This is a genomic window from Segetibacter aerophilus (assembly GCF_007991655.1).
In the GTDB taxonomy this organism is placed as follows: Bacteria; Bacteroidota; Bacteroidia; order Chitinophagales; family Chitinophagaceae; genus Segetibacter; species Segetibacter aerophilus.
The window spans coordinates 1-57,671 of record NZ_BJYT01000022.1 but is presented as its reverse complement, the minus strand read 5'-3'; the positions used below and the strand labels follow the sequence as shown (position 1 = coordinate 57,671).

The following is a 57,671-nucleotide window of genomic DNA, read 5'->3' as shown; positions in this document are numbered from 1 at the left end:
TCGACGCAAAGACTGGATCATCGATATGGAAAGAGACAATGCGCTGCTACGCGCAACTGAAGAATTAACCAGCGAAGAAAATAAATAAGTCCCTGATATCGTCTCGGTAAAAAGGCAAATGCTACTATAGACCTTTTTTAGATCCTTTTTGTATTTCGCCAGAAAGTGCTAACACGTTTCCTAACTCTTTTGCAGTTCTTGTAAGATTTTGGGCGGTAGTTGCCAAAGCAGTTTCTAACTCAGCGGGTTCATTCCCAATTGGTATTAAGACATCAAAGTACTTCTGCAGTTTATCATTTCCTTCCAACGGCACTTTGCCCGCAATTCCTATAACAGCCAATCCTTTCTGCTTAGCTTGATATGCGACACCAAAAGGTCCTTTACCTTGAAGGGTTTGTTCATCAATACTTCCTTCGCCGGTAATTACCAGGTCCGCTTTCTCCAACGCTTTATTAAAGTTAGTGAGCTGTAAAAAATGCTCTATTCCATTCACCAGCTGAGCATCCAAAAAAGCATATAAACCCGCAGCTGCGCCGCCGGCTGTACCGCCAGATCTTATTGCTGACATATCCTTTCCCGTTTGTCGTAAAGTGACTTCTGCGAATTTTGCCAATGCAGCATCTAGTTTTTTTACGTCATCAAGCAATGCACCTTTTTGCGGACCAAAAACAGCTGCTGATCCTTCATCGCCCAACAATACATTGTCAACATCGCACAGCACGATCACTTCAGTTTCCTTAATTCTTTCATCCAACCCCCTAATATCAACAGAAGCAAGTTCAACAAGACCTGACGGCAACCGACCGAGGTCGTTGCCATTTGCATCAAGGAAACGAACGCCTAACGCTTTCAACATTCCACAAGCGCCATCTACTGTTGCAGAGCCGCCCATGCCTATAATAATTTTCCTGGCCCCTTTGTCAAGGGCAATTTTAATTTGTTCACCAGTTCCGAAAGATGTTGCGCGTAACGGATCACGTTCTTCAGCTTTCAGCAACCTGATACCTGATGCGTTCGCCATCTCAATTATGGCAGTTTTTCCTTCGTCTATCAGACCAAAAGACGAAACGATCTTTCTTCCTAATGGATCGTGGACCTCTCCAGAAACCAACTTCCCTTTGCACTTTTTAATAATTAATTCGCCCGTTCCATCTCCGCCATCAGCGACAGGAAAACATTCACATGAACATGCAAGATTGCTTTGCAATAGCCCATTCTTAATAGCATCAGCAGCCTCTTCAGCGCTAAGACTATGTTTAAAAGCATTGGGAGAAATGAGAATATGCATGTGGAAATTATAGGAGTTCGACTAAAGCCTCCCTAAAAGTTTCATTCTTTTTAGGAAAGAATCGCTTGAGCGGCAAAATTATTTCTCATCAATTATTGACGACATTAACCGGCTTTCCATTTAAAAATGCAGCTAGGTTATCTACGGTGATCTTCATCAGCCTTGCCCGCGCCTCTTTCGTTGCCCATGATATGTGCGGGGTAATGATGCAGTTCTTTGCAGTAAAAAGTGGGTTGTCTTTAGCAGGTGGTTCAACAGAAAGTACATCAATACCTGCTCCTGCAATCACATCGTTATTTAAGGCATCTGCAAGATCTTCATCTATTACTATAGGTCCTCTTGACGTGTTCAGCAGAAATGCTGAGGGTTTCATTGTCTGCAAGCTTTTACTGTTTATGAGCCCTTTTGTTTCAGGGAACAAAGGACAATGAATACTCACTACATCAGACTGCGCCAACAATTGAGGAATCTCTGCCCACCTGAAATTATTTCGGTGAGTCTGCCCTGTCCAATGCCGGCTGTTTCCAATAATGTTCATTCCAAAGGCTGTAGCCACATCACCCACCTTTTGACCAATCCTTCCAAAACCAATAATGCCCATCGTCTTTCCTTCCAATTCAATCAACGGATAATCCCAAAAGCAGAAATCAGCAGAGCGTGACCATTTGCCATCCCTGACTGCCTCACTATGCTGCTGCACATGAAGGCATAGTTCTAACAAAAGTGAAAATGTCATTTGAACAACCGACGCGGTTCCATATCCCGGCACATTTGCCACAACAATATCTTTGGCTTTTGCCGCATCAGTATTTACAATGTTATACCCCGTTGCAAGTACCCCGATAAATTTGAGGTTAGGAAGATTATTGATCGATTCTTCATTCACGGGAGTCTTGTTTGTAAATACTATTTCAGCGCCGGCTGCATGTTCCACTACTTTGTCTGCAGGAGTTCTGTCGTAAACAGTAAGGTCTCCTAACTGTTTCAATTCATCCCAACTGAGGTCTCCCGGATTGAGGGTGTATCCATCAAGGATTACAATCTTCATTTGTCGCGTTTGATTAAGTATTGTTTTTATAAGGAAGGCTGGTTAATCTATTTTGCCAAACCTGCTTTGATCGTTTTAGCATGTGTTATTTTTTTTCTTGTCATCATGATGATAACAACTGCAAATGCAATAATAACCGCTGCCAGCATAAAAAGGTAAGTGTAACCTTTTGCAAAGTCAGGCGTAACCGTTGCGGCATTGGCAGCAAGTAAATGATATTTCGGAATCAACCATTGAAAAACATAAGCCTGTGCAAGCACAATGAAACAGATAAACAGCAACATAATAAAACTGTGTTTTACTGTAAACCTGAAGAGCTCTGACTCCTTTCCCACAAGGTTTCCCGCGGCTGCTGCCACCGCTATAGACTGCGGCGAAATCATTTTGCCTACTACTCCGCCTGATACATTTGCCGCCACAGTAACCACGGGATCAACTCCAATGGAAGTTGCCGTGGCTGCCTGAAGCTTTCCAAACAACGCATTGGCCGAGGTGTCGCTACCGGTAATAAATACTCCAAGCCAACCTAACACCGGCGCAAAGAACGGAAATAGGAAACCTGTTCTCGCAAGTCCCTCAGCCATTGTAATGGTAATACCCGAGTCGTTTACAATGTAAGCAAACGCAAGAACGGAGGCAATCGTGATGATGGGGTATTGCAGTTGTTTGAGTGTTTTTAGAAGGATTTTCCCCGCCTCACTAAATCGTAAACCTACCAACGGAACAGAAATAAGGGCAGAAAGTAAAATAGCAGTTCCGGCAGCAGATAAGTAATTGAACTTATAAATGTGCGGCAACAACTTGCCGTTTCGGTCGCTGATCATATTATGCAATCCCGGAAATTCAAATTGAAATTGTCCGATAGCATTAAAAACTTCTTTGACTGGCTGCAATCCCCACGCTATAATAATGATTGTGAGCAATATGAATGGAGACCATGCCTTTGCGATTTGACCATTAGTGTAACTGACATCCAAATGTATTGTTGGAGCCGGTTCGTTTGGAAAGCGCCAGGTAGATGCAGGCTTCCAAAATTTTAAGAAGATGATCAAGGCTACAATTGAACCGATGCCCGCAATAACATCCGGTAAAGCAGGTCCTAAAAAATTTGAAGAGAACCATTGAATAATGGCAAAGGAAATTCCGGAAATCAAAATTGCCGGCAACACCTCGACTGTTTTTTTATATCCGGACATTAGCATTACCAGGTAAAAAGGAAGCAAGACTGAGAGTATTGGTAGCGTTCGCCCCACCATTTGCGAAATGGCCATCTCGGGGATAGAAGTAACCTGCGAAGCAACAGTAATGGGAATACCAATGGCACCAAAGGCGACAGGGGCTGTGTTGGCAATCAAACAAATTCCAGCAGCATACAAGGGATTAAAACCCAAGCCAACCAACATGGCTGCAGTGATAGCGACAGGCGCACCAAACCCTGCGGTACCTTCTAAAAATGACCCAAACGAAAAAGCGATCAATAATGCTTGCAACCTCCGGTCTGAAGTGATCGATGCCATAAAATGTTTTATCACCTCGAATTGCCCGCTCTCAATAGTGATATTAAACAGGAAAACCGCAGTGATCACGATCCAACAAATAGGAAACAGTCCGTATAAAGCGCCATTAGCAGTAGACAGCAGCGCTAACTGCGCCGGCATTTTATAAACAACAATAGCAATTATGATGGCGATAGCGATGGCAAATAAACTGGCTTTATAACCCTTCATCTTTTTAATAATAAGTGCCCAGAAAATAAAAAGAATAGGTAGCACGGCTACAAGCGCAGACAAAGCGATATTATCGAAAGGATCAATAACTTGTTTCCATGGCATATGTAGTCCTCCGTTAGTTTAGGGTAACCCGCGATAATGTTTTGTAATACAAGCAAAGTATTTCGTAGCATCATCGTTGCGTCGCAATCAGTTCATCTGCAAATCAATGTGCAGCTTTGGCTTTTTTCCAAAGCCATTTATAAAAATCAACAAGTCGTTTGCTAGAAATCATTTTCCTGTTTTCTTAATTCTTGTTCTAAATCATTCAAACCATTAAGAAGGCTCAATGCTTTTTTACAGACAACCCGAAAACTTATGCTGTATGAGATTTCTTCTTTAGACGAATCTCTCTTCAAATTGTGTAAAGTAAGAAGTGGCATCAGCTCCGCGGCAATTTTATTGGATGTTTCCGAAGCAGATATATTTGAGTTCCATAAAATAATCCATTCCGTACTTTGAACCTTCACGGCCAATTCCTGACTGTTTTACTCCGCCAAATGGCGCAGCGGCATTTGAAATCAAACCTTCGTTAATACCAACCATTCCACACTCGAGCGCTTCTGCCACACGCCAGCAACGGCTTACATCCTTCGTATAAAAATAAGCGGCAAGACCATACTCTGTGTCGTTTGCCATCTTAATAACTTCTTCTTCCGAGCTAAATTTAAACACCGGTGCAACCGGCCCAAAGACTTCCTCCTGTGCGATAATCATATCAGCAGTCGCATTAGCCAAAACAGTCGGTTGATAATAAAGGCCACCCATTTCTTTGCCTCCTCCCCTTACTGCCGCCCCTTTGGCAACGGCATCTTCCACATACTGCTTTACTTTATTTAACCCTTTTTCGCTGATTAACGGACCAACCTGCACGCCGGGATCCAAACCGTTTCCAATCTTTAATGCCGCAACCGCAGCCGTCAGCTTTGAAACAAATTCTTCATAAATTTTATCCTGCGCAAAAAAGCGGTTTACGCAGACACACGTTTGTCCGCTGTTGCGAAACTTTGAAGCAATAGCTCCTTTTACGGCCGCATCTATGTCTGCATCGTCAAAAACAATGAAGGGTGCATTGCCTCCCAATTCAAGAGACATTTTTTTTAAAGTAGACGAGCATTGGCTCATTAAGATCTTACCTACCTGCGTAGATCCAGTGAATGATAGCTTGCGCACCTTCCGGTTTTCACACAGTTCTTTACCAACTTCACTGCTTTCTGTTGTGGCGATAGTATTATATACTCCTCGCGGGAACCCTGCTCTTTCTGCCAGCTCAGCGAGGGCTAATGCGGTTAGTGGTGTTTCTGATGGCGGTTTCACTACCACCGGGCTACCAGCGGCCAGAGCCGGTGCAACCTTCCTTGTAATCATAGCCAGGGGAAAGTTCCAGGGAGTTAGTGCTGCCACAACCCCTATGGATTGTTTGATAACAACAATTCTTTTATCATTTGTCGGCGCGGGAATAACGTCTCCATAAGTTCGTTTGGCTTCTTCAGCAAACCATTCAATAAACGATGCACCATACTCTACTTCGCCGATACTCTCCTTCAAGACTTTTCCGGATTCGATAGTCATTAGGTTAGCTAGCTCATCCTTATTTTCCAATATCAGCGTGTACCATTTTCTCAATAAAACAGACCTATCCTTTGCGGAAAGTTCGCGGTAGGGCTGCCATGCATCATGAGCTGCATCGATAGCTGCCCGCACATCTTCACGGTTCATATCGGGTACGCTTGCAATTAATTCTCCCGTTGCCGGATTATTTACATTAAATGTTTTGCCGCTGCCTGCAGTTACCCACCGACCATCTACGTATGCTTCCGTTTTAAGGAGATTATCGTTCTGCACTTTGCTCTTTTTATAAAATACTTCAATAAACAACTAAAGTAAGGACTACCCTTACTAGCGATTTGTCTTTCGACCTATTCCAAATTGGTCACCTGCCCGAACTGCTTTGTTTCCTGAAAATTGAATCTCGACCATCTTCTCACTTTGAATACTATTGTAGTTCTGGTCTTCTAATGTAGCAACGATCTTGCGTGTCTTGACATCAATTACATCTCCGGTTGAGGGGTAAGCGTATTTGCCATCAAGGCTAAAGGTGATCCAGCCCGGCATGTCGCGAACTTGTATAGTGGTAACCTGCCGTGGCGGCATAACGGTATTATCAAAAACATGAACGCGGTTGTTGGCTCCATCACATAACCATAACTCCTTTTCATCGGGTGTAAGACCAATGCCATGGGCGGGACAACTATGACGCTTTACCTCTCCCATGTTAAAGCCTTCTACTACCACCCTATGTAATTTTTTGCCGGTATTTAAGTCCCCTACTTCGAAACCAAGCAAACCATTTACGTTTACGTATACGAGGCTTTCGGCTGCATTTATTGTAAAAGGACGAATATCAGCAGCAAACGGCCCAACTTGCTTGTCGACAGTATGAGTTTTGGTATTGGCAACATTCATATAGGTCGACTTCAAGCCACCTAGATAAACATGATTACCGGAAGGACCATAGATCGTATTATGAGCACCTGAATTCGTAACTATTTTCTTGATGATGTTTCCTGTTTTTGCATCTACCACATTCCAAAACTCTTTCTCTAATGATGGCAGATAAATTACTTTTCCATCAGGAGACATTGACAGGCGATCAGCCCCGCCTTCATAAGGCTTTTCCCAAACCAATTTTTCTGTGGTAATGTCAATGCATTGCATTGCTTCAAGCGTGGTGATATAAATGCAGTTGGTTGCCAGGCTAACAGCCATCCCCTTTACATTCGAAGGCTTTCCATCTTTGCCTAATCCTGCCGTTGGGATAAATTTGACGAACCGATGATTGTTGTCCATGTCAAACACCTGGATACCGTGACCACCATAACCGAGGTAATTTCGAATGCCGGGAGTAGCTACGTATAAATATCGCTTTACCGCAGCAGGTTTTTCTTTGCCCCCTGTAATAGGACCAGCACTAGCGATGGATGAAATAAATGTAGTTGAAATGAATGCTGACAGCATCAAAACAAAGGGCCATTTGGCAATCGTAGATTTCATGCTTTTGGTAAAATGGTTTAAAAAATTCTCTTCCGGCGTTTAGTGTTATTGAAAGTCAAATCATCGTTAGCATCAAATAGTAAGGTATGTATTTTTAGATTGAACCAAACGTGTTTTCAAATAATTATTGGATGCTACCAAGCGGTGTAATAAAGGAGAGCTTTCGATCAATTTGGTTAAGTTTTTAAAAAACACGAAACGAAAAAAGCGGCCATAAGCCGCTTTAAATATAACTAAGATTGTTGCACAGAATTATATAACGACGAGCTCGAAAAACTCTTCAGGGATAAGATATTTCTGAGCCAGCTCCTGGATTTCTTCTGCTGTAATTGCCTTAATTGTGTTAATTGAATCGTAGAAGTAAGACTCTTCTAAACCATTCAGCACATAATTTTTCCAACGGTTAATAATTTGGAAAGGGCCATCAAGGTCACCAAGAATACTTCCGATCATGTAGTTTCTTACCAGTAACAATTCCTCTTCATCCACCGGTTCATCCCGCAGCAGTTGCATCTCTTTATAGACCTCGTTTATAGTTGCTTCGCATACATCACGACCTGCTTCGGTACTAACCATCCATGCACTGTCGGCCACATGGTTTTGAAAGTAGCTATGGATGCCATATGTATAACCCTTGTCTTCACGAATGTTACTCATCAATCTTGATCCGAAGAAACCTCCAAAGAGATTGTTCAACACCTGCGCTTTCATAAAATCAGGATGACGACGATTAGGAAAAGGGCGGGCAATGCGGATGGCGCCTTGCACTCCGTTCTCATCGTTTGTGATCCGGTGCTTTTTTTGGCCTACAGGACGAACTGTAAAAGACTTTTCAGGAAGAGATTTTTTATTTAAGGGTAAATGACCAAAAGCCTGGTTGAGTTGCTGAAAAATGTCAGTGGGCAGGTTGCCTGCAACGAAAATGAGACACTTCCCATTTACGTAATAGTCGTTATAAAACTTTACTATCTGTTCGCGTGTAAGCGCATTAAAATCAGGGATGGAAGTATATCGACCATAAGGATGATCGAAGCCGAACAAATATTCATCAATGAAGCGATTGGCTACGAAGTCGCATTTTTGCAAACTCACCTTAAGCCTCTGAATTTGGTTCTGCTTATAAATTACCAGTTCTTCTTCGGGAAAGATTGAGTCTGTGATTAGTTCTTCTACAACGGGCAAAACCTGCTTCAAATGTTTGTTAAGGCAATGAAGGGTAATGTTGGCTGTTTCGTTGTAACAATTGCGATTTAAGTAAGCGCCATAATATTCAAAATGATCGTTGATCTCAAAAGCAGTCCTTTTCGACGTTCCGTTTTTCAGGAGGAAGTTAGTAGTGCCTGCAACAATGTTTTGATCTTCGTACCAATTACCTGCATAAAAAACAAGTTCAATCATTGTAACATCCTGCGCACCCGCATTGATGCTGTAAACAGGTATTCCATTATCCAGTGTAAATTTTTCGCTTTGCTTAAGCTGAAGATTGAATTCGACAGCATCTTTTATTTCTGGAGCTATTTTTCTATTTAACATGAAAATTTTACTATGAGTTCTTATTATTCGAATAAATTTTTGAAGTGTTCATTGTTGCCAAGCAATCGGGAAGAATGAACACTAATAATGTAAACAATCAGAGTGGACGCGATAAATAATTCTATATTTCTTAAAAAGGATTTAGCTATAATTGAAAGCAGGGTCTGGAACTATTTTTCCTATTTCAGGATGTGTTTCTAATTTTTCGGTTGTTGAAAAAACCTTTTGCACAAATTGGCGCGCATAGAAGCTAGAGTCTAAAGAAATATATTCGGCAATTCTATTGAGGTCAGATAATGCAGTAGACGTCGAAATTATTTCAGTCATTTTGCAAGCTTTTCTTTTGCCTCGTCGGTTGAAAAAACTTTCCCGTCTACTATGTCTTTTTCAGCTTTTTCAATTTTTTCCAGTATAACAATTCGCTCAAGCAGAACATCTATATTATCGAATTCATCCTCAGGCATTGCCTTTATAGATGCAAGTAATTTTTCGTTCTTCAACATAGAAACTCTTTTTTCAAATTTACCGATTAATTCTTACTGAAGTATCGCATGGTATTGCTGTTCGTTTCCTGGAAAATGTCGTTTGCAGCCTGTTTAATGTCTTCGATTGTTATCTCCCTATAACGCTCCAGTTCTGTGTTCATCATATCCGCATCACCGAGTAGTTCGTAAGTGGCAAGGCTGTTTGCACGGTTCATTACCGTCATGTCTTCGAACGCAATCATACTTTCGGTTTTATTCTTCACTTTTTCAAGCTCGCTTTCACCTACCAGGGCGGCTTTTATTTTCTCTACTTCTTCCTGAACGGCTTTCTCCGCCTCTTCCATTTTTACACCTTTTACCAGCTTTCCTTCTATGGTAAGCAAGCCGGTATCTACGCTACCCATATGATGGCAATCTATGTTGCTAAACACCTGCCTTTCTTTTACAAGTGCCTGGTATAATCGTGATGATCCTCCCCCACTTAATATATCACTTAACAAGTCCGCTGAGTAATACCCTTTTTCTAACCTCGATGCCATGTGCCATGTTTTGAAAAAAGCATCTAATGGAACATCGGCTTCGATATCAAGAAAGCGAGCTTCAGATTGTTTAGGTTCTTGTGGTAGGTCGCGCACATATTTCTCTCCCATTGGGATTGGACCAAACCATTTTTCTGACAAGCGTTTTACCTCATCCAATTTCACGTGTCCTGAAACAACAAGTATTGCATTTACAGGCCGGTAGTGTTTGAAAAAAAATTCTTTTACATCACTCAGCTTTGCGTTCTCAATATGACTTAAGTTTTGGCCGATAGTCATCCAGCGATAAGGATGCTTTTTGTAGGAGAGCTCTCTTAATTTATGCCACACATCTCCATACGGTTTGTTGATGTAGTGCTCCTTAAATTCTTCGCAAACCACCTTTCGTTGTACGTCAAGACTTTTTTCGCTAAAGGCCAGGCTTAACATTCTATCACTTTCGAGCCAAAAAGCTGTTTCAAGATTTTCGGCCGGTATTTGTATATAGTAGTTAGTAAGGTCGTTGGTTGTGTAAGCGTTGTTTTCGCCGCCCGCCATTTGCAACGGCTCATCATACTCTTTTATATTGATGCTACCTCCGAACATAAGGTGTTCGAACAAGTGAGCAAAGCCGGTTTTATTTGGGTCTTCATCTCTTGCGCCTACATCGTACATCACATCTACTACTGCCATCGGCGTACTGTGATCTTCATGCACAATTACCCGTAAACCATTGTCTAAAACAAAGCGATCATATTGTATCATACTTCTTATAAAAAGGAGAGCAAAACTATATTATTTAGAATTATTGAGTTCTTAATTTTTAAAGACAGCAGACTAGCCGTTGGTGGAGTGGAAACGGCTTTAGTAAACGATTATCGGCTCTGAGTAACAGATATGATCTAAGGAAGTTGCTTCGATATTTTGCTGTACAAGTGAGTGACACAACAATGTCGCTCACCGAGCTACTGTCGGTTACTACATCCCTTCTAGTCTTAGATAAATTTATTTTACCAGTTCTAATACTATCGCTGTTTTTGCCGGCAATGTTAGTGTTGATACGTTGCTGATTGTTTCACTGGTCATCACGTTACGAGCCCTTGTAAAACCATTCATCCGTTCACTGAAGCGCTTTGTTTCGAGCTTCGTTTCCTTATCATTTGTATTGGTAGCTACCATAATCGTCTTATTATTATCGTACCTGAAGTACACGTAAATGCCTTCGTTCGGCACATATTGCACGAGCTTGCCCGAATGTAAGGCCGGCGTAGTTTTACGATAATTAGTCAGTTTTTTTACATAATCAAAAGCGTCATTTTCTTTCTTGCTCCTACCCTTGCTGGTAAATTTATTATCCCTGTCTCCAGGAAAGCCACCCGGAAAATTTCTCCGTACTTCAGCATCACTTGGGTTTCTTGTATTCTTCATCAGAATTTCAGTTCCATAATACCAGGACGGAATGCCGCGGGTAGTTAGTAGCCAGGTAACACCCATCTTATACCGTTCAAAATCCTCACCGATCATCGATAAGAAACGGTCCATATCATGGTTGTCAAGCGACGTTACCAGTTTCATTGGGTCAGCGTACAGTCCATCCTGCGCAAGGGTTTGGTATAACCTGCTCACGCCTTCATCCCAACCGAACCTCTGCTTAAGCGCATCAACGATCGCATAGTTTAAAGGAAAGTCGAGCGTTCCGGGAAGATTGCTTTTGAACGGAAAGCTTACGTTATTTTTTACAAAATAAGATAGCCCATAAGGGTTAGACGCAACAGTTTCACCAAAGATGTGCATGTTTGGATACTCGGTCAGCAAAGCCTGGTTACAACGATTCATAAAAGCCGGATCGTTGTATTTATAAGTATCAATTCGCCAGGCATCAACAGCAAACATTTCGGTGGACCAGATAGCATGTTGAATTAAATAATTAGCGAGGTAAGGATTTCTAAGATTCAAATCAGGAAGGAACGATGTAAACCATCCATCCACCAGCAGCCGACGATCAGTTTCTGCACCGTGAGGATCAGCTAATGCCTGCTCTTTGTGTGTCGTACCTGTGTACACCGGCCAGTTGTTGAACCAGTCTTTTGTCGGTTGATCTTTATACATCCAATGCTCATCGCTTACGTGGTTATACACTGCATCTTGTACCAGCTTTATACCTTTTTGATGCAAAATCTTTGAAAACTGTAAATAGCCTTCATCTCCGCCAAAGCGGCGATCCACCTTATAATGATCAGTAAAATGGTAACCGTGATAGCCTGCCTGCATTCGATCCGGAGCTTCCTGTTTTAGCTGTTCATCATTTTCAATAACCGGCGTCGGCCAAATGGCCGTTACTCCCAACTCCTGCAAATAATCAAAGTGATCTGTTATGCCTTTAAGATCGCCTCCATGACGCAGAACCGGATTGTTAGCATCAACGGTGGCATCAGCCATGTCACCGAATTTGTCATTAGTGGTATCACCGTTGGCAAAACGGTCGGGCATAACGAGGTAAATAAAGTCGGCAGATGTAACGCCAGTGCCCTTTATAATTTTGTCCCTTTGCTTTAATAGATAAGGCCTCGTAATTGTTTTTGTGCCGGACTTGCCTATGATGTTACATGTACCAGGCTTGGTTGAGGGAGCAATATTTATATCGAGAAACGCATAATTAGGGTTTTTTACTTTGCTTGTTTTTACCAGTTTTATTCCCGGATAGCTAATCGAATAAGAAAGGGTTCCTGCGCCCGGACCGTATACTAATAGCTGGAGGTTTTGGTTTTTCATTCCTACCCACCAATTGGTTGGGTCAATTCTTTTTATGGCAACATTTGGTTGGGCAGAGATATGTGTGCTAATTAAAACACACGCAAAGAGTGCAAACAGATTCCTCATTAATCAGAGATTGAAAAAATTATAAAATAGGCTTCATCAAAAGTAACGGCAATAAATAAAAGTGGCGAATGATTTGCATTGCATCAGATTCCTTGTTCTTAAAGAAAACAACTCATACATACATGCAACACATTGATTGGGCAAAAGTTTTTATGCCGGATACTCCAATACTTGAAATCATTGTCAGGGGCACCGTCACCTACCTCGCGCTTTTTACGCTGTTGAGAATAATATTAAGAAGAGAATCTAGCAATCTTGGAATAACAGATATGCTTGTGATTGTGCTGATAGCGGACGCCTCACAAAATGCAATGGCAGGTGCATATAATTCTATTGCCGACGGAGTTATTTTGGTAGCTGTGATAATAGGATGGAGCTACACGTTGAACTGGCTTAGTTTCAACTGGCCATTTTTTGAACGTCTGCTAAGTCCGCGAAAATTATTGCTGGTTGATAATGGAAAAATGATCAAGCGAAACATGCGAAAAGAGTTAATCACAGACGAAGAGCTAATGACCGAGGTGAGAAAAGCAGGTCTCACAGAACTGCAGCAAATAAAAGTAGCATTCATGGAAAGTGATGGGAGTATTAGCATTGTAAAAAATGAAAAGGAATAGTTGGCAACGGGTAAGAAGAATTTTTGTAATCCGACAATATAATTTCAATTAAACATCTCTTGCGTCGCACTCTTGTACATTCGTTCCTTTTAAGTGCTTTTTTCATATTCCGGCAAATTTCTTATCGCAAGACTTAGCTACAAAAAAGGTTTAAAGCGCCCGTGCTGCTGCAACTTCTTTAAACGAAGTTGACTTTTTTCACCACTCTTGGTAGCGAAAGAAATAATATCTTGCTAGGGAATAAATCAATAAAATTCCTTCTTACTATCAGCAAAATTCGCCGCCCTTTACGGAGCGTAATGATTAGGATCAGGTAACAAACATTTTCAACAAAAAAACAAAAGTGAACCATATGAATAACTTCAATAATGATCGCCGGAGGTTTATAAAAGGGGCAGCGGCTACAGTTGCCTTAACAACTCTAGCCTCCAGCGGAATGGGCTTTATGTTTGCTCCGGACAAAACGTATCGCGTTGCTTTAATCGGAACAGGCTGGTACGGAAAAAGTGATCTTTTTAAATTAATACAGGTAGCGCCGGTTGAGGTAGTCGCACTCTGCGATGTAGATAAGAACCAACTATCTGAAGCCGGTAAAATGGTGAGCCAGCGGCAAAAGTCTGGGAAGACCCCGCAGTTGTACAGTGATTACAGAAAAATGTTGGCAGAAAATCCTTTAGACATAGTGCTCATTGGTACCCCGGATCACTGGCATGCACTAACGGCCATTGAATCAATGAAAGCTGGCGCACATGTGTATGTTCAAAAACCCATAAGCGTAGATGTGATCGAAGGAGAAGCGATGGTAGCAGCTGCACGAAAGTACAACCGCGTGGTTCAGGTAGGCACGCAACGTAGAAGTACCCCTCACCTAATAGATGCAAAGAAAAACATTGTCGACGCCGGACTTTTAGGCAAAGTATCTCACGTAGAAATGTGCTGCTATTACCACATGCGTAATAACGGCAATCCTGCCACCCAACCTGTTCCGGATTTTCTTGATTATGAGATGTACGCCGGACCTGCACCTAAGCTTCCATATGTAGGTTTACCTCATCGTGGTGGTTGGCGTTCGCGCATGGAATATGGAAACGGAATAGTAGGTGACATGTGCATTCACATGTTCGATGCTACAAGATGGATGCTTGGGTTAGGGTGGCCAAAAAAGGTGAGCTCAACCGGTGGGATCTATGTGAACAAAGGAACAAGATCAAATATCTCTGATACTCAGTCAGCCTTATTTGAATACGACGACCTCAACTGTATCTGGCAGCATCGCACCTGGGGAACAGCCTCTGACCCTGACTTCCCATGGTCATTTAAAATTTATGGCGATAAAGGAACGCTGCAGGCAGACGTTTATAAGTACAATTTTATTCCTGACGGAAAGGGCGAGAAGATACATAAGGACGCGGTGTATGAAAAAGAAAAATACCCCGAGGACCTTACAGAGCCTGGAATTGAAATTCATACAGCACCAGCGACCAGGGGTCACATGCTTAACTTTCTCAATGCTATTGAAACTAAAAGCCGGCCGGTAGCGGATATCGAAGAAGGTCATATTTCAACGGCAAGTTGCATATTGGCAAACTTGTCTATGCAAACCGGCAGACCGGCAGTATACGATCCAAAGAAACGTATAGTTGTTGGAGACCCTGAAATGACAGCGCTGTTAAAACGCTCTTACCGCGGCCCATGGCAACATCCTGAACCAAATAAAGTGTAGGCAAGAAAAAAAAAGTAGTTAAGGATAAAATAAAAAACCCTGTTGCTTGCAACAGGGTTTTTTATTTTATCTAAGTGATTATACTTACCAGTTAGGACTTTGTTTCAATGTTGGAGCGTTTGTTATTTCGCTTGTAACTAATGGGAAATAATAGTTTTTAGAGGTGAAAACGCGATCCTCTAATTTGAAACGCTGCATCTTGTATTTTACTCCTTGCACATCAAAGGTTCCTGTTGGGTCTGCAACTGGCCTCATTCCGTGAGCATACCTTTGAACTCTAGGGTAAGGCCATACAGAAGGCGGATTTGGAGATGCTTTGTATGCAGCTTCGCGTGCAAGTTCTTCAGGAGAATCTGGTTCCAAATTCCAACGTGCATAGAAGTACCGCTTGTTCTCATAGAATAACTCCACACGACGCTCTCTCTGAATGTACTTGTGAAGTGCTGCCTGGTCTAATCCCGGAGGAACCGGAGCCATGAATGAACGGGCACGTAGATTATTTAATACAGTATAAGCTTCGGGGCTTCCACCGCTTAATTTGTTCATTGCCTCAGCATATATCAACTGAATTTCTGGTAGACGAATAGCAGGGAAATGCAACTGCCAACCACCACTACGCTTCCAATCTTCATGATAAAACTTACGCAGGTAATATCCTGTTGAGGTAGCATTGCTAGCACCAATTCTGTCGGCGCCGGTTGCAGTGTTTATAATTTTGTTTTGATACGTCGAGCCATGATACATGATATCGGAATAAAAACGCGGGTCACGCTTTTCGTAGGGCAGATTTTCATCAAAACCCTTCGCTTTTGCCTGGGGATCGTAAGTAGCATATCCAAAACCATCGTTTCCGATAAATTCGTATTCGTCAACCTGCTCTTGCAAGGGTTGCAAACGAGAACCGCCTCCGTATGACGGTGGTATATGGTCACCTTGCCAGGCTTCGTTTTTATTGTTAGTAAGAATTAGGATGTATTCATTCTGCAAAGAAGCTCCGTCAATATAGATCTGCTTTATTCTTGCATACACCTTGTTATTACTTTCCGCCTGGAAGTCAGAACCTTTACCTGCGTACAGACTGTAGCGAGGTGCTGCATTATTTTTAAGGTCCATTACAGCTTTAGCAGCATCAGCAGCAAGCTTCCATTTACTTTCGTCGTAAGCACTATATGTTTCTCTACCTGCACGACTATCATTGCCCGGTAATTTTCCACCGTTGTACATTGGGCTGGCATTCATATAAAGAATGATCGCCTTTAATGCCATGGCCGCACCTTTGTCCACTCTTCCGTATTCTATATCAAGGTGACGCGCAGGTAATTCCGCAATTGCAAAGTCAAGATCTGCAAGGATTTTTTTAAGGAAGGTTGGCCACGGCTCGCGAACAAATGCAACATCCCCGGCTAGGTCTGCCACACGATCCATGTACACGATATCACCATACCAACGCGTGGCAAGGAAGTGAAGATATGCGCGTATAAAACGAACTTCTGCAACACGATTCTTCAAATCACCGGGTTGAAGAGGATTGTCTGGTGATTTGTATTTTTCTACACCTGCAATAAATACATTGGCTCTGCGAATGGAAGTATAGAAGTCGTTCCAATACATTCCGTTTGCTTTACTCGGCATTCCGATAGAAGGGCCGAAACTTCCAAAATTAAACTGATCCGGAATGGCCTGTTCTACCTGTGTGCCCTTACACTCGTCAGTGATACCTGATATTGAAAAGTCCTGAAGACCTACAATACCGCGATCACGCTCGCGCATATCTCTATAGAGCCTGTTAGCTGCACCATTTACCTGGTCCCAATTGCTAAAAGCCGCTTGTTCATCAATCTGATTATCGGGCTGCCTGTCTAAGAATTTTGAGCAGGAGTTAAATAATAAAATAGCGCCCGGAAGGATTATTAAAGAAAGATATTTTCTGATTTTCATAATTGTCTAATTAAAATGTTACGTACATACCAAAGTTTATTACTCGCTGTATAGGATACCAGTCGCCGCCTGTGTTAGTCTCAGGGTCAACATCGTACTTCTTTAATTTATCCCATGTTAAAAGGTTCAGGCCTTGCACATAAAAGCGCGTTTTTGAAAATCCTACCTTTTTCAACAAACTGTTTGGAAGGGAATATCCTACTTCGAAACTCTTCAGGCGTATGTAAGAAGCGTCGCCAAGAAATAGTGAACTGTTTGGATTTTTATTATTTACATAAGTGCCGTAGTGCACAGCGGGGTAAGTAGCTGTGGCAGCCGTAGCGGGAGTCCAACGGTCAAGGTGAAAAGGTTTTACCCTTCCGATGATATCCTGGCCATATGTTGGAAAGTCATAAGAAGCTGCATCAATCAACAGAACGCTGGTGTTTGTAGCGCCTTGAAACAGCAAGCTCATGTCGAAACCTTTGTAAGACATACCCATTGGAATACCGAATTGTATTTCTGGATTACGAGGATTTCCCATAGCTATTCTGTCTTCCTGGTCTGTAATCTGGCCATCTCCGTTTTGGTCCTTGTACACAACATCTCCCGGGATTACTTTACCCCATTTTTGATATACCTGTGTATTAAGCTTGTCAGCCTCAGCCTGGTCTCTCACAAAATGGTCGAACTCATAGACAAATTGTTCTCCAATACGTCTACCGGTGCGGTTTGCATAAGAGACAGACTTTCCATCAGGTGCTACACGGTCTACTTCATCAATAAACATAATCTTGTTTCTCGCAAATGAGAGGTTGGGTCTGATGTAATAACCAAAGTTCTTTCCTATTTTATCAGTCCAGCCTACTTCAACCTCAAAGCCTTTATTGTTTACTATTCCAAGATTGAGTTGTGGAGAGCTTTGTCCTACAACAGCAGACAAGTTTCTTGTACCATTGGTTCCAGGTTGTGTGAGGATGTCGTAGCGATGTTCGTAAAAGAAATCTGCAGTGATACTAAACTTGTTTTTTAGTGTTCTTATTTCGAAACCTAGATTAGATTTTCTGGCCTTTTCCCAGGTTAAATTTGGATTGGCAAGATTTCCCTCAAGCACATTTGCGGGAACACCTGAATTCAGATCCATACCAAAATTGTAGGTGTCACCGTTGGTATTGAAAAACTGGAGGTATCCAAACCTGTTTCCAGGCAGTTGATCGCTTCCCACAAGTCCGTAAGAACCTCTTATTTTCAGATAATCGATAAACTTATAATTTTTCATGAAATCCTCGTTGCTTGCAACCCAACCTACTGCTACCGCAGGAAAAAGACCATATCTGCGACCCTTAGCAAAATTTTCAGAACCGTTATAGGCTGCGTTTATTTCAAACAAGTATTTTTCAGCGTAGTTATAAGTTGTTCTAAAAGCCAATCCCTGGCTTGCAAATGGAACATCGTTTTGAAATATCCTCTTTGTTTGCGTACCCAATATCAGTGCAGTCACGTTATGAACTCCGAAAGAGCGAGCATAGTTTAACGAACCTTGAATATTGTTTTTACGCTGAGGTTGAGGAGTACGGGCATCAAAGCCATTATTCATTGTGTTGTTTGCAATGCGACGAGGCGAAGCATAAGCGCCTGTATAGTGTCCTCCATTCATAAACACGTCCACTCCTACTTGGGGGTAGAAAGTAGCGTACCCGCCGTATTCGCGGTAGCCCTCAGATTCATGAGGTATTGTTCTATCCACAGTGTTTCCAGACTGGTTGTCATAAGAAAATTGCAGATCAAAGACAAGACCTTTAGTTATAAAGTCGAGTTTGTGACCCAACGCAAAGCTTCCATCCATAAATGTCTTGTACTCATTAATAAAACCCGAGTACGCGAGTTCGCCTAAGATATTGTATCTATAAAGCTGGGTACCAAAAAGCAGCCCTTCAGGGTGTTTTGCTATGTATGCTTTATTGGCGGCGTTATCGTTGTTCTCGTTGATAACAGGATAAATGGACGGTTGTGTATTGGCGATATTGACGATTCTGGCTGCGGTAGTACCTGGCGCAATTCTATTCTGAATACGACCACCGAGGCTCATCTTAGCATAAAAATTATCAGTGATGTTTATGTCAATATTTGATCTGAAGTTGTACCGCTTAAAAGTAGCATTCGTATTATTGGCGCCATTATCGGTGTGTTGGTAGTTTCCATTCTGGTTCATCAAACCACCCAAAATAAAGTACCTGGCCGTTTTTGTTCCTCCCTGTATGGTTAAACTGTAATCTTGCTGCATACTGGGTTTAAAAGCATAATCGAAAAGATTTGTATTATATCCCAGACCATCAGAGTTATCTCCTTTAGCTATTCTGTAATTTGCAATTTGTGTGGGAGAAAAAAGCGCCGCAGAAGTGGTGGGGTTGTCGTTTAACCTAGCTTCATTATAGAGGGTTGCGTAGTCAGCAGATCCGAGGTATTGCGGAAATCTTACCGGCGAAGAAATACCATTCGCAGCTTTAAAGGTAACATTCGCTTTTTCCATATTTCTACCTCTCCTTGTTGTAACCAATATAACTCCGTTCGCACCTCTAACTCCGTATACAGCAGTCGCAGATGCGTCTTTCAAAATTGATAAAGTTTCAACTTCCTCAGGATTCAAATACTGGAAATCACGCTCTATACCATCAACCATTACAATAGGTCTTTGTGCCGCATTACCAGTGTTGTAAGTAGATGCACCACGAATGAAAATCTCACTTTGGTCTACGCCCGGTTCGCCACCACTAAATTGGTTGGCCATTAAACCCGGCATTCTACCTGCTAATGCATTAGACAAGTTGGTACTAGGGGTTTGCCTGAGCTCTTTTGTAGTAATAGTAGAAATAGCTCCGGTTACTGTCACTTTTTTCTGCGTACCAAAGCCTACAACAACTACGTCGTCTAAGGAAGATACTTCAGCACTCAACGTAACGTCAATTTTAGTTTTTCCCTGTACTGCAACCGTGAGGGTTTTAAAACCCACATAGCTGAACGTTACTTCAGCAGTTTCTGAGACAGAAATAGAGTAATTACCATTATTGTCGGTAGTTACACCACCTCTCTGGCCGGCTATTGACACAGAAACTCCTGCCAGAGGAATACCCTTGTCATCTTTTACATTTCCTTTTACTGGAATTACGGCCAGTGGAGAAGCTTCTGTCACTTTTCCTTTTTCCCTAGCACTAACCTCTGTGCAGGCAACGCTTAAGCACACGGCAGTTAGCGTAAGAAACAGGGGCTTTTTAAATCTTCGCGTTATTCCTGTTCCTAGTGAGACACTTACTTTTCTCATGTTGTGATAGTTGGTTTTAATAAGTCAGTCAATTTTTCTTTTATTTGGAATTTATACGGATAGTGGCATGATTGGTTGATACGTTTGCTCTAGTAGGAAGAGTTTAATTATTCAAAGAATAAAGTGATAATAGGAGAAGGATTGATTTGCGAACTAAGCCAGCACGAAAAACGTTTCGCTTATCCACATAACTTTTCTTAGTACTATCTGAATTACAATTCAGATAGTTTAACTATCATCCTTCGTCTTACTTGGAAATTTTTATTTGAAAGAAGTGGCCACTGCTGACAAATGTGATAAGAAGACTATAAATACTTTTTACAGAGTCTTACATAAAATTATTAGTTGCCTTTTTTTGAAATGCTGCTACAATTTAAAAGAATGATAAAAAGGTATTCTTTTTATAAAAAACTTACAGGGTTAAGCAGCGTGCATCCCAAATCTTGTAAGGCTTGACCACTATTTGTTTAGACACCAATGTTACAGAAAAAAGTTAAAGTAAATCCAAAAAAATTTACTCAAAACTGAAAATTCTATCATTAAACCTTCTAACCTTCAGTGTATTTTTATCGACTAAATTTATAGGAGCGCTTATATTTTTATATGAGTTACTATTATAAGTAATAAAAATCTTCTACATGCTTTCAAGGTTTTTAACCAAAGTTCTTTTTACAGCAATAGCATCTTTGTTCATTTCTTATCTTCTTAAGGGTGTCTATATTGATAGTATTCGAACAGCCCTTATTCTTGCAATTGTCCTGGCGTTGCTTAATAACTTTATAAAACCACTTCTCATCATTTTAACGTTGCCCATAACCCTCGTTACGCTCGGACTGTTCCTGCTTGTCATAAATATTCTCATTATTAAATGGGCCTCAAGCCTGGTAGCAGGTTTTAGGGTAGATGGATGGTGGTCGGCGTTATTGTTTAGTCTGTTACTGTCATTCCTTACCTCAGTAATCGAACGCGTCGTTGGAAATAAAAAATAGTAAACCTGCTTTATGTTATTTGACCGGAAAGATCTCACGAAAGAGCAACTCATTGTTTTCTATAGATCCCTGTTACTTCCAAGACTTATCGAAGAAAAAATGCTGGTTCTACTAAGACAGGGAAAAATAAGTAAGTGGTTTAGTGGCATTGGGCAAGAGGCAATTTCAGTAGGTGCTACGCTGGCTTTACAACAAGACGAATGGATGATGCCTTTGCATAGAAATTTAGGTGTTTTTACTACACGCCAAATGCCGCTTCACAAGCTGTTCATGCAATGGCAGGGTAATAAAGATGGGTATAGCAAGGGTAGAGAAAGAAGCTTTCATTTTGGTTCAAAAGAACATTATATCTGTGGAATGATCTCGCATCTCGGGCCACAGCTTGCAGTTGCTGATGGAGTTGCGTTGGCGTATAAGCTGCGTAAAGAAGATAAAGTTGCAGTCGCTTTTTCGGGAGAAGGTGCAACAAGCGAAGGAGATTTTCACGAGGCTTTAAATGTTGCAGCCGTTTGGGATTTGCCCATCATTTTTATCATTGAGAATAATGGCTATGCTTTAAGTACTCCAACCAATGAACAATACAGATGCGAGAGGTTGGTCGACAAAGCAAAGGGATACGGCATGGAAGGTGTACGCATTGACGGGAATAATATCCTCGAAGTTTATGATACTATTAAAGGTGTGCGGGAGTATTGTATTAGAAATCAAAAGCCTTACTTAATAGAATGCATGACTTTTAGAATGCGAGGTCATGAAGAAGCAAGCGGAACGAAGTATGTACCACAAGCAATGTTTGACGAATGGGAAGCAAAAGACCCTATAAAAAAATTTGAAGAATATTTGTTAGAGCAGGAAGTTATCGACACCCACAAAGCATCACAGATAAAAATTGAGATTAGACAAACGATAGAGGAAGAATTAAAAATTGCTTTCAATGCTCCATCAATTACTGCTGATAAACAGGAAGAGTTGAATGATGTGTATGCACCCATTCTGCGAAAAGATTTTGCCCAGTTGCAACAGGTTGAAATAACAAAGTCTGAAAGAGCCCCTCGTGATCTTCGGCTGGTTGATGCAATTAAAGAAGGACTTCATCAATCGATGCACCAACACCCCAATCTAATCCTGATGGGACAAGACATAGCCGAATATGGAGGAGCTTTTAAAGTAACGGAGGGTTTTGTTGAAGAATTTGGTGAAGAAAGAGTGCGTAATACTCCTTTATGTGAAAGTGCGATTATTGGCGCCGGTTTGGGTTTGAGCCTCGAAGGATTCAAAAGCGTAATTGAGATGCAGTTTGCAGATTTTGTAACTGCAGGATTTAACCAGATAGTAAATAACCTCGCTAAGATTCATTACAGGTGGTCTCAAAATGCAGATGTAGTTATTCGAATGCCTACAGGTGGAGGAGTTGGTGCAGGACCATTTCATAGCCAAAGCAATGAAGCGTGGTTTGTACATACACCCGGGTTGAAGGTTGTTTATCCATCCTCTCCTATTGATGCTAAAGGATTATTGATTGCAGCTATCAATGATCCTAACCCTATTTTGTTTTTTGAGCATAAAGCGCTTTACAGAAAAGTAAGCGGGGATGTGCCTGCTGATTATTACGAGATAGAAATAGGTAAAGCGAACCTGGTTAAAGAAGGAACAGACATCTCAATTATCACGTACGGAATGGGAGTTCATTGGGCACTCAACTTTGCTGCAAGCAACCCAAATATTTCTCTTGACATTCTTGATCTTCGAACTTTACTTCCACTCGATTATGATGCTATAAAATCAACAGTTACAAACACCGGCAAAGTTTTGATCCTACATGAAGACACACTAACAGGTGGAATAGGCGGCGAAATCAGTGCGTGGATAAGTGAACATTTGTTTGAATTATTAGATGCACCAATTATTAGATGTGCTTCTTTAGATACTCCTGTCCCCTTCAATTTGGCACTGGAAAATAATTTTATGGCATTAAGCTCATTAGAAAAATCTATCGAAAAACTTTTAAACTACTGACGTTATAAAAGCACTTTAGCGACCGGAAAGAATACTCTTTTTATCGCTGCAGGTTGCATCCAATTAATTTTTTAAAAAAATTTTTTTGATTCAAAAAATACTTCATCTTTACAACCTCTTAACAAACTAACACTTGTTAGTACGAAACGCAGTACATGGTGAACATAGAGCTGGTCGGCCTTTAACGATTGCTTGCATTTTCTTGATTTCCAGCTCTGTTTTCACCATTTTTTCTTCTTCAATTTAAAGCTTCATAATTTTCCCGCTTTACTAATGCAGTCTTTCTTACTGCTACTTGCAGGTTATTATCTGTTTTCGAAATTTCTATTAAATAATATCAAAACTATAACGTAAACACTTGGGCGCGACACGCAATTAGCCACGTCATCGTAAGCTTTAAACTTTTGTGAAAGGGGCATTTCAGTAGACCGTTTCTTCTTATTTTTCCGTTAGAATATAAAAATTAGCAGTACATCCTAATGAAACGCACCCCCCTAATACTTGTTCTTGCATTAATTTTTTTTAGTAACACTTCATTTTACCGAACCACTTACAGCAAGAGTGCTTTTTACATTGTTATAGATAAAAGCGACTATGAACTGAACGTGTACGATGCAGAAGGTTGGCTCGTTACTTTTCCAATTGTTTTAGGCAATAAAGACCAGGGTGATAAGTTGGTGCAGGGTGACAGGAAGACGCCGGAGGGTTCGTTTACCATTGTTAGTAAACGAGTACATGAAAAATGGTGCAGGTATATGGGGCTCGACTTTCCTACCGCTGCAGACATTGAAAAATTCAATATGCGCAAAAGACAAGGTATTATACCTCGCAATGCAGTACAAGGTGGAGGAATTGGAATCCACGGTACATGGCCACATGAAGATTACGCAATTGATCAATACCAGAATTGGACAGAAGGCTGCATAAGTTTAAAAAATGAACATGTAAAACAACTGTTTGCAATGATACCCGTTGGCACAAGAGTAACTATCAAGAAGTAACGAGCGTATAAACTGCTACCCTTTTCATTTATCCTCAAGAAAAGCTTTTACCGTTTCATTCCACTTACCCGGCTCATTCTTCGCAAGGCTTTGATGGCCACTCTCAGCATATATCGTTAGATGTTTTTTTTGGGACGGAAGGTTGTCAAATATTTCTTTTGTTTCGGTTTCACTTACCCGAAAATCGTTTTGGCCCCACTGAAGTAAAACAGGCACCTTGATACTTTTAGCATATTCGGCAGGCTCATGATTAAATGCCCAAAACCTTTGTTCGACTCCTCCCCAAAAAGTTAGCATTGTAGCAAGAGGCTGAGATGGTAAATGCATTATTCTCAGTCTTCCTTTTACCGCATCGGTTAGAGAAGCAAAGGGCATTTCCAAAATAATTTTTGCGGGCTGAATATCTTTATAGTCGCTCATTGCTTTTGTGATAGTGGCAGCGCCCAAAGAGATACCCCATAAGATGATATTTTTCTCACCTTTCGCCTTAATAAAATCATACACAGCCTTTACATCGTGGCTTTCATCGAAACCAATCGTGCAAATATTTCCTTTGCTGTTGCCATGCGCTCTAAAATCGACAAGGCAAACATTGTAACCGTAGTTATAGAAATTTTCTGCTTCAGTTAAAACACCACCCTTGTTTCCACCATGTCCGTGAAATAAGATAACTGTTCCCTTTGCCGAGTCTTTTGGTACGTACCACCCTTCCAGTATAATACTGTCTGTCGTCTTTATATAGGTTGTTTGATAAGGATGAGTAGGCGTCGCAGCTATCGGAAGTTTAAAATAATCAATACCAAAAAGAATAGCTTTTGTTTTATCCCAACCGTCCATTAACTCAGGTTTCTTTACGGCTGTATGTCCCTTATCATAGAAGTGCGTAAATTTATAAGCATGAAAAGCAGCAACGATGTTAAGCAGTACAAAAATGAAAAGCAGTAGTCGTGCAACCTGCCTCAAAAGCTTTTTCATGTATTTTATTTGGTTAAAGATATTTAAGCGCAACCAACATTATTGCACGTCATTGATGTAGAAGTTTAAGAATGAAACCAAGTTTAGATTTGCATTCATCAAAAAGTTTTCAAAATGAATATAGAAGACATACAATCCATTTGTAAAGAATTACAAGCCGTTACAGAAGATATAAAGTGGGAGCATGATCTTGTATTTTCTATAGGTGGAAAAATGTTTTGTATTGTGGGGCTTGATCAAGCACCTACATCAGCATCCTTTAAAGTAAAAGAAGATGAATTTGAGGAATTGTCAAACCGGGAAGGTTTTAAACCTGCTCCTTATGTAGCTAAGTACAAATGGGTACTAACGGACGATATTAACAGGATGAGTAAGACGGATTGGAAGAGGTACATTGAACAGTCATACAATCTAGTAAAGGACAAGTTGCCAAATAAAACAAAAAAGCAATTGGACGTATAGGTGGAGATAAACGTAATCGAATAGTTACGATACAAAAACTTCTACCTTTGCTCTTCAATTTTACAATACTTCAATTTACACAATATGCCAGGTTTTGAATTTTGGGGAGAGGAAGAAAAAAAAGAAGTCAACGACGTATTAGAGACAGGGATTTTGATGAGATATGGTTTTGATGGACCAAGGAAAGGAGTTTGGAAAGCGAAGGAACTCGAGCAGGAAATTTGTAGAAAGTTTGGGAGCCAATACGCCCAGTTAACAAGCAGCGGAACGGCTGCACTTACAACAGCAATGGCTGCTTTAGGAATTGGCCACGGTGATGAAGTGATAATGCCGACTTTTACTTTTGTTGCAAGCTTCGAGGCAGTATTGAGTGTTGGTGCGATACCTGTGTTAGTGGACGTAGATGATACACTGACACTAAATCCTGAAGCAGTAAAATCAGCTATTACGCCAAAAACAAAGTGCATTATGCCTGTACACATGTGCGGAAGTATGGCGGATTTAGATGCTTTAAAAAACATATGCGAGCAGCATGACCTCGTCTTATTGGAAGATGCTTGTCAAAGTATTGGTGGTAGCTATAAAGGCAAGATGCTTGGTACCATTGGCAATGCGGGAACCTTTAGTTTCGACTTTGTCAAAACAATGACTTGCGGAGAAGGTGGAGTGGTAATGACAAATAGCGAAGACATTTATACAAAATGCGATGGCTATACGGATCATGGTCACGACCACCTTGGAGGTCCTGATCGCGGTGCAGATCTGCATCCTTTTATTGGCTACAACTTTAGAATAAGTGAACTACACGCCGCTGTCGGACTGGCCCAAATAAGAAAGGTTGACCAGTTCCTGGCGATTCAAAAAAAGAACCATACCCAGCTCAAACAAATCCTTTCGCAAGTTCCCGAAGTTTCTTTTCGCTCAGTGCCTGACCCTGCAGGCGACAGTTGTACTTTTTTAAGCTGGTTTCTTGCAACCGAAGAAATTACTGTAGCTTTTGTTGAAGAAATGAAAGCCCAGGGAATCTTAGCAGGCAACTTCTATTGGTATAAAAACAACTGGCATTACATCACAAAATGGGATCACTTAAAAAATGCTGAGTTTTTGAACAGGCAAGCACATGACGTTACCGAGAAGCTAAGATCCTATGCCACCCAGTCTTTTCCTGCAAGCGATGCTATCATGAGCAGATGTATATCAACAGCAATAAGTCTTTTGTGGACGGATGAACAAATAAAAGAAAAAGGAGAAAAAATGGTAGCTGCAATAAGGAAAGCGCTTGCTCACGTTCCTGCAGAAGTTTGAAAAGGAAGCAATTGACTTCTTTTTCTTTATAACTTCATTTTTGTCTTTAAGCTACTTTCGATTTAGGCCTACGCCTGAAATAACCGTTTAAAGTAACATAACCAATCAAGTCATATCCCTTGCTATCTAGGAACTGTAACAACTTATTGGTTTCGTAGTTCTTGATATTAAAATCGTGTATTTCAATTAATATTAGTTCGGGATGATATCTTTCGAAATCGAGAGAAATTAGCACCTCAAAGTCATGTCCTTCTACATCGATCGTTAAGAAGTCTATGTCTTGCGGAATTGAATTTTCATCAAGAATTTGAGTTAAGGTTTTTGTTATAACCTTCCGCGCATTTTTATAACGCCATCTCTCTTTCCATTCTTTCAACAAACGGTTGTCTAAAGTCGATACTTCAGTTTCTTCAAATTCATAAAATGTCATTTCCTTGACTTCATTAGAAACAGCTTCGCAGACCGAAATGTCCTTAGGTCTCAGTGTAAATTTCTTAATCAAATCCGGATTTGCGTCAACATTTATACCTGTCCAACCTCTTTTGTAAAGCTCAAACGTGTTTGAAAAGTTAATGGGGTGGTTGCATCCTATATCAACAAAAAAGCCCTTGCTTTTACGAATGAAAAATTGAATGATAACGTCTTCGCCAAATTGGGAGAAAGACTCTCTAAGGTTTACACCTAGTATTTTACTAACCAATTTATAGATAGCCAACCTCAATGCAAAAAAGAATGGGAATTGGTGAAATAGGATTTTAATTGATTTCAATATTCAAAGTTTTTTGAGGAAAACAATGTAAGTCAATTTCCTGGTTCTTAGAGACGGCGTAACTATCGTGAGAAGAAATACAATCAAAAAGCCTGCTTAGGTCTGTCAGCCTTAGACCCTTTACCTTCCATCCTATCTGTATACTCCAAACTTCCCAACCTAAATCGAACAGGAACTTTGATAGCTTTCTCGAGTTGAATTTCTTTTTTGCAAAAAAAGCCTAATGTGCTGGTATAATAATTTGAAGCCATTAAATTGAAAGGTGCAGAGCGCAGACTGGCAGTATTTGTAGTATCAGTAAGTTTAGTTGAAGCCGATCCCGGAAAGTAATCTGTTCTCCCAAATGGCGCTTTACCAGCCTGCGCAATTTGCAGAACCCTTTGACCGTTTGATGTAAAGCATACAAATAAATTAATAAACAAACAAATAGTGCAACCTCTCATGCTTAATGAATTGGTTGTAAATTTACCCCGAAATGTTGAAAGCGTTTGTTAAGGCAAAAGCACAAGATTTTGGCAAAACTAAAACATCTTATTTGCGACTTTTGCAAATTTTAGATGCACTGGGAAACTTAGAGGAATACAATGTCATTAAGTCAATCATTACAACAAAAGCTTTTACAAAAGTTATCGCCTCAGCAAATTCAGCTAATGAAATTGCTGCAGGTACCTACGGCTAATCTTGAGGAAAGGATAAAGGAAGAACTTGAAGAAAACCCGGCTTTGGAAGTAGGTGAAGATGGCCATGATGACTTTGAAGAAGCAGATGATTTTAAAAGCGACTCCGAAGAAGAGTATGACTCCGAGGGAAGTACGGATGAGTACGACAATATAGACCTGAGTGACTACGTGCACGAAGGCGATGATGAAGTAGGCGATTACAAACTGCGCGATGAGAACTACCCCGAAATGGATGAGGGCAAAGTGATACCCATCAGGGTAGAAACTTCTTTTCATGAAGTGTTGTTAAACCAGCTTGGAATGATGGAGCTGGATGAAAGAACCCAAAAGATTGCAGAGCAGATCGTAGGAAGTATTGATGATGACGGTTATTTAAGAAGGGAAATGTCTTCCATTTCTGACGACCTCGCTTTTCGTCAGAATATTCTTTCGTCTGAAGCTGAGATTGAAGGCCTGATAAAACAAATTCAACAATTTGATCCCCCGGGAATTTGCGCACGGGATTTAAAGGAGTGCCTGATACTTCAACTGAAACGTAAAACCGGCGAGGGAAAAGAAGTTGAATTAGCGATGCAAGTGTTGGAAAAGTACTTTGATGAATTTACAAAAAAACACTACGAAAAGATACAAAGGGGGCTAAGCCTTACCGACCAACAGTTGAAAGATGTCATCAACCAAATTATTAAACTTAATCCTAAACCAGGTGGAAATATCGGCTTTGTAAATAAAGCCGAGAGTTATGTTGTTCCTGACTTTTTTATCTTTAATAATAATGGAATTCTCGAACTGACGCTCAACAGCAAGAACGCACCGGACTTGCGTATTAGCGAGGGTTACCGGGATATGATAAAAGATTATGAGAAAGGCAGTAAAAAAGATAAGAGGCAAAAAGAAGCCGTACTTTTTATAAAGCAGAAGATAGACTCAGCGAAGTGGTTTATCGACATGATCAAGCAACGCCAGCAGACTCTGATAGGCACGATGTCAAGTATCATGAATTACCAGAAGGAATTTTTTCTCACTGGTGATGAAACAACTCTAAAGCCGATGATCCTGAAAGATATAGCTGAGATGACCGGCCTCGACATTAGTACGGTCAGCCGTGTCGCCAATAGCAAATTCGTACAAACCGAGTTCGGGACCTACCGCCTTAAATTTTTCTTTAGTGAGTCTTTAAGCACCGATAGCGGCGAAGAAGTAAGTACGCGTGAAGTGAAAAAGATCTTAAGTAATTTGATAGAGGCAGAAGATAAACGTAAACCACTGAGCGATGAGCAGCTTACGGATATGCTTCAGGAAAAAGGATACAACATTGCCCGGCGTACGGTGGCAAAATATCGTGAACAACTAAACTTGCCGGTTGCCCGGTTGAGGAAGCAGCTGTAAATGCAAGATCTTCAAAGCGCGCCGCCACTTCAACCCACGCAGGTGTACCCGCTCCCACAGCCGAGGGCGCTAAAATTACTTGGCAACTTTTTCTCGTACTTTTTTCACCCGCTGTTTATTTCGGTTTATGTTGCCTGGTATCTCATCTACTTTCACCCATACTCATTTGCCCGCTACGATGACCGTCAAAAGTTACTAACGCTTGCATTTGTATTTTCGATTACCGCCTTCTTTCCGGCGATAACCGTTTTTCTGCTATGGCGGCTCAAGTTTGCGAGTTCAATTTATCTGCGTACGCAGAAAGAACGGATCATCCCGTATGTGGCTTCCATCACTTATTTTTTTTGGGCATATTATGTAAGTAAGAATATGCCAGGCGGTCCATCTGTGATGACTTTTTTCTTTCTTGGAACTTTCCTTGCTGCAAGTGCAGCGTTGATGGCAAACAACTATTTTAAGATTAGCATGCACGCGATAGGGGTTGGTGGCGCGGCAACATTCATGATGCTGCTTGGGGTTGTGTCAGGTGAGCCTATAACTATTCCAATTGCTATTGCTACCATTATCGCAGGCGTTGTTTGTACTTCCCGGCTCATTGTTTCCGATCACCATCCTTACGAAATTTACTGGGGTTTAATTATTGGCGCCTTGTGCCAGTCGGTTGCGTGTTACTTTGTTATGTAGTGTCTCTTTAATCCAGCGACGGAATAACGCCCTGCAGTTGTTGCGACGCTCCGTTCTACTTCATCACACTATGGATCTTTTTCAGCCGTTTATTTATAAACTTCATAAATAGTCGCTAAAGCTCTTCAAGCTAAAATCACCCATTTACACACCTTCGCTGCTATCAATTGCTTAACCTTCACATAGCTCCATTTCTTCTTTAATGTACATTGCAAGAAAATTTTCTATGTCGAATCGTTTCTTGATATCTCTGTTATCTGGGTTCTTCCTATTCATCGTTGCATGCAGTCACCCTCCTTACTATGCCTCTAATAAAAGTTATAAAAAGCAGGCGAAAGAATATGCAAATACAATTAAGGAGCAGCCTTCTGTATTTACCGTTGTCGGTGGCATGTCACCTGCCTGGGTTGGTACCACTAATTTTAATATGCGGAAGCCGAATTATGTAATTATCCATCACACAGCTCAAAATAGTTGCGACCAGACTTACAAAACATTTACCCTGCCACGTACCCAAGTAAGCGCCCATTATGTTATTTGTAAAGATGGATTAGTACAGCACATGTTGAATGATTACCTAAGGGCATGGCATGCAGGAGCAGGAAAGTGGGGTAATCTTACCGATGTTAATTCCGCTTCGATAGGAATAGAAATTGACAATAACGGTTTTGAAACGTTTACTCAACCGCAAGTAAACAGCTTGCTCCAGTTACTAGATACTTTAAAACGAAAATATGCCATACCTGCTGCCAACTTTATTGGGCATGCGGATATTGCCCCTACCCGAAAAGTTGATCCTAATATTTACTTTCCATGGAAAACATTGGCGGAGCACGGTTATGGTTTATGGTATGGTGATACATCCCGGGTAAGTGTACCAACAGACTTCAGTAATACAAATGCCTTACGTATTATCGGGTACGATGTAAAGGACTCTACTGCTGCGATCGCCGCTTTCAAACGACACTTTCTGCAAGACAGCTCAAACATTATCACTGAAGCTGATAGAAAGATCTTGTTGGACCTGATGAATAAAAGCCTGTAAAAGGTTTAAAGTAAGAGTTAAGAACTGAAGTCATTCTTCCCAAATAATACAAACAAAAAAGCCGACAAGTGTAAGTTGTCGGCTTTCGATTTATATATAGAGTACTAAGATTTTCTAAATGTAAGTAGCAGAGTATTGCCTTGTCTTATTTCAAGCATGTTACCGGTCAAACTATAATTGTCAGCTTTTTTTAGTGCAGCTAAAAACGCCGCCTCATCATATTCGTTACAAGCCATTTTAGAAGTAACAATATTTCTACCAAACTGAATGTCCTTGTTGCTAAAATTGAAGCTACCACTCATGCTATTGCAACCAGTAGTGCCTGTGAATACTTGTCTTGCAGCGTTAATTGTAAGAGAAGGCATCCGCTTCCAGTACTGAAAAGGTTGAGCTGTTGTATCGAAGGTGGTTGTAGTCTTGTAATCAAGATTTAAGCGAGCCTTAGCTGTATCGTATAATGCATTTCTCTTGTTATTTCTGGCTCTTACTTTTGACCTTGCTGACGTACCGCTTGTTCCGCTGGCACTGGCCATCGTTGCATCTGTTCCTGAAGCCATTGAAGCCATAGACGAGTCTGTTGTTGCGGCCGCTGCGGCTGCTGACGTATCCTGATACCACGTCGATGTGCTGCTCCAGCTACCGTTAGAAGCAAGCATACCATCTAATCTCCAAGTTCCGTTAAGGCTGGTGTCTTTTGTTGCTCTATAGGCCCAATCGCGATCAGCGGGAGTAAGAGAGGCAGAAGCTTTTGCTGCACTGGTCATTGTATCTCCCCGGCTTACATTCACATTGGAAATTCCAGGTCCAGCCGGTGTAACTGCTTTTCTTGAACTGCTGCAAAAAGCAAAGAATAAGCAAAGTGGTAATACAAATATTGTTTTTTTCATACTTACGGTTTTGTTAGCCCAAAAACCACAACCGTGCCAAAAACAGAGTTAGTAGCAAAAAACAATAAAAAAATTTAAAATGAGGCTGCAAAAAGGCTAAGACAGGTTAGTAGACTAAAAGTTTAAGTCAAAGAAGATGATTTAGCCAAATTGTATTAAGAGTGTTTTTTTGGTGTAAAGTAAAAAAAGAAAACCCGGCCGAAAAACTTCTAAGAGGTTAATAGAAAAAGTGAAAGTTTTTCTTGAATTAGTTAAATCTCCCAAACTCGTAATTGCTTCTGAAGTACCCATTTTATTTTTGCGGGTTAATAAATGCTCGATACCTCTCTTCATATAGCTCTCGTCGGAAATCCTAATAGTGGTAAGTCTTCCTTGTTTAACGGTTTAACGGGCCTAAATCAAAAAGTCGGAAACTTTCCGGGAGTAACAGTAGATAAAAAAACCGGAAAGGCTACGCTTGAACCGGGCGTTACCGCAAACATCATTGATCTTCCTGGTACTTACAGCCTTTATCCCCGTAGGGCTGATGAGTGGGTGTCGTATAAGGTTCTAATGCATGTAGACGAACACGTCAAGCCAGACATGGTCGTACTTGTTGCAGATGCAAGCAATCTAAAACGCAACCTGCTCTTTTGCTCGCAGATGATCGATCTAAAAATTCCTGTAGTAGTTGCTTTGACCATGGTTGATCTCGCTGCTAAGAAGGGTATTAAAATAGATCTTGAAGAGTTAGAAAGAGAATTAGGAGTTCCGGTAGTTTCAATAAATCCAAGGAAGAATAAGGGTTTACCACAATTGAAAAAGATATTGTTGCAGACGGCAAGGCAACAACACAAAGCTTCTTCCCGCGACTTTATTGGTATTAAGAGTTTGGCTGAAAATGCGGTTCATGCTGTTCAGAAAATTTTTCCTGCCTTACCTGATTATGCCGCCGTTCATTACCTTATTAACCACGAAAATTTTCCGCTTACTCAGGAAATACAAGATAAAATAGAGGGGATTGAAGTTGCCAATCATTTCAACCCTACTCGTTTACAGGCGGAAGAAATCATGCAACGATACGGCAGGATTCGCCAGATAATGCAGCAGAGTGTTGTTGAAGACGATCCGCTTGAGCGTAAGTTATTTACCGAAAAGCTCGACAACATTTTATTACACCGAACCTGGGGCTATGTTATTTTAATATCGGTTCTGTTTCTTTTGTTTCAGAGTATTTTCTGGTTGGCAGAATATCCGATGAACGCTATCGAATGGATTTTTGCTTCTGTTAGCGGCTGGTTAAACGGAGCAATTACTTCCGGCTGGTGGAGCGACCTGATTATTAACGGGATCATTGCCGGCCTTAGTGGAATTCTTGTCTTTGTTCCCCAGATAATGATCCTTTTCGGGCTGGTTACGATCCTTGAAGATACCGGTTATATGGCGCGCATTAGTTTCCTCAGCGACAAACTTATGCGCAAAGTGGGCCTCAATGGTAAAAGCGTAATGCCAATGATTAGCGGTTTTGCCTGTGCAGTTCCAGCTATTATGAGCACCCGCAACATCGAAAACAGAAAGGAGAGATTGCTTACTATTCTGGTAACACCGTTAATGAGTTGTAGTGCGAGGCTCCCTGTATACACCATACTTATCAGCCTGGTTATTCCAAATCGGTACTTTCTTGGTTTTCTAAGTTGGCAAGGGTTAGTGATGATGGGGCTTTATTTATTAGGCGTAGTAATGGCGCTCATCGTCAGCTATGTTTTTAAGTGGATTATTAAATTACAGGAAAAGAGTTTCTTCATCTTAGAACTGCCTACATACCATGCTCCGAGATGGAAAAATGTAGGGGTAACCATGATTGAAAAAGCAAGGATTTTCGTTCGCGATGCAGGGAAAGTGATTATGGTTATAAGCCTCCTCTTATGGTTTTTAAGCAGCTATGGTCCTTCGAAGGGGATGAACAACTTGCAGGCAAAGTATGAAAAGCTACAGCAACAGCCCAATGCAGATAAGATTGCTCTCCAAAAAGAATATCGATCTGAAAAACTTCAAAACAGTTATGCAGGTGTGCTTGGTAGAGCTATTGAGCCAGCCATTGCACCACTCGGTTATGACTGGAAAATAGGAATAGCCCTCGTTACTTCTATAGCCGCAAGGGAAGTATTCGTAGGAACTATGGCAACCCTGTATAGTGTCGGCGAAGACAATGAAGATACCTCGCTGAGGCAGAAAATGCATTCAGCTGTCCGTCCAAACGGAACTAAGGTTTATACACTTGCCACAGGTATTAGCCTGATGGTTTTTTATGTTTTGGCAATGCAATGTATGAGCACCCTTGCGGTAGTAAAAAGAGAAACTAAGACCTGGAAATGGCCTATTGTTCAACTGCTTTATATGACCTTCCTTGCGTACGTGGTGGCTTGGGTTGCTTATATAATAGCCAGCTAAAGAGTGAGTTTTGAGATAGGATTGTCCGTCCTTATGGGTCAAGCAATATTAAGGGTCGCACCTCGTGAACCTATGATAGTTCAAATACACTCATCAACTACAATTACACACGGCACTTTTTTTGCGGAGGAGCAAGCACAATGATTTTTATATGAAGAAATTGCTGCTTCTATTGGCTTTTATCCCAACTGTCTTATTTTCTCAATCAAGAAAAGAAAGAAAAGCTTTAGAAGCTCAGCAAAAGTTAGATCAGGTTGTGATCAACAATTTAAAAAGCCATGTTCAAAATTTAACTGGCAGTAAGGCATCAACGAGCTTCGAGGCGAACGCAACAGAATACATCAGCAGTCAATTTAAATCTTTGGGACTCTTACCGAAAGGGACCAACGGTTTTATCCAGTCGTTTAAGATTGACAACGGAAAAATCATTGACCCCTCAACCTACTTGAAAATTAATGATAAGGTACTCGAGCTTAACAAAGACTATTTCCCTCTTTCTTTTTCTGCAGAGAAAAAGGTAAAAGGAACGCCTGCAATGGCGTTAAGGGAAAGAGGTGTGCCATGGTTTGTTGATATTAAAGACCTATTTGAGGATGGTGCAAAATTGCAGGGAAGCAACATGGAGGAAGCAATAAAAAAAGAATTTGTGAGGGCGGCTTCTAAAGGTGCAACGGCCCTGTTTATTTACAACTCAGGTTCAGCGAGTGATAGCATTATTTACAATAGCAAAGACAAGTCGGCGCCCTCACCCATTCCCGTTTTTTATATTACTGCTGAAGGGCATAAAAAGTATTTTAGCGATCATTCGCAGGTATTGGATGTAGATGGAAATGTAGCATTTAAAGAAAGCAATTTTTCCGGAAGCAACCTAGTCGGATACCTTAACAATGGAGCTTCTTCAACAATTGTTTTAGGAGCTCATTATGCTCCTTCTGCAAGGGAAGCAGGTAAAGGTGAAGAAGCGACAAAGCCTAGCACTGCGGGAGCCGATGACAACGCAAGTGGAGTGGCTACGTTGATTGAACTCGCAAGAATGTTATCTGCATCAAAGGCAAAAAACAACAATTATGTATTTGTAGCTTTTGGAGGTGCTGACAGAGGTACAATCGCCAGTAATTATTGGTTGGAGAATGCCGCAATTAGTACTCCTGTTAATTACATGCTTAATCTGGACATGGTTGGAAGCTACAGCGATGGCAAAGCCTTACTTGTTCAAGGTTACAGTACATCGCCTTTATGGAAAGAAGTGTTTGCTTCGCTTCCAAATAAAAAGTTACAGGTAAACATTGACAGTGTAAGTAGCGTGTCAGCGGCTGCCAGTTCCTTTTATAAAAAAGATATTCCTGAATTGTATTTCTCGTCTGCAAATCATCAAAACTACACAACAGCGGTAAACGATGAAAGCAAGATAAATTATAGCGGTACTTTGCAAATCGCCAAGTTCATTACTTCACTGGTGGAAGCAATGGATTCAAGAGGTAAAGTTGGGTTTGCAAAAACCTCTAACCAATCTGCACCAGCTGCAAAGGTTGCAGAACCAACCGCTGTTGCTAAACCTGCCAGCGCTAATGAGAACCAAGGCTCTGCAATTTCACGGTCTACAGTAAGCCTTGGGGTGATAGCTGATAAAACAAACAGTGAAGAGGGTTTAAAAATAAGCGGGGTTACGCCAAAAAAACTGGCGTCAAAGTTAGGATTACAATCGGGGGACGTTCTTACTGACCTTGGCTCCTATAAGATTTCAGACATGAAGACTTACATGCAGGCTTTATCGAATTTCAAGGCAGGGGATAAGACCACTCTTCGCATTAAAAGAGGGAAAGATGATAAAGAATTTGCTGTAGAGTTTTAACTTTACCCCCGAATGAAACTAACTCTCGATAACGACGCCATTACTGACGATTTCTTTTCTGATACACGATTGATCGGTATTGTCGCGCCAATTAAAAACTACCAGTTTTGCTGGCAGTTAAATAACCTCCTTGGATTCAACTTCCGGCTCGATACTGAAATTGATAAGCAGCTACGAAAGAAAAACAGGCAGTATTTCTTTTCGGTCTATCAGCATGAAGAGAATAACTTCTTAAAATATTATCTCTTCCATAATCACTGCGACGGCGAATATCTTTTGCCGGAATTTAAGCACCTCGACTTCTTGTTGCTCATGAAAGGCGATTATGTAGATGACTCCGGATGTAGTCATATCATTACAACTATCAAATCTATTGCTACTGTGCAGATGGTTGCAGAGTTAACAAACGAAAAAATCAAGAACAAAGAGCATCTTGTTTTCTAGTATGGAGTTTTAGCAATATTCTAATACTAATTCATTAGGAACTACTGGGGCAGGGTTGCCAACATAGGATAGTACTCATACTTATTTATCTTACTTGCCGGGTCGTTCTCGATAATACGCTTTACTTCATCTTCGTTATCTGCTGCAACAATTGCCAGGCCGAAAGCGCCATTAGGATCAAGGACGGGTCCAAAAATTAAGATGGATCCTTGGTTCATGTATTCTTTCAAATACTCTGCGTGTTGTTTCATAACACTCAATTCCTCTTCCGTCATTGTTTGCGAAAAATCAGGCCTTGACGGAATAAGCTTCAGAACAAATATTTTTTCATCTTTTAGATTTTGCTTGAATATTAAGGTTGCTTTCTTAACTAAGGTTTTACCTGAGTACTGTCTGTTGCTTGCAAGTCCTTATCCTTATCCTTGTCTTTTTTTCTTAGCTTCTTAAATAGATCAAGTTTAAACTGAACGTTACCATCAGGGCCTGGTCGGCCTCTGACAAAAATACTTGCTCCACCTTTTGAGTCTGCACCTTTATTTTCAGGAGTATAATCTCCATCTCTTTTCTTAAGGTTGCTAAGAGGTATTTGTATTCCAATGTCGGTATTGGTGCCCACTATACTGTAAATACCTTCGACATATAGTGTAAGAACGGTAGATTGTATCTCCATTCTATGAAGGAAAATTTCCTTGTTTTTTATATCGAGCCGATCTTTCAATTCAGCAAAATAAATCTCACTAAAATTTCTCTTTTTAAAGGCGACCTGCTGAATCTTCTCCATTGGAGCATAGTTAAGCAAGGCGCCCTGTTTCAAAGAAAAATCTACATAACCTACAATGTCTTGAGGAGTTCCCTTTAGATCCCGATCGAGGTTCATCGTGACGTCTACTGTTGAAGTAAGTTTTCCGCGAAGATTCTCGTGAGAAATACCATCCTGCCCAAAATCATTGAAAGCATACATCACTTTATTTACATCCACGTTGTGCATATTGACTTTTATACTAGACCCATAAAATCTACTGTTCTTCGCAAGGAGGCTTCCGCTGATAGACATTGACCCACCCGCATGTTGAAGGCTAACGTTATTTAGAATCCAGTTTTCATTAATCAACCCAATCGAAGCCTTCACCTCCGAAGCAGTAAACTTATTAAAGGAGAGTTTATCAGCCTTTATATTCAAACGCAAATTCGCCTGGTCAACTATTTCGTCAACATTTTTTGCAGTGCTTCCAAGTTTTGATTTACCTGCACTTGTTCTAGCAGCAGAGGCCCTTTGCTTGAAAAGAGAAGTCAGGCTATTTAGGTTTAAAGAAGGAGAATAGATATTCCAGTCAAGCAAAATTTTACCTGGGCTTGTATTCATTAGCGCGAGTAAATTTTTTCCACTTCCACTCATCACCAATTTGTTGCCCTGCACATTTCCCTTGAACTCCGTAACATATACATCGGTTTTTTTGAAAATAATATTGCCGCTAACATTAGTCATTGGAAGATTGCGCGGATGATACATAATTACTCCGTCGGAAAATGAAAGCTTGCCCGTTAAAGCTGTGTTTCTATTTGAATTATGAGCTAACGGTCCCGAATAGGTGACATCAAGCAATCCTTTTCCCTCATGTAAATCAAGCGTACGTGATCCAAGCAGGGAGTTGAGCTGGGTCAGGTTGAAGTTAGTTTTGATATCTGCATTGATCATTGGGTATACCAGGTTGTCAATATAGATGTTTTCAGAAGTTACTTTAAGCCCTTCGAAGTCTCCCTTGAAGTTGTGAAATTGCAACCTTGAATTTGGGTCTTTTCTTGGTAAGCCGGCAATTAGTTCATTGGTGAAAGAGCCCTCGAGCGAACAATCTGCAAAGCTCGCAAAAGGCGATTGCACATTGTTATCCTCTAATTTCCATTTGATATTAACCAATGGGTCTCCGCCATTTAACGGACCGCTTATGTCCGCGAAAACTTCGTCCACTGGCTTCTCAATCTTAACAAGCGATAGAGCTGTAGCAATCTTTGGAGTAAGCAGAGCCTTTGCCTCTTCGTAGTTTATATCTTTTGTCGATATTTTTAGTGCGAAGGTAGGAGCCTGGGTAAAACTGAAAGTACCTGATAAAGTGAAAGGATGATTTTTGAAACGTATTTCAATATTCTCAAAATTTAACTGCTTCCTGCTTTTGATGAATGCAACACTGAAATTTCCATCCATCTGCGTTTCATGAACATAGCTGCCGAAGTCGGTATTTAAGGCAAAATTATGAATGAGAATATTGTTGGAAGTCTTCAGAGTTAGAAGCGAATCACTATTATTGATTCTGCATGTCACCTTTTTTACAGCAAAGTCATATAGCTTCTTTTTTCTTTTATCATCTAAAATCAGCCTCACGTTTATAAACTTTACACTTTGTATCTCAGTCTTTGCCGTTGAAGGTTTGTCTACTTTGCCAGTAGCACTTTTAGGGGCTAACAGGTAAGAGTTTGTATAACCGGAGGTATCAGTATAAACATATAAGTTCCCGTTCTCGATCTGGATTGCGTTTAATGGATTATTTCTTTTAATAAGGTTTACGACACCTATGCTTGCATATACTCTTTGAGCTTCGAAGAAGGGATGTTTGTGTTGATTGAAGAGCGTGTCTTTTATAGAAACGTTTTCAAGCTTAATAGAAATTCGAGGAAACTGTGCAAGAAAGCCCAAACTAATGTCACCTATTTGTACTTCACCATTTAGCTTGTCGGCAACCTGTTCTTTTATTTGACTAATAATGTCTTTTTTCTTAGCAACGATATAAACATATGCGACGGTGTAAACCAACACCAGCACTCCAAAAAAAATGGCAAGTCCCTTAAGTGTATATCTTAAAAATTTTTTCAACAGTTAACAGGTAAAATTTTTATGCCATCTGGAATAAAACAATAAAACCCCGTGAAATTTGGGGTTTTATTTTAAAATTTTTTATCAAGAATATAAGGCAGCATATTTCGCCACGTTGGCCAGTCGTGCCTTACGTCGTTACCCCAAACATCCAGGTCACACCAGATCCCTTTACTATATAAAACAGAGGCAAATCTCCGTGAAGCATCAGGCTCTTCATATTCTCCACTGCCGGTGTAAATGTGTATGTGATGGCTTGCTCTTAGCTTATCAAGATAAAAGCTGTCTGATAAGTTTGGTATATAATGAATGGGGCTGTTATAGTATACCTGCTCGTCATAAAATCCGCGCGTGTATTCGGTTAAATCATACACACCGCTCATCGATATTGCACCGTTTATAATATCAGGGCGTTTGCAAAAAAGGTTCATCGCATGTAGTGCACCAAAAGAAGCTCCGCAGGTATAAATAAAAGTTTCATTACTGGTTGCGTTTCTAATAAAGGGAACCACCTCGTCAAAAACATATTGATTAAACTCGTTGTGCCGAATAGCGCGATGAGCAGGCTCCATCTGGTAGTTGAGCCAACTTTCTTTATTCATACTATCGATGCTAAACACCCTCAACTTACCACTATCAATCATTGGCGCCAGCGAATCTAAAAGTTGAAACCGTTCGTACTCGAGATAGTCTGCCGCGGCTGTAGGAATTAATAAAAGCGCAAAACCATAATGTCCGTAAGAAGCTATCGGCATTTCTCTTCTTAGTGCCGGGCTGTACCATGATGTTATTTCTCTTCTCATTGTCTCTTTAAGTTACGGGTGAACACTATCAATCTTTTTAGCCTAATTTTTACTATTCCTTCAAAAGTAGGTAAAGAATAAAAGCTAGCGTTCATAACATAAGAGGTATTTTAAAACAGGCATATGTTCCGTCTTCAGCATCGTTGTGTCACTCCCTTGTACAATTTCTTATGATAGCAACACCTAGTGGTCCAGCCCTGTTACGCCTTAACAAACCTTGTTGACTTCTACCAGTTGCTAAACCTAATTCCTAAACTGTAGGGATATTGTTCCAAACCATTTTCATGCAGCTTTGTAAGGCTGTAGCTTCCAAAAAGCCTGATGGGTCCTATGCCTAGTTCGCCTACATAAGCCAACCTGAATTTTTCAAGGCCAAGATCTCCTTTTGTTTTTTGTTTACCTCTTTCAGCGCTCACTTCCTTTGTGTGGCTTCCAACAAGGTAACCGGCACTGACACCAGCACTAATGCTCAATCCTTTTTTTCTTCCCGGGCTTGTATTTATGTTCAACATAAATGGAACAGTCGCATAGCCAGCATACAGTTTATCTTTCGAAAAGCTGATGCTGTCTTTATAAATGTAGTTGGGAGATTTATTGTAACGGATGCTGTTTTCATATCTGAAATTAAACATCTCCAAACCCAGCCCGTACTTCAGGTTTACATAGCCTTTTGCCAGGTTCAGCCGTTGCATTACCACCCAGATATTTACATTGGATGTTTTAGAAGATCTCAATTTTAAATCCTCTTTGCCTGGTTTGCCACCTGGCCCTACTGATCTCAAAAAGCTTTGAGCTTCTGCACTCGCATAATTTGTTTTGTCATTTACGTTAGCAAAACCCAGATCAAAGATCCACCAGTTGGTACTGATCTTACTTGGCTTGTAAGGCTTTCTTTCAATCGTAACATTGGTAGTGGTTTTCTCGCCGGCATTCTCTCTTCTTTTTTTAATAATAATAAAGTTGCCTGCTTTGATAGTGTCTGCCGTGCTAACAGTGGTGTCTTCGGTGGGCTTTGTCGTTTCTGTTTGGGCAAAGCTTGCTCCTGCAACCATCAAGGCTGCAAATGCCATGTAAATCCTTTTCATTTTAGTATTGTTTTGTGTAGTGTAAGACTATTTGCTTTTTATTTCGAAACCCGCAATTTTAAGGGTTCTTTCGCCGTCGTTGTTGCTATTTTTTCTCTCAAAGAGACTGGCTGCTTTTTTAAATAAACCTTTCAGTTTAGTCTTGTTTATTTCAGCAGATCCTAGGTAAAAAGTATTTTCTTCATCGTTCTCGCGACTGTCTATCTCCCGGTAAACTGCATGAGCTGCCAGCGAAGAACTCTGGTCAAGCGAAGACTTAGCAGCGAGCTTTATTTTGTCAGCATCCTCTTTTACTACGGGTGGATTGCTGTTTGGAGAAATCTTAGCTGACGCGATTGTTTCTTCAAATGATTTTCTATCTGGTGCAGGCCGCTCAATTTCGTCAACAACTTTTTGTGGTGCCTCAACCTGTTGTAATTGACTTTTTTTGTTTCCCGCCACCATTTCATTTGCTAATGGTTTTGGTTCACTGGTCTTTTTTGTTTTCACCTTTGTTGCTGCTGCCACGCTTTCAACCTTTACAGGCACTTTTTTAGTTATTACCTCAATGCTTGTATCAACTACAAGTGGTTGGGTTGGTGCTATCCTAGCCGGTGTTGAATTTGTTATCTTATCAGTACTGGTTAATAACTGTGTAGCCGGAGCATTGTTGTTATTCTGAGTGAAGAACCAGCTGATAGCAATAAGCCCGATAACTGCTGCAGCAGCACTCATCCTCATCCAGTTCATCAATATTACCGGCCTTACCTTTTCATCTTTTTTATACAGTTTTTCTTTCCCTTCAAATATGATTTCCTCTGGTTCTAACTTTGTTTGGTTAAGTAAAGTATACTCACCTTGTAATTCTGGATGCTTCAGCACAAACTTTTCAACTTCCTCGTTTTCCTTGGGGGTAAGTTCGTTGTCAACGGCGAGCAGGAAATAGGTTTCATAATTGTCCTGCGATATTCCTTCTTCCTTATTGTATAAAAGTTCTTTTTGATCAAACTCAACATGCTCACCCGGTAGTATAGCTTGCCTCAACATGTCAAGCTCTTCCGCCAAATCTCCGTTTTCCTGCACGAACTTCTCTACCGCAGCGCGGTCTGACTCGTTCAGTTCGTTATCTACATACAGCAGAAAAAACTCTTCGTAATTATGTCTGTTTATAACCACTGTTTTTATTTTTAAGCCACCTGCTATTTGCTCTCGCCGCTAGCTTTCTGGCATTTGCTAATTGTTTTTCTCAACCGTCAAATTCTTTACATCACATTCTCCCTGCTTACCAGGTAATTCCTCAAAGTAATTCTTGCCCTGTGCAGGTAAACCTTTACCTGGCTTTCACTCAGTCCCGTTATCTTACCTATCTCGTCATAATTGTAGCCTTCATAATCTTTCAGCATTACAAGACTCCGTTGTGTTTCGTTCAACCGGTTAAGGGCTTCACGTAAAGTCTGCTGCACATTCACTCCCGGTTGATAATTTGCTCCCCTGCTTGTTTCTCCAAACTCTTCTGTAAGGCTCACCCGCTTCGACTTTCTTATATGATCAATCATCTGGTTGTAAGCAACAGTAAAAAGGTAAGACTTGCTTTTATCGTTGTCAACAGCATCTCGGTTGCGCCACATTTTTTCAAAAGCGCTCTGCACTATATCACGTGCATCTTCTTCGTGACGAAGATTTTTTACTATAAACCGATATACGTTGTCAGCATACAAGTTCACACATTCATTATATTGTTGCTCAGTCATAAAAGCAGTAATGTTCCGGTTATTTGATATGATACGTGGGTAGAAACAAAAAGTTACAAATTTTTTTAAGAAAATTAATCAGGAGGCTTGTAGTGGATTTCCGGGCAAACGTGAAACACAGGAAATAGTAAAGAAACTAAGAAGATTACGGGGTAAAGTTTGAAATACTGCTGCGGCAAATGGAATGAAGGTGAAATATTCTAAGCAGTACTTTGCACCAAAAGGCAACTAATTTTCTAAAGAGATAAAGAGGTACTTACTGAGTGGTTCAAAGAAAATATAATCAGTATTGCTCACATTAAAGTTGGTTTCCTCATTGTTTATTTTTCTCGTCTCTTTTGTAGCATTTCTCCTGTTTTCGGTCCTTCTCTTCTCAAGAAAAAGCACCACTATCCCTACTGCTAGTATGGCAAGAATAAGACGGAAGTTGGTTTTGTGTTTCATAACAGTATGTTTAACTGTATTCTTCTACGAATTTAATCGTAAATAGTTACATTATTATTTATCTGATTTTTAATTCTGCTGTTTTACAAATAATTAACAAGACTATTAAGGCCGCCGCTATCCATAAGAATTTTCTAACTTATACCTCATTCATAGCCACAACCGACGCAACCATAAATGTCTTCTTAATACTAACTTTGGCGCACAAAAAGTAGATATGAACGAGAATTTCGTAAGCAGGATAGGCGAGGAACTAAAGGAAATAGAATCAGCAGGATTGTTTAAAAGAGAAAGAGTAATCACCAGCGAACAGGGACCGGAAATAACGGTCAATGGAAAAACAGTTTTAAATTTTTGTGCTAACAATTACCTCGGGTTATCATCTCATCCAAAAGTGATTGAAGCTGCACATAAGGCCATCGACTCTCATGGTTATGGAATGAGTAGTGTACGGTTTATCTGCGGAACGCAAGACATTCACAAAGAGCTCGAAAAAAAACTAGCAGACTTTTTAGGTACAGAAGATACCATTTTATACGTAGCTGCTTTTGATGCAAATGGCGGAGTATTCGAGCCACTCTTTAACGAGCAGGATGCCATCATCAGCGATACTTTAAACCATGCGTCCATTATTGATGGGGTAAGGTTGTGCAAAGCGCAGCGCTACCGTTACGAGCACAACAGCATGGAAGATCTCGAAGACAAACTCAAGTCAACGCAGTCATTACGCAGCCGGGTTATCGTAACAGACGGGTCATTCAGCATGGATGGAACAATTGCGCAACTAGACAAGATCTGCGACCTGGCGGACCAATACAATGCTATCGTAATGATAGATGAAAGCCATAGCAGCGGGTTCCTGGGCAAGACCGGACGAGGCACGCACGAGTACCGCGGAGTAATGGGCCGCATCGATATTATCACCGGCACTCTAGGAAAAGCACTTGGCGGCGCAAGCGGTGGTTTTACCAGTGGAAGAAAAGAAATAGTTGAAATGCTTCGGCAGCGCAGCCGCCCATATCTGTTCAGTAACACAGTTGCACCAAGTATTGTAGGTGCATCTATAGCAGTGTTAGATATGCTGACAGAAACAACCGAACTACGCGATAAGCTCGAAAATAACACCAAATATTTTAGGGCGAAAATGACAGAAGCCGGATTTGATATCAAACCCGGCGATCACCCTATCGTTCCAATTATGTTATATGAAGCAACAGTCGCGCAGGAGTTTGCTGCGAAGCTGCTGGAAGAAGGCGTGTATGTAATTGGCTTTTTCTTTCCTGTAGTGCCAAAAGGTTTGGCTCGTATTCGCGTGCAATTAAGTGCAGCACATGAAACGCATCACCTCGATCAGGCAATTAAGGCGTTCACTAAAGTTGGTAAAGAACTAGGCGTTATAAAGTGATCTATATAAGTTAAAGGGCTAAGTTATTTCTGCTAGCGCTTGTTCATTAATAATGCAAATGTCTTTGTCTACAAAGCTTACAAGATTTTCTTTTGAAAGCTCGGTCATAACGCGGAAAGCAGTTTCATAAGTGGTGCCTGCGTAAGAAGCGAGGTCCTGCCGGGTAAGACTAATGTTGAGTACGCCGGCAGGGGTTACTCCAAACCTTTCTTTCAATTTCAATAATCCATAAGCAATGCGACCTTTCACGCTCATGTGAGCTAGGTTTCGCATACGCTTTTCCGATTCCTGCAATTCTTCTGCATAAAACATCAATAGCTTGAAGGAGTAATTGTGGTTGATTTTTAGCGTAGAAAAGAAAAAGTCCAGCTCAATAAAACATGCGGTAACGGGCTCAATGGCTGTCGCAGATACAGGGTAAACAGTTTCTTTTCCCAGTCCGCGATGCCCGATAATATCGCTTGGGCCTGCAAAACGAACGATCAATTCTTTATCATCTGTCCAATGTTTATGCACCTTCGCTTTTCCGGAAACCATATAATAAATACCCGTTACAGGTTCGCCTTCCTGAAAAAGCAGTGCACTTTTTTTGAAGTCAAAAGTTTTCCTGTTAGCGTCAAGGGCCGGTAACCATTCTCTCAAACATCCCCTGCACAAAGAACAACTTTGAAGGTCGCAACTTTTCTTATTCGGCTTCATAGCGGCAAGATAACTCAGATGGTTTTAGCTGCAAGGGCGGCAAGAGTGCTCTGTTGCAAGATACTTTTTGTTGAACAATATTTTGTTGCGCGCATCTGTTCATTAGGCTGCTTTTGTTGTGTCACTCACTTCAACGGTAAATCTTTAATCAGCGCGAAAAACTTCTTAGCCTTTAATCGCCACTTCATCCGCCGAACAAGCTTTCAAGCTTTTGAAGGGCTTTTTCCAAATCTATCCCATCTGCAAGCACACCCGTAAAAATATCGCCTTGCTCTTTCAACCGGTCAACCGCATTAAAAATGGTGAAGCTCTTTATGGTAAGACCTAATTTAATCTCATCCCAGTGAAGCGGCATCGAAACTGTTGCACCTTGTTTAGGCCGCAGAGAGTAAGGACCCGCAACAGTAGCCTGTGGACGGTTTTGTAAAAAGTCGATGTACATCTTACCCTGCCTGTCAGCGACCTTTCGTTCTATGCTGGTGAAATCAGGCAACTGGCCATGAATTAGTTTGGCCAACTTTCGACCAAATTCCTTAGAATCTTCATAACTGTATTTTGCGCCAAAAGGAATATAAATATGCAGCCCTGTTGACCCGGAAGTTTTCGGGTAAGCCGTTACTTCGATCGCATCTAGAATTTGCTTGGTCACACAAGCTGCTTCCATCACCTGTTCAAAAGTATTTTTGTCGGGATCAAGGTCTATAATGCACCAATCGGGATTATCAGGCTTCTCGGTTCTGCTACTCCATGGATTGATTTCAATACAACCCAACGACGCGATGTATAGTAGACTCGCTTCATCGGTACATACTAAAAACTCTTTGTCCCTTCCATCGGTATAGCTGTGGTAAGGAAACGTTTTAATCCATTCCGGCGCTTTGCCTTTTACATCTTTTTGATAAAACGTTTCACCTTTTATTCCATGCGGGAACCGGTTCAGCGTTTGAGGTCTGTCTTTTAAATAGGGTAACATGTAAGGCGCTACCTGGTAATAGTAGTTGATCATGTCACGCTTCGTCACATTATCATCGGGCCAATAAACTTTACTGAGGTTTGTAAACTTCATATCGTGCCCGCCCACATTCTTTACCTGCGTTTCTTCATTAGGATTAAGCAGCGTTTTTCTTTCCTGTTCAACCGGGGTTGCCAATACTTTTTTCTTGACCAGCTTGTTTTCATCATTCACTATTTCCGTAACTGGCGCTGGCATTTCTCTTACTACTTCGGTTGCATTTTTATCTTCACGAAGTCCTCGAAAAGACGGATGACGAATAGAGCCGTCTTTTGTCATTTCGCGATAACTGATCTCGCAAACCATTTCGGGTCTTACCCATACTACTTCAGCCTTTGGCGGATTTGGTCTAAACCTCGAAGCCTTGTTATAAGCAGGAACATGTTTAAAAGGACATTGAGAAATCTCTAACGGTTTAAGTTTCTCCAGGATCTCCTTTTGCAATTTCACGGTGAAGCCCGTGCCGACAGGGGTTACATGATGAAACTCATTACCAATAAACCAACCTAACAATAAAGCACTGAAAGGCTTCGGCGTTCCTTCGTTTTTTGTGTATCCACCTATAATCAGTTCCTGGTGTTTTTCGGTTTTAATCTTTAGCCAGTCTTTAGATCGTGCATCGGGAACATATACGCTATCAGCCTTTTTAGCCATGATTCCTTCAAGCCCCATTTTATCTGCAAGCGCAAAAAATTCGCTGCCTGTTGCTTCAAAATTTTCACTCAGTTTGATCAGACCTTCTGTTGGAGTTACAGATCGTAAAATCTCCCGCCTCTCCTCCAACGGAACATTCATCAGGTCTTTTCCGCCTAGCCAAAGAATATCGAAGAGGTAGTAAGCAAGTTGTCCATCTGCTTCACTTCGCCAATTTTGTAACCCGCTAAAATCCGGAACGCCCTTTTTATCCAGCACCACTATTTCACCGTCAACCACAATGTCTTTGCCCCACTGTTGTAAGGCATTGTACACCGGGTAGAATTTCTCATTAAAAGACTTATTGTTTCGAGACCTTATTTCAACTACGTCTCCGTGTATATATCCCAATGCACGAAAGCCGTCCCACTTCACTTCGTATAGCCACCCTTCTGCTTCTACCGGCTCGTTCACCAACGTAGCCAACATAGGTTTTATGTCTGAAGGAAACGGAGCTGCTTCTCCGCTAACGGATGTATCATTCTTAGTAGGCGCTTTTTTAGCCGGCGTTTTTTTTGCTTTCATATGCTAATGCATTGGTGAATAAATGCACGTACAAATCATGCCACTGTAGTTAATGCAAGAAGCGGTTTGACCCTTTTTAAAAGGGATTCTTATTAAAGCCTTAAAGCCATTTGGTCTTCAGTAAAATATTTTCCTTTCCATTTTATAGCATGTTCTTCAGAGCTGAAAGTTTTAAAGCCGAACTTTTCATACAGCTTTTTGGCGTTTGCGTTATTAGCAATTACGGTGAGATTGATTTGTTCAATGGTACCAATCTGTCTTACTCTTTCGATCACTGCGAGTATGAGTGCCTGTCCAACCCCTTGCCCCCGAAAATCTTTTGACACATACATTCTAAATAAAATCCCTTTGTGTCTTAATTTTTCTCTGTCCTTGCCGTCCCGTTCAAAGCTTACTACGCCTGCAAGCTCATCATCAACAAAAGCACCGAGTGTGAAACTATCTTCTTTATCGCCGGTTGGAAAAGGTGCATGTAAATCATCCGTAGGAGTGAGCCGAAAATTTTCTGCATCTTCCAGTAGACCTACAGCAAGAAACTGTTTGTAAAAGTTTAACTCGTTTGACTTCATTTCTCTTATGTTACAATGCTTCATAGGGGTGCAATTGGGTGCGTGTTTTTGTAATTATTATTTTTATCCGGGTAGCTACCAAAATTACTCAGGAAGATAAAGATTAATCGTTGCAGGTTTTTTTGTCGTAGCAAACACTCAACTACTTAACTTTAACTCCCACCTGTCTTTCCAACTATGAGAAAATTTTTACTTTGCCTGTCACTATTGTCTACAGTTTTTGCCTCTTTTGCAGAAGTACGCTTGCCTTCGGTTATAGCCGATAACATGGTATTGCAACAACAATCTTCTGTAGCGCTCTGGGGTTGGAGCAATGCTTCAGAAAAAATAATAGTAACGACCTCGTGGAATAATAGAACAGACTCGGTCGTTGCAAGCCGTGATGCAAAATGGAAAATAATGGTTCCCACACCTGCAGCCGGTGGACCCTATACTGTTACCATAAAAGGAGGTAGGACGATTACGCTTAACAACGTAATGATTGGTGAAGTATGGGTATGCTCCGGACAATCTAATATGGAGTTCAATTCGTTTTACGCAGGATCCAGGGACATACGGCCGGAATTTAAAAACCCACCTAACAACAAGATTCATTTTTTTCTAGAACAAAAAGCTACCGCCCAATATCCGCAGGATGATTGCAAAGCTCAATGGACTGTATGCGATTCTAATACTTTAAAAAGCTTTAGCGAGGTTGCTTACTTTTTTGCAAAGCGATTGAACAAAGAGTTGAATGTTCCGATCGGGTTAATTGAAGCTGCGTGGGGTGGCACACCTGCAGAAGTATGGACACCGGCTGAGGTCGTTAATGCAGATGACACGCTAAGAGAGTCTGCGCATAAGCAAGTACCACAACGTGGTTGGCCCTTCTGGCCCGGCGTTACTTACAATGCCATGATTGCTCCTGTTACCAACTACAATATTGCGGGTGCTTTATGGTACCAGGGCGAAGGCAACACCGTTGCCCCTAACTCTTATGGCCGTTTACTTACTTCCATGATTAAGTCATGGCGGCGTGCCTGGGACAAAGAGTTTCCGTTTTATTATGTTCAGATCGGACCCTTTACCTACGGAAGCAAATCAGGCAGTATTGTGCAGGAACAACAGGCACGGGTGCAGGCTTTACCTAATACCGGTATGGTTGTCATCACGGATCTTGTACCCGATACAACTGACATTCATCCGCCTATGAAAAAGGAAGTGGGTGAGAGATTAAGTAACTGGGCGCTCGCAAAGACTTATCGTAAAACAGGAATTAACTATGCAAATCCTTCATACAAAGGCATGGAGGTGAAAGGTAATAAAGCAACTATTAGTTTCGACTATGCAGACGATGGTTTAATGGTAAAGGGAACTACAAACTCACAATTGTATATAGCAGGAAGTGACAAGGTTTTTTATGCTGCTGAATCTAAAATAAGTGGAAACAAGTTGATCGTATGGAGTGATAAAGTAAGTGAACCTGCGGCCGTTCGCTTTTCTTTTAGCAGTGCAGCTGTAGGTAATTTGTTTTCTAAAAATGGCTTGCCTGTTACACCTTTTAGAACAGACAACTGGAGTGTAAACTAAAAGGCGTAAGCAGATTATTGCTCCGTAAGTACAAGCGAGTGACACAACGATGTTGAGATAAGCTCACCTGTTTAGCAACAAAAAATCAAACAAACCAAGTAGGGTATTTTTTATTTACAATAATTCGATCATAATTACGTTACGTCCATCTGGGACTTTTTTAAAACACGGGAAATGAAACTATGAAGGCTATCATCGACCCGTCACCGGACGAGCTGTTAAGACAGGAACTTGAAAAATTAAGGGCGGACTATCAGAACTTGTTTGAAGAGAATCCCGTGCCTATGCTGGTTGCAGCTAATCATACTGCAAAGTTCATTGCGGCGAACAAAGCCGCACAGGACAAGTATGGATATACCCTCGACCAAATCCTGCAGCTGACGCTGGAAGACTTGACAAAAAACAACTCCTGTTTCCAACAGCCCCCTCATCGTGCTGATCAAATGGTGCACTACAAAAAGTGCGGCGAGGTGTTATACGTGGAAACGAAGAAAAGCGACATCATTTATAAAAATGTTCCCGCCCAGCTGATTACTATTAACGACGTGACTGCTAAAATAATTGCAGGGCAACAAGAAAAAAAAGCAAAGCAACGTCTAGAAGCAATTTTCAAGGGTACACATGATGCCATATTACTTGCTAACAATGATGGGCAATATGTTCAGGTAAACGAGGCTGCATGTTTAATGTTGGGATATACAGAATGGCAACTACTATCGTTGTCGGTAAAAGACCTGGTGGTTGATATCAAGCCCGATGACAGAAACTTATGGGATGAATTCTTAGACACGGGCAATCAGAAAGGCATCATCGAACTGAAGAAAAAAAATGGCGAGACGATTTTTTGCCAGTACAATGCCACTTCGAATATTTTACCCGGCCTGCATCTTTCCATCATAACCGATATAACCGAGCATGAAATTGCGAGGAGAAAAATGGAGCGGCAGGCAAAGTATGTTGATAATATTATCGAGAGTATTACCGATTGCTTTTTTGCAGTAGACAATAATTGGATCGTTCAATATTGGAACAAGGCTGCAGAGGCGCTATTAAAAATGCCACGGGAAAAAGTAATAGGGCAAAACCTGTGGGATGTTTATAAGGGCGAAATTGACGGACGATTTTACCATCAGTACTTGAAAGCAACACAAACGCATTTACCTGTTCACTTCGAAGAGTTTTATGCGCCAGCAAATATGTGGTTGGATGTATCGGCTTATCCTGCAACTGAGGGATTGACCGTATACTTTCGTGACGTAACGGAAAGGAAGAAGCAGGCATTTGAGATACTCCAGACAAAAAATAACCAGGCAGCTTTAATTAATTCGACCAGCGATCTTATCTGGTCCATCGACAAAAAAATAAAGCTGGTTTCTTTTAATAATGCTTACGAGCAGGCAATAGAAAGGGCTACCGGCAGACAGGCATACGTAGGATTACAACTTCCCGCCGCTTCACATGACCCTGAAACGACTGCGAAATGGAAAGGCTTCTACCAGAGGGCGCTCGGGGGCGAATCATTTAAAGTAGACGAAATAATTTTAGACTTTAAAACAGGAGAGCCAAAAATTGCCGAGGTACATTTTAATCCTATCTACCGCGTTAATACCAATAAGGTGTTGGGCGTTTCCTGTCTTTCCCGCAACATCACCGAGCGTGTAAAGAACCAGTTGTTAATTGAAGAGCAGAATGAAAAACTCCAGTCAAACAAAGATGATCTGCAGAAGCTAACCAGGAAGCTGGAGAAGATCATGAATTCTTCTATTGATATCATTTGCTCTGTTGATAACAGCGGTAGGTTTGTGCAGGTAAGCGAGGCTTCAACTTCTGTTCTGGGATATACTCCCGAAGAGTTAGTAGGCAGACCTATACTAGATTTTGTTGATCCTGAATACGTCGACATAACTATAGAAGCAGGAAAAGAACTCGAAGAGGGAAGAGACCTTACGAGCTTTCAAAATGTATATATACATAAAAATGGTAAGCGGGTTACGTTGAACTGGTCCGCCCGGAAAGATGTAGACGAAGGGCTAACATTTGCCGTTGCGCGCGATACATCGTTGCAGGTGGAAGCAGAAAAACTGAAGGCAGTTGCTGAACAACGATTTACAGCTCTCGTGCAGAAAAGTGCGGACATGATAGGCATCCTCGACACCGAGGGAAATTATATTTACACGAGCCCCAACATCGAAACTGTATTAGGCTATAACCCTGGGTTCCTCTATAACAAAAACGCACTGCACCTGATACATCCGGAGGATGTAGAAATGGCGCGGGGTGAGCTTGAAAAAGTGATCAAAGGCGGAGAGGTGAAGCTCGCCGCGTTCAGGTACAGGCATAGAAATGGAGAGTGGAGATGGTTCGAAACAAAAGCTACCAACCAGGTCGATAATCCTGCGATCAATGGTATAGTGATTAATTCGAGAGATATCACAAACAGGAAAAAGATAGAAGCCGAAAGGGAGTTGATGATAAAAGAGCTGCTTAGAAGTAACGCTGATCTTAAACAATTTTCTTTTATTACGTCCCACAATCTCAGGGCTCCTTTGTCGAATATCACCGGCTTGTTGAATATTATTGACTACACCACGCTGGATAGTTACAACAAGCAGATGATTGATATGCTCGACACTTCTACAAAGCAATTGCAACAGACAATTGACGACTTGTCGAAGATCCTGGTGATTAAGAATAATGTAAACATAGAAATTTCGACGATTGATTTGGAGGAGTCTATCAACGACGTCAAAAGAATTTTCATCAATACATTGAATGATGTTTGTGCGGACATCGTGACTGATTTTAAGATCAGGGCAATCGAATTTAATCGCACATACCTGCAAAGTATTCTCGTAAACCTTGTATCCAATTCAATAAAATATCAGTCACCAAAACGAAACCTGCTGATTAAAGTTTCGTCAGAAGCGGACGAGAGGGGAAATGTAATTTTCAAATTTCAGGACAATGGTTCAGGTATCGACCTCGGCCGCCACAAAGAAAAAGTGTTCGGATTGTACCAGCGTTTTCACGATAGTCTCGAAGGGCACGGCCTCGGCTTGTTCATTATCAAATCACAAATTGTAGCCTTAGGTGGTAGCATTGAGGTTGAAAGTGAACTTGAAGGAGGAACCACATTTATTATCACTTTTAAAAACCAGGCTGTTGGTTTTAAAGAAGGTGGTATCGATGAAATCGGCGCACGTTCCAATCCTACACAAGCATCCTTTGACTTATAGAAGCTTTATCGCTTTTTAGAAAACAAATCAAAAAACGTCTAAAGCGCTACAAACGAACTAGCTCTTATTGTTCTTCCAGGGGATAAACACTTTACCGTTCACTACCTGCATTGGTAACCAGCTATATCGTGAGTCTTCCAGGTTCTGTTTGTTCCAGCGATCAGCCATAAAAAGGAATGCATTCTTTTTGCCTTCCAATGGTAATACAAAAGTACTCTGAGATTGAAAAGTAGTATTTGCATCAGGCCCAACACAGGGGTTGCCTTGCTCTTTCCACGGGCCTAGCGGGGAATTAGCAACGGCATAGGTAGCAGCATTAGGTGACCACCCGGTGCAGCCAGAAGTAATCAAATAATACTTGCCCTCGTTTTTAAACATTCCAGGAGCTTCGCGTCTTCTGCCGACTAAGATGCGTTCATATTTGGTAGTCGGCGCTAAATAATCTTCACTTAGCAAACAAACATGCATGGTATTATTATCCTCTGATGAATAAATCAAATAGGCTTTGCCATCGTCATTTTTAAACACCGTCATGTCTCTCGACATTTGCCCATTTGGTCGTACACTTTTTAAGTAAGTATAAGGCCCCGCGGGATTGTTGCTTACTGCTACGCCTGCCTGAGAATATGAGTAATCATTCGCATCGATGTGCATCCACATCACAAACTTTTTTGTAGCACTGTTGTAGATCACTTTTGGCCGCTCGATTACTTTGCTTGTATCAAGGTCATGAGATGGCTGGCCTTTTACCGCTGCAAGGGCAACACCCTCATATTTCCATTGCTTGAAATCTTTAGACGAATAACAAGAAATACCACCTGCCGGAACTCTATAATCCTCCCACGACTGACCAGGTACGAGCCATGTTTTTCCTTTCTTAATCTCGCCGAATAAATAATAGGTCTTGTTGTGATACAGCACTCCCGCTCCATGTGCATTAATAAAATTCCCATCCGTATCCTTCACCTTCTCCCCCGTAATTACAGGAGCTTGAACGGCTTGTGCATCAACAGCAGTTTTGTACAGAAAAAGGTTTAAAGCAAGGATTGAAAAAAAGAGTGTTTTCATTAGAGGCGGTCGTTAATATGTTTGTCTGTTGCAAAGTACTGGAAGTAAAAATTCAAAATTCAAAAGTAAAAATTAAAATAGACAACCCTCCGGGCCGTCAACTGTCATCTCTCAACTGCCAACCGTCAACCCAAAAACCTTAAACTCTACCCCTTCCACCCTTCCCCCTCATTTTGTATATTTAAGAAACACATATGCCGCGTTCCGTAAACCCTGATATCGTTTCGTTGGTGAAGCATATTTGCTTGTCACTGCAATCTTTTGCAAGAAGCCGGCAAGTGTGTATCGTATTTGAAAAGAGGTGTTCATCTGCCAGGTGTCCTCATGAGCCATGTAAGATTATATATTGTTTATCGCAACTGCTGTGTAGGATCATTTCTTATTTGCCGGCCTCAAGTAAAGTAACTGTGGTTACCGAAATCATTCATACAGATGGTCAGGCTAGTTTCCACATCAATGTCCGCAACACCGGCGTCTGCCTTTCGAAAATAAAGGCAATTACCAATGGCCTGATGCCGGCTGTAGATGTAAGTGTGCCTTCGCCTAATGAAACAGTTTTCACCTTACAGATCCCTCTCACCTCCGCGAAGGAAGAAGCTGTTCAAGACCCACCAATGAAAGTAGACGGTCAACCTGTGCCCGTGTTTTTTGAGGAAGTGCGTAAACGCCTGCAACGATATTTTAGCAGGACAAATAATCACCTCGAAAACGTTCAAAGTCTTGAGCCAAGGAAAGCTGCTTTTCTTACCAGGATCAACGAGTGCATCTTGCAGCATTTGCACCAGGAAGATTTTGACGCAACGGCATTAAGCAATGAAATGGCAATGAGCCGGGCACAGTTGTTCCGCAGGTTGAAACCTATTATTAGCCAGCCGCCTGCTTCCTATATCAAAGCCATCAGGTTGCAAAAAGCAAAAGAGTTGTTGGAGACAAGCGACCTGTCGGTTAGTGAGGTAGCGTATAAGACCGGTTTTAAAACCCCGAGTCATTTCACCAAAGTATTTAACGAGAAGTTCGGTATTCGTCCGTCAGTATTCGCCACTGCTAAATTCGATGCAACAAACAAGTAAGTAATTGCAACAAATACGATAACACGTCCCCTCCCTCGCTGAATACCTTTAACAAAAAATACAACTATGGAACAGTTTAAGAAGAACAAAGAGTTTATCATCGAGTATTTTGCTGCTGTAAGTGGCGTGGCAAAATCAAGGTCTTTAATGGAACAGTTTGCAACTGACCAAGGTCTTATAGGTCATGTTGAATTTTTTGAAGCAGCATTTCCTAAGTACGAAGTCCTTGCTGATGAGATAACGGCCGAAGACAACCGTGTGGTGGTTAGAGCACGTTTTAAAGGTACTCACCAAGGTGACCTTGCCGGCATTCCGGCCACCTACAAATCTGTCGAATTTCCCTTTGCCATTGGTTACGAAGTTGAAAACAATAAGATCGTAAACCATTGGTTGATTGCCGACCAAATGAGCCTGATGGAGCAACTAGGTGCAACTCCAAAAGCCGAGGCAGTGCATTAGGGTCTTTATTAGCAAAAAGATCCTGCACGGGCTGTAGGGTCTTTTTAATTAAAAAATAAAAAGTAAAAATTCAAAAACCAAAACAGCAACTGTTGACCGCCGATTCAAAACCCAAAACCCAAAACTCAAAACCCAAAACTCAAAACTCAAAACTCAAATCCCAAAACTCAAAACTCAAATCTTCCAACTCACACAATACATTCTCCCCTTTCAGCGTTTAGTATGATAGAGGAAAATAAAGATCCATTCATCTTCTTGCATCTGCTGTCACTTCATATTATCTGATGGCCGGTTATAAGTAGTAAAAATGAAAATTTTTTATGAAGCTGCCGGAGAAACTTAGTATCAACACGACCTGTACATCAACTTGCAAAACAGAATTACAGGTCTACTGATACGCCTGATTTTTACTCCATCTTCCTTGCTCATTAGATCGCCGATATACTACATTTCACGGCGATGAGATCAAACTTCGTCACAACACTTTGAAGTTTTTAGAGCGCATTTTTTGTCACCAGGAATATTTAATCAAATAGGTAATACTATTTAAAAATCCTTTAAAGCTCATGCTTTAGAATAGCAGGAAAGTATCGATTACCAAAAACACAACACACGGATATTATGAGAAAAACAATAACAGCCTTTGCAATCGCGGCCATTTTCACAGCGTGCACAAGTAAGCCAAATCCTGCAACAGATGCAGCCAGCCTTATGTCTACTGACACCATGAGTATGGATCACAACACCTCCACTGATAAGAGTGAAGACTTTACTATGAACGGAGTGAGCGACACGATTGTAAGTGGCGATGGCAGCCGTTATGTAAAAGTTGACCCCAACGCTACAGTAACTAAAACCGTAACGACTACTACCAAGACATCGACTGCTTCTGCACCAAGGAGAGCTACTACAACGAAGACCAGGGCAAGTACAGGTTCTACAGGTACAAGTGCCAGCACATCTGGAACCGGAACTGAAAGCAGTACCGGAACAACCACGACCACACCAACGGTTGCCAAAAAGAAAGGCTGGAGTAATTCAGCTAAAGGCGCAGTAATTGGTGCAGGCACAGGCGCAGTCGCAGGTGCAATCATTGGTAAGAACAAAGTAAAAGGTGCTGTTATCGGTGGTCTTGCTGGCGCCGGCGGAGGATTTATCGTAGGTAAAATTTTAGATAAAAAGGCTGAGAAGAATCCTCAATAGGAACGATTTTTTTTAGAAATAAAGGAGGATAAGATGTACGGGCAATTTGTCCGGAGGTCTTATCCTCCTTATTGTTATTAAGAATTTGTATGTGCTTTTGGAGAAGAATTTCAATTGAACATGAGTCGGTATGCCATCATTTGTTCTTTAATTCTTCTT

General features: G+C 41.1%; 48 protein-coding genes (1 of these 48 running past the window's edge). 21 read left to right on the top strand and 27 right to left on the bottom strand.

Annotation, left to right across the window (positions count from 1 at the left end; translation table 11 throughout):
* On the top strand, positions 1-88 hold the end of the coding sequence (lptB, locus tag SAE01_RS20095; RefSeq protein ID WP_147205598.1) for an LPS export ABC transporter ATP-binding protein. Its footprint begins 722 nt before the window's first position; 88 of the gene's 810 nt are visible here — the last part of the coding sequence; the start codon falls outside the window, past its left edge; its stop codon occupies positions 86-88.
* 36 nt (positions 89-124) lie between these two features.
* Here the strand turns inward: lptB and SAE01_RS20090 are convergent, their stop codons facing one another.
* The 10 genes from SAE01_RS20090 to SAE01_RS20045 all read right to left on the bottom strand — a co-directional run bounded on the left by SAE01_RS20090 (position 125) and on the right by SAE01_RS20045 (position 12,575).
* Positions 125-1,288, bottom strand: coding sequence for a glycerate kinase (locus tag SAE01_RS20090; RefSeq protein WP_147205597.1), 1,164 nt, complete (start codon positions 1,286-1,288; stop codon positions 125-127).
* An 88-nt stretch (positions 1,289-1,376) separates the two neighbouring features.
* Entirely contained in the window at positions 1,377-2,336 is a 960-nt protein-coding gene (locus tag SAE01_RS20085; protein ID WP_147205596.1) for a D-2-hydroxyacid dehydrogenase, read from the bottom strand.
* Positions 2,337-2,383: 47 nt separating this feature from the next.
* On the bottom strand, positions 2,384-4,168 hold the full coding sequence (locus tag SAE01_RS20080) for an L-lactate permease (RefSeq protein ID WP_147205595.1): 1,785 nt from the start codon (positions 4,166-4,168) through the stop codon (positions 2,384-2,386).
* A 336-nt stretch (positions 4,169-4,504) separates the two neighbouring features.
* Positions 4,505-5,950, bottom strand: coding sequence for an NAD-dependent succinate-semialdehyde dehydrogenase (locus SAE01_RS20075; protein WP_147205594.1), 1,446 nt, complete (start codon positions 5,948-5,950; stop codon positions 4,505-4,507).
* 54 nt (positions 5,951-6,004) lie between these two features.
* Positions 6,005-7,159 (bottom strand): YncE family protein, encoded by a 1,155-nt coding sequence (locus SAE01_RS20070; protein ID WP_218029207.1) that lies wholly within the window; start codon positions 7,157-7,159, stop codon positions 6,005-6,007.
* A 252-nt stretch (positions 7,160-7,411) separates the two neighbouring features.
* Positions 7,412-8,692, bottom strand: coding sequence for a M16 family metallopeptidase (locus tag SAE01_RS20065; protein ID WP_147205593.1), 1,281 nt, complete (start codon positions 8,690-8,692; stop codon positions 7,412-7,414).
* A gap of 141 nt (positions 8,693-8,833) precedes the next feature.
* The gene (locus SAE01_RS20060) at positions 8,834-9,019 is read right to left on the bottom strand and encodes a type II toxin-antitoxin system RelE/ParE family toxin (protein WP_147205592.1); all 186 of its coding nucleotides are present in this window, start codon (positions 9,017-9,019) and stop codon (positions 8,834-8,836) included.
* Complete coding sequence (locus tag SAE01_RS20055) at positions 9,016-9,195, bottom strand: hypothetical protein (RefSeq protein ID WP_147205591.1); 180 nt, start codon at positions 9,193-9,195, stop codon at positions 9,016-9,018. Before SAE01_RS20055 ends, SAE01_RS20060 begins: the two co-directional genes overlap by 4 nt.
* A gap of 26 nt (positions 9,196-9,221) precedes the next feature.
* The gene (locus SAE01_RS20050) at positions 9,222-10,460 is read right to left on the bottom strand and encodes a M16 family metallopeptidase (RefSeq protein WP_147205590.1); all 1,239 of its coding nucleotides are present in this window, start codon (positions 10,458-10,460) and stop codon (positions 9,222-9,224) included.
* 240 nt (positions 10,461-10,700) lie between these two features.
* Positions 10,701-12,575, bottom strand: a complete 1,875-nt coding sequence (locus SAE01_RS20045) for a glycoside hydrolase family 13 protein (protein ID WP_147205589.1) — start codon at positions 12,573-12,575, stop codon at positions 10,701-10,703.
* A gap of 122 nt (positions 12,576-12,697) precedes the next feature.
* Here SAE01_RS20045 and SAE01_RS20040 point away from each other — a divergent pair, with 122 nt between their 5' ends.
* Positions 12,698-13,192, top strand: coding sequence for a DUF421 domain-containing protein (locus SAE01_RS20040; protein ID WP_147205588.1), 495 nt, complete (start codon positions 12,698-12,700; stop codon positions 13,190-13,192).
* A 352-nt stretch (positions 13,193-13,544) separates the two neighbouring features.
* Complete coding sequence (locus tag SAE01_RS20035) at positions 13,545-14,915, top strand: Gfo/Idh/MocA family oxidoreductase (RefSeq protein ID WP_147205587.1); 1,371 nt, start codon at positions 13,545-13,547, stop codon at positions 14,913-14,915.
* An 84-nt stretch (positions 14,916-14,999) separates the two neighbouring features.
* On the opposite strand, the gene SAE01_RS20030 is transcribed toward SAE01_RS20035, so the two are convergent.
* Positions 15,000-16,853: a RagB/SusD family nutrient uptake outer membrane protein gene (locus SAE01_RS20030; RefSeq protein ID WP_147205586.1), complete on the bottom strand. Its 1,854-nt coding sequence runs from the start codon at positions 16,851-16,853 to the stop codon at positions 15,000-15,002.
* A 10-nt stretch (positions 16,854-16,863) separates the two neighbouring features.
* Positions 16,864-20,151, bottom strand: a complete 3,288-nt coding sequence (locus SAE01_RS20025) for a SusC/RagA family TonB-linked outer membrane protein (protein WP_147205585.1) — start codon at positions 20,149-20,151, stop codon at positions 16,864-16,866.
* Between the two features lie 638 nt (positions 20,152-20,789).
* Between SAE01_RS20025 and SAE01_RS20020 the strand changes: the two genes are divergently transcribed.
* The 3 genes from SAE01_RS20020 (at position 20,790) to SAE01_RS20010 (ending at position 24,157) form a co-directional block, all read left to right on the top strand.
* Positions 20,790-21,140 carry a phage holin family protein gene (locus SAE01_RS20020; RefSeq protein ID WP_147205584.1) on the top strand — a complete coding sequence of 117 codons (351 nt, stop codon included), beginning with the start codon at positions 20,790-20,792 and terminating at the stop codon, positions 21,138-21,140.
* A 12-nt stretch (positions 21,141-21,152) separates the two neighbouring features.
* A complete protein-coding gene (locus tag SAE01_RS20015) occupies positions 21,153-23,156 on the top strand; it encodes an alpha-ketoacid dehydrogenase subunit alpha/beta (protein WP_147205583.1) in 2,004 nt (667 codons plus the stop codon).
* A gap of 479 nt (positions 23,157-23,635) precedes the next feature.
* On the top strand, positions 23,636-24,157 hold the full coding sequence (locus SAE01_RS20010; protein WP_147205582.1) for a L,D-transpeptidase family protein: 522 nt from the start codon (positions 23,636-23,638) through the stop codon (positions 24,155-24,157).
* Positions 24,158-24,181: 24 nt separating this feature from the next.
* On the opposite strand, the gene SAE01_RS20005 is transcribed toward SAE01_RS20010, so the two are convergent.
* Entirely contained in the window at positions 24,182-25,132 is a 951-nt protein-coding gene (locus tag SAE01_RS20005; RefSeq protein ID WP_147205581.1) for an alpha/beta hydrolase, read from the bottom strand.
* A gap of 114 nt (positions 25,133-25,246) precedes the next feature.
* On the opposite strand from SAE01_RS20005, the gene SAE01_RS20000 reads away from it, so the two are divergent.
* A complete protein-coding gene (locus tag SAE01_RS20000; protein WP_147205580.1) occupies positions 25,247-25,594 on the top strand; it encodes an MmcQ/YjbR family DNA-binding protein in 348 nt (115 codons plus the stop codon).
* Positions 25,595-25,678: 84 nt separating this feature from the next.
* Positions 25,679-26,899, top strand: a complete 1,221-nt coding sequence (locus tag SAE01_RS19995; protein ID WP_147205579.1) for a DegT/DnrJ/EryC1/StrS family aminotransferase — start codon at positions 25,679-25,681, stop codon at positions 26,897-26,899.
* Positions 26,900-26,945: 46 nt separating this feature from the next.
* Here SAE01_RS19995 and SAE01_RS19990 read toward each other — a convergent pair whose 3' ends face one another.
* On the bottom strand, positions 26,946-27,668 hold the full coding sequence (locus SAE01_RS19990) for an FkbM family methyltransferase (protein WP_170234217.1): 723 nt from the start codon (positions 27,666-27,668) through the stop codon (positions 26,946-26,948).
* Positions 27,669-27,751: 83 nt separating this feature from the next.
* Positions 27,752-28,111, bottom strand: a complete 360-nt coding sequence (locus tag SAE01_RS19985; protein WP_147205577.1) for a hypothetical protein — start codon at positions 28,109-28,111, stop codon at positions 27,752-27,754.
* 32 nt (positions 28,112-28,143) lie between these two features.
* Here SAE01_RS19985 and SAE01_RS24580 point away from each other — a divergent pair, with 32 nt between their 5' ends.
* From SAE01_RS24580 to SAE01_RS19970, 4 genes are all read left to right on the top strand, one after another.
* Entirely contained in the window at positions 28,144-28,347 is a 204-nt protein-coding gene (locus SAE01_RS24580; RefSeq protein ID WP_170234214.1) for a hypothetical protein, read from the top strand.
* Positions 28,319-29,734 carry an RNA polymerase factor sigma-54 gene (rpoN, locus tag SAE01_RS19980; RefSeq protein WP_246113291.1) on the top strand — a complete coding sequence of 472 codons (1,416 nt, stop codon included), beginning with the start codon at positions 28,319-28,321 and terminating at the stop codon, positions 29,732-29,734. The genes SAE01_RS24580 and rpoN overlap by 29 nt, the downstream gene beginning before the upstream one ends.
* Positions 29,735-30,418 (top strand): hypothetical protein, encoded by a 684-nt coding sequence (locus SAE01_RS19975; RefSeq protein ID WP_147205575.1) that lies wholly within the window; start codon positions 29,735-29,737, stop codon positions 30,416-30,418. It abuts the gene before it with no gap.
* Positions 30,419-30,644: 226 nt separating this feature from the next.
* A complete protein-coding gene (locus tag SAE01_RS19970; RefSeq protein WP_147205574.1) occupies positions 30,645-31,463 on the top strand; it encodes an N-acetylmuramoyl-L-alanine amidase in 819 nt (272 codons plus the stop codon).
* Positions 31,464-31,567: 104 nt separating this feature from the next.
* On the opposite strand, the gene SAE01_RS19965 is transcribed toward SAE01_RS19970, so the two are convergent.
* Positions 31,568-32,350 (bottom strand): META domain-containing protein, encoded by a 783-nt coding sequence (locus tag SAE01_RS19965; RefSeq protein ID WP_147205573.1) that lies wholly within the window; start codon positions 32,348-32,350, stop codon positions 31,568-31,570.
* Between the two features lie 312 nt (positions 32,351-32,662).
* On the opposite strand from SAE01_RS19965, the gene feoB reads away from it, so the two are divergent.
* The 3 genes from feoB (at position 32,663) to SAE01_RS19950 (ending at position 37,076) form a co-directional block, all read left to right on the top strand.
* On the top strand, positions 32,663-34,780 hold the full coding sequence (gene feoB, locus SAE01_RS19960) for a ferrous iron transport protein B (protein WP_147205572.1): 2,118 nt from the start codon (positions 32,663-32,665) through the stop codon (positions 34,778-34,780).
* 151 nt (positions 34,781-34,931) lie between these two features.
* Positions 34,932-36,632, top strand: coding sequence for a M28 family peptidase (locus SAE01_RS19955; RefSeq protein WP_147205571.1), 1,701 nt, complete (start codon positions 34,932-34,934; stop codon positions 36,630-36,632).
* A 12-nt stretch (positions 36,633-36,644) separates the two neighbouring features.
* A complete protein-coding gene (locus SAE01_RS19950) occupies positions 36,645-37,076 on the top strand; it encodes an IPExxxVDY family protein (protein WP_147205570.1) in 432 nt (143 codons plus the stop codon).
* Positions 37,077-37,117: 41 nt separating this feature from the next.
* Here SAE01_RS19950 and SAE01_RS19945 read toward each other — a convergent pair whose 3' ends face one another.
* The 7 genes from SAE01_RS19945 to SAE01_RS19915 form a co-directional block, all read right to left on the bottom strand.
* Entirely contained in the window at positions 37,118-37,381 is a 264-nt protein-coding gene (locus SAE01_RS19945) for a YciI family protein (protein WP_262713381.1), read from the bottom strand.
* Between the two features lie 65 nt (positions 37,382-37,446).
* The gene (locus SAE01_RS19940; protein WP_147205568.1) at positions 37,447-39,942 is read right to left on the bottom strand and encodes an AsmA-like C-terminal region-containing protein; all 2,496 of its coding nucleotides are present in this window, start codon (positions 39,940-39,942) and stop codon (positions 37,447-37,449) included.
* A 71-nt stretch (positions 39,943-40,013) separates the two neighbouring features.
* Positions 40,014-40,745, bottom strand: a complete 732-nt coding sequence (locus SAE01_RS19935; RefSeq protein WP_147205567.1) for an esterase family protein — start codon at positions 40,743-40,745, stop codon at positions 40,014-40,016.
* 227 nt (positions 40,746-40,972) lie between these two features.
* Positions 40,973-41,830 carry an outer membrane beta-barrel protein gene (locus tag SAE01_RS19930; RefSeq protein WP_147205566.1) on the bottom strand — a complete coding sequence of 286 codons (858 nt, stop codon included), beginning with the start codon at positions 41,828-41,830 and terminating at the stop codon, positions 40,973-40,975.
* A 27-nt stretch (positions 41,831-41,857) separates the two neighbouring features.
* Positions 41,858-42,985, bottom strand: coding sequence for an anti-sigma factor family protein (locus SAE01_RS19925; RefSeq protein WP_147205565.1), 1,128 nt, complete (start codon positions 42,983-42,985; stop codon positions 41,858-41,860).
* A gap of 86 nt (positions 42,986-43,071) precedes the next feature.
* On the bottom strand, positions 43,072-43,560 hold the full coding sequence (locus tag SAE01_RS19920; RefSeq protein WP_170234216.1) for an RNA polymerase sigma factor: 489 nt from the start codon (positions 43,558-43,560) through the stop codon (positions 43,072-43,074).
* 228 nt (positions 43,561-43,788) lie between these two features.
* A complete protein-coding gene (locus SAE01_RS19915) occupies positions 43,789-44,004 on the bottom strand; it encodes a hypothetical protein (protein ID WP_147205564.1) in 216 nt (71 codons plus the stop codon).
* Positions 44,005-44,221: 217 nt separating this feature from the next.
* Between SAE01_RS19915 and kbl the strand changes: the two genes are divergently transcribed.
* Positions 44,222-45,409: a glycine C-acetyltransferase gene (gene kbl, locus SAE01_RS19910; RefSeq protein WP_147205563.1), complete on the top strand. Its 1,188-nt coding sequence runs from the start codon at positions 44,222-44,224 to the stop codon at positions 45,407-45,409.
* Between the two features lie 18 nt (positions 45,410-45,427).
* Here kbl and SAE01_RS19905 read toward each other — a convergent pair whose 3' ends face one another.
* From SAE01_RS19905 to SAE01_RS19895, 3 genes are all read right to left on the bottom strand, one after another.
* A complete protein-coding gene (locus SAE01_RS19905) occupies positions 45,428-46,108 on the bottom strand; it encodes a Crp/Fnr family transcriptional regulator (protein ID WP_147205562.1) in 681 nt (226 codons plus the stop codon).
* A gap of 184 nt (positions 46,109-46,292) precedes the next feature.
* Positions 46,293-48,338, bottom strand: a complete 2,046-nt coding sequence (gene ligD / locus SAE01_RS19900) for a DNA ligase D (protein WP_246113290.1) — start codon at positions 48,336-48,338, stop codon at positions 46,293-46,295.
* A gap of 92 nt (positions 48,339-48,430) precedes the next feature.
* Complete coding sequence (locus tag SAE01_RS19895; protein WP_170234215.1) at positions 48,431-48,907, bottom strand: GNAT family N-acetyltransferase; 477 nt, start codon at positions 48,905-48,907, stop codon at positions 48,431-48,433.
* A gap of 177 nt (positions 48,908-49,084) precedes the next feature.
* On the opposite strand from SAE01_RS19895, the gene SAE01_RS19890 reads away from it, so the two are divergent.
* Entirely contained in the window at positions 49,085-50,476 is a 1,392-nt protein-coding gene (locus SAE01_RS19890; protein ID WP_147205560.1) for a sialate O-acetylesterase, read from the top strand.
* A gap of 182 nt (positions 50,477-50,658) precedes the next feature.
* The gene (locus tag SAE01_RS19885) at positions 50,659-53,712 is read left to right on the top strand and encodes a PAS domain-containing sensor histidine kinase (protein WP_147205559.1); all 3,054 of its coding nucleotides are present in this window, start codon (positions 50,659-50,661) and stop codon (positions 53,710-53,712) included.
* Positions 53,713-53,769: 57 nt separating this feature from the next.
* Here SAE01_RS19885 and SAE01_RS19880 read toward each other — a convergent pair whose 3' ends face one another.
* Positions 53,770-54,780 (bottom strand): glycoside hydrolase family 43 protein, encoded by a 1,011-nt coding sequence (locus SAE01_RS19880; RefSeq protein WP_147205558.1) that lies wholly within the window; start codon positions 54,778-54,780, stop codon positions 53,770-53,772.
* A gap of 194 nt (positions 54,781-54,974) precedes the next feature.
* Here SAE01_RS19880 and SAE01_RS19875 point away from each other — a divergent pair, with 194 nt between their 5' ends.
* The 3 genes from SAE01_RS19875 to SAE01_RS19865 all read left to right on the top strand — a co-directional run bounded on the left by SAE01_RS19875 (position 54,975) and on the right by SAE01_RS19865 (position 57,512).
* Positions 54,975-55,850, top strand: coding sequence for a helix-turn-helix domain-containing protein (locus SAE01_RS19875; RefSeq protein ID WP_147205557.1), 876 nt, complete (start codon positions 54,975-54,977; stop codon positions 55,848-55,850).
* A gap of 66 nt (positions 55,851-55,916) precedes the next feature.
* The gene (locus tag SAE01_RS19870; RefSeq protein ID WP_147205556.1) at positions 55,917-56,309 is read left to right on the top strand and encodes an ester cyclase; all 393 of its coding nucleotides are present in this window, start codon (positions 55,917-55,919) and stop codon (positions 56,307-56,309) included.
* Positions 56,310-56,930: 621 nt separating this feature from the next.
* On the top strand, positions 56,931-57,512 hold the full coding sequence (locus tag SAE01_RS19865) for a YMGG-like glycine zipper-containing protein (RefSeq protein WP_218029206.1): 582 nt from the start codon (positions 56,931-56,933) through the stop codon (positions 57,510-57,512).
* Positions 57,513-57,671 lie beyond the last annotated feature (159 nt).

Excerpts from the sequence above, each read along its gene's own strand:
- SAE01_RS20090 (WP_147205597.1), bottom strand. The coding sequence starts at position 1,288 with ATGCATATTCTCATTTCTCCCAATGCTTTTAAACATAGTCTTAGCGCT.
- SAE01_RS20085 (WP_147205596.1), bottom strand. The coding sequence starts at position 2,336 with ATGAAGATTGTAATCCTTGATGGATACACCCTCAATCCGGGAGACCTC.
- SAE01_RS20080 (WP_147205595.1), bottom strand. The coding sequence starts at position 4,168 with ATGCCATGGAAACAAGTTATTGATCCTTTCGATAATATCGCTTTGTCT.
- SAE01_RS20070 (WP_218029207.1), bottom strand. The coding sequence starts at position 7,159 with ATGAAATCTACGATTGCCAAATGGCCCTTTGTTTTGATGCTGTCAGCA.
- SAE01_RS20065 (WP_147205593.1), bottom strand. The coding sequence starts at position 8,692 with ATGTTAAATAGAAAAATAGCTCCAGAAATAAAAGATGCTGTCGAATTC.
- SAE01_RS20060 (WP_147205592.1), bottom strand. The coding sequence starts at position 9,019 with ATGACTGAAATAATTTCGACGTCTACTGCATTATCTGACCTCAATAGA.
- SAE01_RS20055 (WP_147205591.1), bottom strand. The coding sequence starts at position 9,195 with ATGTTGAAGAACGAAAAATTACTTGCATCTATAAAGGCAATGCCTGAG.
- SAE01_RS20050 (WP_147205590.1), bottom strand. The coding sequence starts at position 10,460 with ATGATACAATATGATCGCTTTGTTTTAGACAATGGTTTACGGGTAATT.
- SAE01_RS20045 (WP_147205589.1), bottom strand. The coding sequence starts at position 12,575 with ATGAGGAATCTGTTTGCACTCTTTGCGTGTGTTTTAATTAGCACACAT.
- SAE01_RS20040 (WP_147205588.1), top strand. The coding sequence starts at position 12,698 with ATGCAACACATTGATTGGGCAAAAGTTTTTATGCCGGATACTCCAATA.
- SAE01_RS20035 (WP_147205587.1), top strand. The coding sequence starts at position 13,545 with ATGAATAACTTCAATAATGATCGCCGGAGGTTTATAAAAGGGGCAGCG.
- SAE01_RS20030 (WP_147205586.1), bottom strand. The coding sequence starts at position 16,853 with ATGAAAATCAGAAAATATCTTTCTTTAATAATCCTTCCGGGCGCTATT.
- SAE01_RS20025 (WP_147205585.1), bottom strand. The coding sequence starts at position 20,151 with ATGAGAAAAGTAAGTGTCTCACTAGGAACAGGAATAACGCGAAGATTT.
- SAE01_RS20020 (WP_147205584.1), top strand. The coding sequence starts at position 20,790 with ATGCTTTCAAGGTTTTTAACCAAAGTTCTTTTTACAGCAATAGCATCT.
- SAE01_RS20015 (WP_147205583.1), top strand. The coding sequence starts at position 21,153 with ATGTTATTTGACCGGAAAGATCTCACGAAAGAGCAACTCATTGTTTTC.
- SAE01_RS20010 (WP_147205582.1), top strand. The coding sequence starts at position 23,636 with ATGAAACGCACCCCCCTAATACTTGTTCTTGCATTAATTTTTTTTAGT.
- SAE01_RS20005 (WP_147205581.1), bottom strand. The coding sequence starts at position 25,132 with ATGAAAAAGCTTTTGAGGCAGGTTGCACGACTACTGCTTTTCATTTTT.
- SAE01_RS20000 (WP_147205580.1), top strand. The coding sequence starts at position 25,247 with ATGAATATAGAAGACATACAATCCATTTGTAAAGAATTACAAGCCGTT.
- SAE01_RS19995 (WP_147205579.1), top strand. The coding sequence starts at position 25,679 with ATGCCAGGTTTTGAATTTTGGGGAGAGGAAGAAAAAAAAGAAGTCAAC.
- SAE01_RS19985 (WP_147205577.1), bottom strand. The coding sequence starts at position 28,111 with ATGAGAGGTTGCACTATTTGTTTGTTTATTAATTTATTTGTATGCTTT.
- SAE01_RS24580 (WP_170234214.1), top strand. The coding sequence starts at position 28,144 with ATGTTGAAAGCGTTTGTTAAGGCAAAAGCACAAGATTTTGGCAAAACT.
- rpoN (WP_246113291.1), top strand. The coding sequence starts at position 28,319 with ATGAAATTGCTGCAGGTACCTACGGCTAATCTTGAGGAAAGGATAAAG.
- SAE01_RS19975 (WP_147205575.1), top strand. The coding sequence starts at position 29,735 with ATGCAAGATCTTCAAAGCGCGCCGCCACTTCAACCCACGCAGGTGTAC.
- SAE01_RS19970 (WP_147205574.1), top strand. The coding sequence starts at position 30,645 with ATGTCGAATCGTTTCTTGATATCTCTGTTATCTGGGTTCTTCCTATTC.
- SAE01_RS19965 (WP_147205573.1), bottom strand. The coding sequence starts at position 32,350 with ATGAAAAAAACAATATTTGTATTACCACTTTGCTTATTCTTTGCTTTT.
- feoB (WP_147205572.1), top strand. The coding sequence starts at position 32,663 with ATGCTCGATACCTCTCTTCATATAGCTCTCGTCGGAAATCCTAATAGT.
- SAE01_RS19955 (WP_147205571.1), top strand. The coding sequence starts at position 34,932 with ATGAAGAAATTGCTGCTTCTATTGGCTTTTATCCCAACTGTCTTATTT.
- SAE01_RS19950 (WP_147205570.1), top strand. The coding sequence starts at position 36,645 with ATGAAACTAACTCTCGATAACGACGCCATTACTGACGATTTCTTTTCT.
- SAE01_RS19935 (WP_147205567.1), bottom strand. The coding sequence starts at position 40,745 with ATGAGAAGAGAAATAACATCATGGTACAGCCCGGCACTAAGAAGAGAA.
- SAE01_RS19930 (WP_147205566.1), bottom strand. The coding sequence starts at position 41,830 with ATGAAAAGGATTTACATGGCATTTGCAGCCTTGATGGTTGCAGGAGCA.
- SAE01_RS19920 (WP_170234216.1), bottom strand. The coding sequence starts at position 43,560 with ATGACTGAGCAACAATATAATGAATGTGTGAACTTGTATGCTGACAAC.
- SAE01_RS19915 (WP_147205564.1), bottom strand. The coding sequence starts at position 44,004 with ATGAAACACAAAACCAACTTCCGTCTTATTCTTGCCATACTAGCAGTA.
- kbl (WP_147205563.1), top strand. The coding sequence starts at position 44,222 with ATGAACGAGAATTTCGTAAGCAGGATAGGCGAGGAACTAAAGGAAATA.
- SAE01_RS19905 (WP_147205562.1), bottom strand. The coding sequence starts at position 46,108 with ATGAAGCCGAATAAGAAAAGTTGCGACCTTCAAAGTTGTTCTTTGTGC.
- ligD (WP_246113290.1), bottom strand. The coding sequence starts at position 48,338 with ATGAAAGCAAAAAAAACGCCGGCTAAAAAAGCGCCTACTAAGAATGAT.
- SAE01_RS19895 (WP_170234215.1), bottom strand. The coding sequence starts at position 48,907 with ATGAAGTCAAACGAGTTAAACTTTTACAAACAGTTTCTTGCTGTAGGT.
- SAE01_RS19890 (WP_147205560.1), top strand. The coding sequence starts at position 49,085 with ATGAGAAAATTTTTACTTTGCCTGTCACTATTGTCTACAGTTTTTGCC.
- SAE01_RS19885 (WP_147205559.1), top strand. The coding sequence starts at position 50,659 with ATGAAGGCTATCATCGACCCGTCACCGGACGAGCTGTTAAGACAGGAA.
- SAE01_RS19880 (WP_147205558.1), bottom strand. The coding sequence starts at position 54,780 with ATGAAAACACTCTTTTTTTCAATCCTTGCTTTAAACCTTTTTCTGTAC.
- SAE01_RS19875 (WP_147205557.1), top strand. The coding sequence starts at position 54,975 with ATGCCGCGTTCCGTAAACCCTGATATCGTTTCGTTGGTGAAGCATATT.
- SAE01_RS19870 (WP_147205556.1), top strand. The coding sequence starts at position 55,917 with ATGGAACAGTTTAAGAAGAACAAAGAGTTTATCATCGAGTATTTTGCT.
- SAE01_RS19865 (WP_218029206.1), top strand. The coding sequence starts at position 56,931 with ATGAGAAAAACAATAACAGCCTTTGCAATCGCGGCCATTTTCACAGCG.